Origin of the sequence: Salinivibrio sp. ML198 (genome assembly GCF_001996015.1) — a bacterium.
GTDB classification, from domain to species: Bacteria; Pseudomonadota; Gammaproteobacteria; order Enterobacterales; family Vibrionaceae; genus Salinivibrio; species Salinivibrio siamensis.
This window is the reverse complement of the sequence record NZ_MUEZ01000008.1, coordinates 115,138-166,669: the sequence shown is the minus strand read 5'-3', so window position 1 is coordinate 166,669 and position 51,532 is coordinate 115,138. Positions and strand designations below refer to the sequence as shown.

Genomic DNA, 51,532 nt, shown 5'->3' with positions numbered 1-51,532 from the left:
TTGGTGCGGAGTGGTAGTTCAGTTGGTTAGAATACCGGCCTGTCACGCCGGGGGTCGCGGGTTCGAGTCCCGTCCACTCCGCCACTACTTAGAAACCCTAGCTGAAAAGCTGGGGTTTTTTGCGTTTAGGCCCGGAGTAAATAGCCTGCTTATGTTAAAAGCAGAACCCTAGGGTACCAATTGCGATATGTGTGAGCCTGAGCGCCTGAACGCAACCCCTTCATTTGAGACTGCCATGTATTACTGTTAAGCGCTTAGCGTTAGTTCACTGTTGTAGAGTAGATTGATATAGACATAAAAAAAGCGCCTTGCGGCGCTTTTAATGGCTTAGGCCATCCCTTGGATGACCACAAATTTTTCTAAGAGCTGATCCTCTGTCTCGACATTATCGGGATCGGTGATAATGCATTTGGAGATAGGGCAGACCGACTGACACGTTGGCTTGTCGTAATGGCCTTTACACTCGGTACATAAATCTGGCTCGATCTCAAAGATCTCGGAACCCATCGAGATGGCCCCGTTGGGACACTCGGGCTCACACATATCGCAGTTTATGCATTTATCGGTGATGAGTAGTGCCATATTACTTACCCGATGGGTTACGTGTATCTTGTCCTGATTGCAGGTTACGCATCAGTAGCGCGTACTCTAGATCCATATCTTCTGGCACAGGAATAAATACGAAGTGGCCGCTACCTTTGGCATCAGTGATGGTTTCTGACTTACGGTTTTCCATCGCTTCTAGGGTGAAATGGACATTGCCTCGCGGTGTCATTAGCTCAAGGCTGTCACCGAGCATAAATTTGTTTTTCACTTCCACTTCAGCCAGATCGCCACGGCGCTTGCCAGTGAATTCGCCGACAAATTGCTGCTGTTCAGAAATTGAATAGCCGTAGTCATAGTTTTGGTAGCTATCGTGGGTATGACGACGCAAAAAGCCTTCAGTATAGCCCCGATGTGCAAGGTTCTCGAGGGTATTCATCAGGCTCTCATCGAACGGTTTACCGGCCACGGCATCATCAATTGCTTGGCGATACACCTGTGCTGTGCGTGCGCAATAATAGAAAGACTTAGTGCGACCTTCGATTTTTAGCGAGTGCACGCCCATGTGGGTCAAGCGTTCAACGTGCTGAATGGCGCGCAAGTCTTTTGAGTTCATGATGTAGGTGCCGTGCTCATCTTCGTACGCGGCCATCAACTCACCCGGGCGTCCGCCTTCTTCAAGCAACACGACATCATCAACTGGCTCGCCTTTACCCAAGGTTGGGGTCACTTCTTGAACTTGTACGACTTGGCCTGCGTCGTCTTCTTTGCCTTTATGCACTTTGTAGTCCCAACGGCAGGCGTTGGTACAGGTGCCTTGGTTTGGATCACGCTTATTAATATAGCCTGACAACAGACAACGGCCAGAATACGCCATACATAGCGCGCCATGAACAAACACCTCAAGCTCCATTTCAGGGCAGTGTTGGCGGATGTCTTCGATCTCTTCCAGTGATAGTTCACGCGATAAGATCACACGTTCAATCCCTTGCTGCTGCCAAAACTTGACGGTCGCCCAGTTAATCGCGTTGGCTTGCACGGAAAGATGGATTGCCATATCAGGGAAGTGCTCACGCACCATCATAATCAAGCCAGGATCGGACATGATCAGCGCGTCAGGGCCCATATCGATAATTGGCTTAAGATCGCGAATAAAGGTTTTTAGCTTGGCGTTGTGCGGCTGAATATTACAAACCACGTAGAACTTCTTACCCTGCGCATGGGCTTCGTCAATGCCTATTTTCAGGTTGTCGTGGTTGAATTCGTTGTTGCGCACACGCAGGCTGTAGCGTGGCTGACCGGCATACACGGCGTCGGCCCCATAGGCGAACGCGTAGCGCATATTCTTTAGGCTACCGGCGGGAGAGAGTAATTCTGGCGTAAACATAATTCCAAGCTTGAGTCTGAGTGTAAGTCAGGCACCTTCACGTTGAAGGTGAGTGTGGGCGCCATTTTACTGTGACATTACCCACACTACCAGCCGAATTTACCTAATCTTTGTGGGGATTAGTTAGTCGGTTTTTAAACCGCCTAACGCGGTGAATAAGCCATCTAGAAGGGTGTCGAGCTCGCCGCACATCAGCGATAAGTCGGCATCGAGGCGGGCTGCGACATCTTCTCGGTCGATGTCAGCGTTTTGATCGCGAATTTCCTCGGAGAACTTCAGTCGCTTCACGCTTAAATCATCGCCCAATATGAAGTCGACTTGTTCTTGCCAGTCCATGGACAACTTGGTGACTTGCTTGTCTGCCTCCAGGTGCGCCTGAATTTCATCACTGGTGAGATCTTGCTGTTTACACTTGATCACCCCACCTTCTTCCAGCAGTGCTTTGAGTTCTGCTTCATCACCGAGGTGAAAGCCTTGCGGCGCTTGGCCTTGCTTGACCCATTCGGTCATTGCATGCTCTGCCGGGGTCTCGGTTTCAACGGGAACGACGGGTAAGCTGCCGATGGATTTCCGTAGAAGGGCGAGCAACTCTTCGCCTTTTTTGATACTGGCGGCATCAACTAATACCAAACCTTTATCCGCCATAATCAAAGCGCACATCTGACTTTGACGCGTGAAGGCACGGGGTAAGAGCTCCATGACCACATCGTCTTTTAGGCTATCTTTCTCGCGCTTTTTCAGGCGTTGCCCTTGGGCTTGCTCCATGGCGTCAACTTTCTCTTCCAAGGCGTCTTTGATCACCGACGCGGGGAGCAACTTTTCTTCTTTGCGAGCGCGGATCAGGATATTGTTACCGCTGACATGCGTGAGCATATCGCCATGCTTACCCAGTGCATTGTCCCAGCCAAACTTTTGCATGTCCTGGCTGCCACAAGGGGTAAAGTCGAACTCCTTCAGCTGGCTTTCCAGTTGTGTTGGATCGAGGGGAATATCACGGGTAAGACGATAGACGAGTAAATTCTTAAACCAAATCATGGCGAGGCTTTATCCATCCTGTTGTGAGAAAGGCAACATGGTATTGCATTCACTCTCGAATGTCGCTGCAATTAGCGTAGAATTTAACCCTGCTCGCGACTTCAGCGAGACAAACTTGCCCAGCTTCCTCAATGAACGGATTACCTCAGTTGTGTTAAAGATCATTCATACCTCCGATTGGCACCTTGGTCATCAGCTACATGGCTATGATCGCCAATATGAACATCAAGCCTTTCTCGATTGGCTTAAGCAATGCCTCATTGATGAGCAAGCCGATGCCTTATTGGTGGCGGGAGATGTGTTTGACAGCGCCAACCCACCCGCCAGCGCTTGGCGAATGCTGTATCGTTTTTTGGCTGATGTTGCCAAAGCACTGCCACACTTAAATGTGGTGATCACCGGCGGGAACCATGACTCACCTAGCAAACTCGACGCCCCACACGAGCTACTGAAAGCCTTTGATTTACACTTAATTGGTGCCATTGCCCGTGACAGTGACGGTCACCTAGATACAGAACGTATGCGAGTGCCTATTACCGATAAGTCAGGCGACATCGCGGCTTGGGTATTGGCGGTGCCTTTTTTGCGAAGTGGTGATTTGCGTACAGAAGGACTCGATGAAAAGGATGATCGGCTTATTGAGGGAGTGCGAAGTATTTATCAGCAAACGGAGCAAGCTGGGCGTGAAAACGCGCGTGCTGATCAGGCATTGATAGCGATGGGCCATGTGTATATGGCCAGTGGTGAGTTGTCAGAAATGTCAGAGCGGCGCATTCTTGGGGGGAATCAGCATGCGCTGCCGGCGGATATTTTCAGTGAGGATATTGCCTATGTCGCGCTTGGACATTTGCATTTAGCTCAGCAAGTGGCAAAGCAAACACGGATTCGTTATTGCGGCTCGCCCATCCCTTTGTCGTTATCCGAACGCCACTATCGGCACCAAGTGTTAGCGGTAACGCTTGAAGACAATCAGCTACAAAGTGTGATCCCACATTATGTGCCGCGTGCCGTTGATTTATCGCGGGTTCCGGAACAGCCCTCACCGTTGGAGACGGTACTCGACGCACTGGCGGGACTCACGCTTGAGCCTTTACCGCTGTCGCAGCAACCTTTGCTTGATGTCCCTGTTTTGTTAGATAAACCCCAGCCGATGCTCAGGGAAAAAATTCTAGCGGCCTTGGATGGTAAACCTGTGCGGCTTGCCAAAATCACACCGCATTATCGCGAGCAACCACAAACAAGTGGCTTTCGACAGCAACGTCTCTCGGAGGTCGAGCCCTATCAGGTGCTTCGCCATGGTTGGCAGCAAAAGTATCAAGGTGAACCTGATACGGCGTTATCAGCAACGTTTTCTCAGTTATTGGAGCAACTGGAACAGGACGAGGATCAATAAACGATGAAAATCCTGGCATTACGTGGCGAGAATTTGGCCAGCATTCAACATCCGTTTGCATTGGACTTTTCACAAGGACCGCTGGGTGACAGTGGCTTGTTTGCGATCACAGGCAAAACGGGCGCGGGAAAGTCGACGCTTTTGGATGCGATTTGCTTGGCGCTTTACGACAAGATCCCGCGCTTTCAGTCCAATAAAAAGCATGATGCGGATATTGGCTTGGGCGACCCGGCCACTCGGGTTAAAGCCAATGATGTGCGCAGTATCTTATCGCGTGGTAAAGGCGAGGGGTACGCGGAAGTGGATTTTGTCGCCTATGATGGCAGCCGTTGGCGTGCGCATTGGTCGGTACGCCGTGCGCGCGGTAAGGCGGACGGCCGTATACAGGCGAGCGAGCATTGGTTGGAGAACCTCGCCACAGGCCAACGTATCGCCGGTAAAAAACAGGAAGTACTCAGTGAAATAGAGCGCTTAGTGGGACTGAGCTATGAACAGTTCCGCCGTGCGGTGATGTTACCGCAAGGGGATTTTGCCGCTTTCTTAAAAGCGTCTGCAGATGATAGAGCGGCCTTGCTTGAGCGCATGACAGGCACTGAAATATATAGCCGGCTGTCGCAAATGGCGCACCAGCGGGCACGTGATGAAAAGCAAGCACTGGATCAACTGACCCAACAGTTGGGCGATATTCAGTTACTCACGGATGACGAAGAACAGCAATTGCATCAAGAGCAGGCGCAATGCCAGCAGCACATTCACGATTTACACACTCAGCTCCGAAAACTCAATGACTATCGCCAACAACACACGCATTTTGCGCAAGCGCAGCAGGGCGTTGAGACGGCTCAGCAGGCGCTCGATGAAGCGAGTGAAGCGCGAGAGAGCATTGCCGCCCGGCGTGACGCGTTGGACGAGATAGAGCGTGTCCAAGTGGCCCGGGACGATTGGCAAGCGGTGCAGACCACCCAATGGCAACGCCAGGCGCTCACACTCGAAAGCCATCAGCTCGCGCGTGAAGAACGTCGTATAGCCCAAGCGTATGAACAAGAGGCTGAACGTTGGCGCGACGCTAATCGGGCAGTGGCGGAGGCCGAGCAAAGCTGGGCGGAGCTTGAGCCTAAAGTACGGCATGCGCAACAAATAGATACCCAACTGTCTGGCATTGAACGGCAAATGCATGAGCAAAACCTAGCGCTGAATGAGCAACAGCAAAAGTATCGACAAGCCCAACAGTCTTTTGCGCAAGCGCGAGCGCAAGCCGAACAACAGCAACAACGTGAGGCGGCGATAGAAAAAGAAATCGCCCGTTATGGTGACTTTTCTCATGTGGCGGAACACTATCAACCTGTGTTTGATAACCTGCGCCAGTACCTCGATTGCCAAGATACGCTCTCGGCGCTGCAAGAAGAGTATCAAGCCCGTTATCATCAGCAGCAACATTGGCAGCCGCAACGTGACAAGTTGGACAAAGACATTGCCCAAGTTGATGACAGCAGTGCGCAGCTGAAAGCCAAGCGACAAGCGTTAGAGCCTGAGGCGCTGCAGGCAAATCAAGACGCGGATCAGGTGCGGTATAGCAAACTGCACACGCAAAAGCAGCAGCAAGAAGCGGTGCTCAATGAGGGAAAAAACTGGCAGTATTGGCAAGAGCGCTGTCAGCATAACCAAGCGGACCTAGAAAAACATCAAGCACTGTTTGCAGACAGCCAAACCCAGTTAGCGCATTTGAAAGACACGCTGACCCGTGAGCAGGCTCAGGTCGAAGAAGCACAAAATAGCCTCCAACAGGCGATGGCGGTGGTCGAGCTTGATGATCTTCGCCAAACTTTACACGAGGGGGATCCTTGCCCGCTTTGTGGGGCCACCGAGCACCCCTACCTGCACCATGCCCCCGCGATAGAAGGCATGATCGCGCAGCAGCAGGCGCGTGTAGACGCCTTGCAAGCATCGTATAACCAACATCACGCCGAGTATTATTACTGGCAAAGGCAGCACCAGCAAAGCCAGCACGCGTGTGCCGAGTTAAAAGAGCAGGGAGCGGTTTGGCAGGCTGAGCGACAGCAATGCGAACGAGAGGTGCATGCTGCGATCGCTGAGCTGGATGAAACCATCGACTTATCGCGTCCACTCAGTGACATCCTCGGCGAGATTGACGCACAGGCGCAACCAACCTATGCCGAGTATCAAGCCTGTTATCAAGCGATGACAGAGCGCCAACAACAGCTTGCCCACATTCAGCAAATGGATACGGCCATTGCCGAACTCCAGCATGCACGTGAGCAGCTAGTGGCTCGACGTCATCAACTCGACCAGTCACTGACAGAGTGTGAGACACGGCTCAACGCGATTGATGAGCAATGGCAGCAGCAACAGACGCAAGTGACTCGAGTTAGCCAATCGCTGGATCAGCAATTAGGCGCTGGACAGTGGCTGGCGAGCCTGCGACAGGTTGGCGCCGCGCATTATATCCGCCAGATGGAGCAAAAAATTCAAGCCTATCAGGCACTGCAAGACGAAAAAGCGGCGCTTGCTGAGCACAAGCAACAAAGAGAGACCGACCTCGCCTCGCTTTCGCAGCAGTGCCAGAGCTTGTCAGAAGATATTCAAGCCCGGCAAGCCCAACTGGTGACCCTCGCACAAGAGCATCAACAGCAAAGTGCCGCGCGCCAAGCGCTGATCCCGCAATCAGATCTGGAGGCGCTAGAGCGAGCCTACAAAGCGGCCATTGAAGAACAAGCCGCACAACGTAACCAAGCCGAGCAAGCCTACAAGCAGGCCAGTGAAAAGCGTGCGGGCGTACAGGCGCGCCAGAAAACGCTTGATACCCAGCAGCGTGAGGCGGATCAGCGCTACCGCGCAAGTGTTAGACGTTGGATCCAATGGCAGCCGGAACTCGGTGTTCATCAGTATGATTTGATTGGTGCGCTGTCGTATAGCGAGGCATGGCGTGCCAATGAGCGACAGGCGATCAGCGATGTTGAAGCGCGTTATCAAGAAGCCAAAACGCGCCTTGATGAGCGTCAGCAACAGCTTGTTCATTGTCAGCAAACCATGGCAGACACCAAAGCTTGGATAGTGGCACAGCAGCTACCTGATGATGATGCGTCTCTCAGCGCACAGCAGTCACAGTGGCAGCAAGCGCTCGAGGAGCAGGAGCAGCGCCTCTTTACGCTTCGTCACCAATTGACTGAGTCAGAAAAAGCCAAGCACCAAGCCGGCTCACTGACTGAAAAAATAGAGGCGCAGCGGCATCAAACGGAACAATGGCTAAAATTGGCTGATCTGATTGGCTCCGCGAGCGGGGCGAAGTTCCGAAATCTTGCCCAATCTTTAACCTTGTCTCAGTTAGTGGATATCGCCAATGAGCACTTGGCGTCATTGTCACCACGTTATGCACTGCAAACGGTGCCGGATAGCTTGCTGGCGTTACAGGTGGTCGATCACGATATGGGTGATGAGGTGCGCAGTGTCGAATCACTGTCTGGCGGAGAGAGCTTTTTAGTCTCGCTCTCGCTGGCGCTAGCACTGGCCTCTTTAGCGGCAGATACCCGCCAGCTTGGCTCTCTATTTATTGATGAGGGCTTCGGCACCCTAGACCCTGATAGCTTAGAAATGGCGTTAGCCTGCCTGGATACCCTGCAAGCGGATGGCCGACAAATTGGGGTGATTTCGCATGTGAATACACTGGTTGAGCGGATTGGTGCACAAGTCCGTGTAGATAGCCAAGGTGGCGGCGCAAGCCGTGTATTAGTGACACAGCAAGGTGTAGGCTAGGTCACAGCCTGTCGACACAAGGGGAAAATAGCTCGCGCTGGGTCACAAAAATGTCATAATAAATCCACATAATGGCGCCAGTTCAATGATAACACTAGGTAATTATCATGGTTAGACGGATTCTCGTTGTTGAAGACGAAGCCCCCATTCGCGAGATGCTTTGTTTTGTACTTGAACAAAAAGGTTATCAAACGGTTGAGGCAGAAGACTACGACTCGGCACTGGCGCAAATATGCGAGCCTTACCCAGAAATGATCCTGATGGATTGGATGTTACCTGGCGGATCGGGGCTCAATCTTATTAAGCACTTAAAGCGGGAAGAGTTAACCCGACAAATCCCCGTGGTAATGCTGACCGCAAGGGGCGAAGAAGAAGACAAAGTGCGAGGCTTAGAAGTAGGGGCCGATGACTACATCACCAAACCTTTCTCGCCGAAAGAGCTGGTGGCGCGATTAAAAGCGGTGATGCGCCGCGTGTCGCCGACAACCTTGGATGATGTCATTGAAGTACAAGGGTTGAAGCTTGACCCTGTCTCGCATCGAGTGACCGCCAATGATAATCCGCTAGACATGGGGCCGACCGAGTTTAAGCTGCTGCACTTTTTCATGACCCATCAAGAGCGAGTATATAGCCGCGAGCAGCTACTCAATAACGTGTGGGGCACCAATGTCTATGTTGAAGATAGAACGGTGGATGTGCATATTCGTCGCTTGCGCAAAGTGCTGGAAGCCGGTGGACACGCTAAACTGGTACAAACCGTGCGCGGCGCTGGATATCGTTTCTCAACACGTAGTTAAATCCCGCCTACATCAGGTGTAGGCTGCATGGAGACGCAATGGTCGAACGACTGTCTTGGAAGAAGCTAGCCTGGGAGCTGGCTTTTTTTTATTTACCTTGGTTTATCATAGGTTGGCTGTTTGGTGGCCTACCTTGGCTATTGCTTGGCGCCACCGTTGCCATGCTGCTTTGGCACCTGCATCAGCAGGTCAAGCTGTCGGATTGGCTTTGGAAAGACAAAAGCCTGATGCCACCCTCAGGCACCGGCTCCTGGGAGCCTTTGTTTAATGGGATTTATCGCTTACAAAAGCGTAATCGTCGTCGCCGTAAGGAGCTGGCGAATCTGATTCGTCGCTTTCGCAACGGGGCAGAGTCTTTACCGGATGCGGTGGTGGTTTTTGAGCGTGACGGTGCCATTGTTTGGTGTAACAAATTAGCTCAAGAACTGCTCGGCTTGCGTATGCCTGATGATAATGGCCAGCATATCAGTAATCTTATCCGCGCCCCTGAATTCGTCAGTTATATTGCTGATGCCAATTACGATGTGCCGCTCGAGATGCGCTCTCACCTCAATAGCGCGCGCACACTTGAGTTCCGGACCATGCCCTATGCGGAAGGCGAATATTTGATGGTGGTGCGTGATATCACTCAGTTAAAGCAACTGGAAGGGATGCGCCGCAACTTTTTCGCCAATGTTTCACACGAGCTACGCACGCCGATGACGGTTTTGCGTGGCTACTTAGAAATGACTGAAGATCCGGAGATGGTTGTTGGTCCCATGTGGCCGAAAGCACATGGGGTGATGACCGAGCAATTGTCTCGGATGGAGTCACTGGTAGAACAGCTTTTGACCCTGTCTAAAATTGAAGCAGCGGCCAAGCCTGAGCTGGATCATCATGTGGATGTGCCAGCCATGCTTGATGTGCTACAAAAAGAAGCCCAAGCCTTAAGTGGTGATAGTGAGCATGTACTTACGTTTGAAGTTGATACCAGCCTTAAAGTGAAAGGCAATGACGATCAATTACGCAGTGCGATTTCCAACCTGGTTTATAACGCAGTAAAGCACACCCCGCCCAAAGCTGGGATCACTGTGCGTTGGTATCGCGCAAGCAAAGGCCCACGCTTGGAAGTACAGGACAGTGGTGAGGGGATCGCGCCGCAACATTTGGATCGGTTAACCGAGCGTTTTTATCGGGTGGATAAAGCCCGCTCCCGTGAAACGGGTGGCAGTGGCTTAGGGTTGGCGATCGTAAAACATGCGTTAAGTCATCACGATGCGGAATTAGATATTCAAAGTGAACTCGGGGTGGGGAGCACGTTCTCCTTTACCTTACCGGAGCGGTTAGCATGTTAAAGCGGTTTATTGCCACAGCCAGCCTGCTAGTGAGCATGGCGGGCTTTAGTCATGCCGACACGCTGCCTGATTATCAACGTAGCAGCGGTATATCCGGTAACTTGAGCTCTGTCGGCTCAGACACCCTAGCCAATATGATGGCCGCTTGGACTGACGGGTTCAAACGGCTACATCCAGGGGTGAATATACAGCTACAAACGCCAGGCTCTGCCTCCGCCGCCCCCGCGCTGGTGGAAGGGACCGCACAACTTGGCCCCATGAGTCGTCCGATGCGGGTCAGTGAAGAAAATGCGTTTCAAGCACGTTTTGGCTATCCTCCTACCGCGGTACCCGTTGCGGTGGATGCGATGGCCGTCTATGTCCACCAAGACAACCCTTTACGCACCATCAGTTTTCAACAGTTGGATGCGGTATTTTCTCGCACCCTCTGGTGTGGGGCGAGTAAACCGGTGACAACCTGGGGGCAATTGGGCTTATCAGGCCGTTGGGCCAACCGAGATTTGCAATTATTCGGCCGTAACTCGGTATCCGGTACCTATGGTTATTTTAAGCAAGCTGCGTTGTGTCGTGGGGATTTTCGAGCCGATGTGAATGAGCAGCCCGGCTCGGCGTCTGTTGTGCAGTCGGTGGCCTCTTCGCTGAATGCGATCGGGTATGCAGGGATCGGCCATCAAGCGTCAGGGGCGCGCATGCTGGCGATTTCACACCAAGGAAAAGAGGCGATAAAGCCCACCCCTTCAGCGATTCGAACGGGTGAGTACCCCCTTACCCGTTATTTATATTTGTATATCAATAAAGCACCCAATCAGCCGCTGGCGCCACTTGAATCGGCATTTATGCGTTATATTTTGTCGGCGCAAGGGCAGAAGGCGGTGAGTCAGCAAGGCTATATTCCCTTGCCGGCTCAAGCGGTGCGCGCGCAAAGACAGGCATTAGGGCTGGATGCGTCGCTAAAAGACTCGCGTTAAGGGTTTAGACGTTTAGGGACTCAGCGTTGCGGAAGCGACGGCCTCCACTGGACGCTTGTCGTGCTCTCAGTCGCTAAAGGTCAGCCCCCAGTTTACTGACTGCCAGTATGCCTGCTCTGCTTCCAAGTCCGCCGCGAGCAAACGGTTCTCTTGCAGCCACCCGGTAGGGAAGGTGAGTTGCCATGCCCCTTTTTTGTCGATACTGAGAGCAATCTCTGGCAAGGCCTCGTCGTTACGTTGTGAGTGCAACACACAGGCTAACCGTAGTGCGCAAATCAGCGTCTCGATGAGCTTAGGTTTAAACAAGGTAAACTTAGGCATTTCATTGAGTTTTAGCGCCTTACGATGGAAGCGCGCGAGGGTGGCTAGCACGGTTTGCTGCTCTTGGTTAAACCCAGGCAAATTGGTGTTGCGCAGAATATACGCAGAATGCTTGTGGTAGCCAGGATAACCAATGCTTAACCCCACTTCGTGCAGCAGCGCAGCCCAATTCAAAAGCCCGGCGAGCTCTGCTTTCTTACTACCCTTATCCGGCTCGGCTTGCGCATAAAAATACGCTGCTGTGTGTTGCACGCGACGGGCGTGACTCAGGTCGATGTTGTAGCGTGCTGCCATATCATCCGTCGTACGACCACGGATATCGGTACGTTGAAAGCGGTCTTCCATTTCATAGAGCAACCCTTCACGTAACGCACCATCAGAGAAGCGCATCGATTCGATGGCAAGCGCATCAAAGATCCCAGAAAGAATTGCCACGCCTGCGACGAAAACCGGTTGGCGGTCGACCGACAAGCCCGGTAAATCGATACTGTCACTGGTTTTAAACTTCAGCAACTTTTCGATCAGGTTATCTAACCGCTTACGGGTGATAATGCCGTCTTCATCACCCAGGCCGATAATCACTTCACGAATCGCTTTGATGGTGCCTGACGCGCCGAGCGCCACTTGCCAGCCAGCCTGACGGTATTGAGAAGCCAAGCTTTCTAGCTTTTGTTGGGTAGCCAGCTGTGCGGCGGCAAATTGCTTAGGCGTAATGTTGCCTTTGGGGAAAAAACGCTCGTTATAACTGACGCAGCCAACCCGTTTACTATTAACCAGTGCGGGCTCAAAGTTATCCCCGATCACTAATTCTGTACTGCCGCCTCCAATATCAATCACTAACTTCCGGCCAACGTTTTGCTGCGTGTGGGAGACGCCCATATAAATAAGACGCGCCTCTTCCTCCCCGGAAATAATTTCAATCGGGTAGGGCAAAACCTGTCTTGCCCGCTTGATGAAGGTGTCGACATTGCGGGCCTGGCGCAAGGTGTGGGTGGCGGCGATACGGACATTCTCCATATCTAAGCCGTTCAGCCGTTCAGCGAACATGGCTAAGCACTCGACACCACGGCTGATCGCCTCATCACTGAGGCGATGTTGATCATCCAACCCTGCAGCCAGTCGCACACGTTGTTTATGGCGACTCACTATCTGTAACCCTTCGCCAACGACGCGCGCGACGACCATATGAAAACTGTTAGAGCCGAGATCAACCGCTGCGATTTCGCGCGGCTTATCCTTTGACTGGGGGTGTGTCATGTTGCAACTTTTCCGCGTTTTTGAGTTCTTGGCGCTCTGCGTGCTTAAGGTAATCATAGATCTCGGTCTGAGAGCGGATCTTTTTCTTGTTACCCCGTTTGACGTAGGCGTTGGACATGGCTTTATCGATAACGCGGGCCTTCGCGCGATCGGAAAATTGAATCTCCAAGATGGCCATGATGCGATCTTTCAGTCTGGGATCGCGAATGGGAGCCCCAACTTCAATCCGGTTATCGATGTTGCGAGTCATCCAATCGGCAGACGAAATATACATATCACGTTCACCGCCGTTTTCAAAGGCAAACACGCGGGGATGCTCTAAGAAGCGATCAACAATGCTGATTGCTTTGATATTCTGACTTACCCCTTTAATCCCAGGCACTAGCGAGCACATGCCGCGTACGATGATGCGAATTTTCACCCCTTCATTACTGGCTTTGTACAGCAGGTTCACTAAGCCTTTGTCGACCAGGTTGTTGACCTTGAGCGTAATACCTGCCTTACGTTTGGCCTGCGCATGCTCAATTTCACGTTCAATCAGTTTATACATACGACGCCGCGAGTTACGTGGCGAGACAATTAAGTGATTGAACTTTACAGGACGATACGGGTTTTCAATAAACTCAAATACTTTGCGGATTTCTGACGTCAATGGCTGATCCGCTGTAAACAGCGCGAAGTCGGTATAAATTCGCGCCGTTTTTTCATGAAAGTTACCTGTGCCGATATGGCCATAATCGCGTAGCACGCCGTCTTCACGACGAGAAATTAAACACAGTTTCGAGTGAATTTTGAGCCCGGGGGTGCCAAACACGACTTTTACGCCAGCATCCGTGAGAACCCGTGACCATTCGATGTTGGCTTCTTCATCAAAACGTGCTTGCAGCTCGACCACGACGGTCACGCGTTTTCCGTTGTTGGCAGCATCAATCATCGAGTTGATAATGCGAGAGTTTTTCGCTACACGATAGACGTTAATCCGAATACTACGCACTTTAGGATCAAACGACGCCTGACGCACCAGTTCAGTCATATGGCGGAACGTATGATAGGGATAATAAAGTAGAATATCGCGTTCGCGAATAGCATCGAAGGCATTGTTTTGTAGTTGAAAATCAGCCGATTCGAACGGTGGCAAAGGCGGGTTTTCCAGGTATTTACGTCCAACGTTCGGAAAGCCGATAAAATCACGAAAGTTGTGATAGCGAGCACCCGGTAAGACACTGTCGTAGTCGGAGATTTTTAATACCTGAATCAATTTGCTCACCATTTCCGGTGGCATATCGCGTTGATAAACAAACCGAACCGGTAGGGCGGTTAAACGCTGATCCAAGCTCTCTGACATGTTTTCAAGCAGGCTGTGCTCCACTTCATTGGTCAGATCGTATTCCGCATCGCGGGTCATCTTCATCGCGTACGCTTCGACAGTATCGTAGTCGAAAAAACCACTAAAAATTTGGTCTAAACACAAACGGATAATGTTATCGAGTAAAATGATGGTTTTTCGCTGCCGTTTTCCTTTTGGCTCAGGGACTTTAACAAAGCGTTCTAATTCATCAGTTGGGATCTCTATCAGCGCATACTTGGGCTCTTCCCCTTCTTTTTTCAGCTGTACGGCGAGGTAAGAGTAGGCATCTTTCAAAAAGCTTAAAACATCGACGTCCTTGTTAAGCATAATTGGCGTGATGTAAGGCAAAATATTGCTTCTAAAATAACGTTTTAGCCACTGCGCTTGATGATCAGAGAGTTGACGTTCGTTAACTAAAAAAATATGGCGGCGTGCCATTTCGAGCAAAATATCGTTGTAAAGATGATCAAAATCTTGATTCAGTTTGACGACTTTCGCTTGAATCTTGCTCAATAGCTCTTTGGCATGACTTTCCACTCCGCGTTCTTCATCGATAATGATGCGCCGTTTCACGTCGGCAAACCGTACTTGATAAAACTCGTCAAGGTTGGATGAAAAAATGCCTAAAAACCGAACTCGCTCAATAATAGGCACACTTTTGTCCGCGGCCTCTTGCAGGACACGTTCATTAAAAGAAAGCCAGCTAAGTTCTTTGTCGACATGATAAGAGTCTAAAGTCATAACGCGTAAGAAAATCCTGTTCTACTGAATAAAATTGCTGTCAAAATCGACAATCAAGTCGTCTGACAGCGTTTCAAGGGCTTCATGCAATACGTTAATGTCCGCTGCCGGCGGAACCGTTAAATAAAAATCTGCGGTGAAAATTTGCCCGCCCGTATTGGCGGCGCTTTGTGTTTGCGTGTTGAGTTTGTTGATGGTGACGCCATGAGCGGCGAGCAGCTGGCTGAGCGCTTGCACAATGCCGCGCCTGTCGTTGCCTGTTACCGACAACGTATGGGTAATCGGAGACGGTGAGGCGGGCGTCGCATCGGTGATGAGCAACTGTAAACCATCGAGCGCGCGTAACGCATGGACCAGCGCATCAGCGTACGTGTCTGACACTGAAATGTGAATGATGCCGGCAAACTGCCCTGCTAGCTGACTGAGTCGGCTGGCTTGCCAGCTGCCGTGATGATTGAAAACCGTGTGTGATATTTGATCAACGAGGCCAGCGCGATCTGGGCCCACTAATGTGATAACAAAGTGCTTCATGCGTGATCCTTACGGCGATTCTTTAGACAATTATTGAGGCCAGTCAAGGTGTTGTCTATGCTGCTGGAGGCTAAACTCACGAAAGTGTGCCCAATATCAACTTGAGCAAGCCTAAAGCCCGTTTGTTGCATATTTATTGCGTGGCGATAGCGTGACTAGGCGTTGATGACCACTCACGATACACTGGACGACAGTGATGCGATGCCGTGTTTGTGAAAGGCGGCGTCGTGCGTCTCGCTGTCACAAAATTGTCATTGTAATGACATACAATACAGGGCTTGCTTAATAAAAAGAGGCACGAATGACCCACTCTTCACCATCATTAACGGACACCAGACCGGCGCGGCGTTTTAAAGATAAACTGACTCGCCAAACGGTACGTCTTGGTGGCGTGATGGTATTAGTGACCCTGCTGCTTCTTTTCTTCTACTTACTCACGGTGGTGGTACCGCTTTTTCACCAAGCGAGTGTGAGCTTGAGTGAGCGTTTTACCTTAGCCACTCCCGGCGTGCCTCAATACATTGGTGCCGATACGCGCAATCAACTGGTGTATGGCTTGGATGATCGAGGTGTGTTAACGGTTGCCAAACGCCCGCAACGGTCTGAGACTCCCACAGCCAGCGCCGTGCTCCGCGCGCAAACGGTATTACAGCAGCCGCTATCCAGCATGGATAAGCCTGCGATAAGCCGCGTCGAAGCATCTACGCCATTTTTAGCGGTGGAAAAGACGCCTGGGCGCGTAGCTGCTTGGCAATTACGCTTTCGTACACAATACCAAGCTGACGCCTCAGTGGTCCCTCAATTGTCCACTATGCCGGCCTTTGGTCGTGAGTTGATCGTGGACACGAGCGCGCAGCCGCTTAACCAGCTGACTGTTGCGGTGCCGGATAGTTTACACGGTCAAACCATCCCGCCCGTGCTGGCTGCCGTCACTCAGGATAACCGTTTGGTGGTTTTTCGTGGTACGCAGAAAAGCATGGTGCCCCTTTCGCAAGCCGTTGACCATATCGCGTTATCAGGAGACGGGCAGCGCTTGTTTGTGCATCAACAAAATCGTTTAGCGATTTGGCGCGTAAACGGGAACGATTTAGCGTTGCGCGAAACGGTTAATCTCGACAATGTGGTCGCCAGCCCAGTCACGAAAATGTCGATGCTAGCCGGGGGACGCTCTTTGCTCCTTCAGCACCAAGATGGCACCGTCACACAATGGTTCGATGTGGTGAAAAATGGTGAGCCATCGTTAACTGAAGTGCGCGCGTTTTCACCGGGGGAGGGCGTGGCACGTCTCGCACCTGAGCGTCACCGTAAAAGTCTGGCGACGGTAGATGAAACGGGACGACTTAGCCTAGTGCATGCCACCAGTGAGAAACAGCGCCATTTCGATGCTCAGTTTACCGCGCTGCCCGACGCTTTGGCGTTTACGCCTCGTGCAAATGGGCTGATTGCTGTGGTCGACAATCAATGGCAATGGTTGACCGTCGACAACCCTCACCCAGAAGTGAGTATTCACTCGCTATGGCAGAAAGTGTGGTATGAAGGGTACTCGTCTCCGCAGTATGTGTGGCAATCGACCTCTGCGGATGACAGCTTTGAAGCCAAGCTCAGTGTGGTGCCCGTGATTTTTGGTACCTTAAAGGTCGCTTTGGTTTCTTTAATTTTTGCGGTGCCGATGGCGATTGGCGCAGCCATATACACTGCTTATTTTATGTCATCCGGGCTCCGGCGTTGGGTGAAGCCGACGGTGGAAACGATTGAAGCGTTGCCCACCGTCATTATCGGCTTTTTGGCCGGTTTGTGGCTGGCACCCTGGGTTGAGTCGCACATTGCTAGCGTCTTTTTGTTGCTCCTGCTCATCCCTATTATGTTACTTGGGCTAAGCGGCGTGTGGCGCATGATCCCAAGATATGTGCGACGCCGCTTACCTGATAACGCGCAGATAGTGGTCATTATTCCGGCATTATTGATGGTGGGCGTAGTAGCCTCTTACCTTGGACCATGGGTAGAGCAGGTCTGGTTAGGGGGCGATGCGCGCCAGTTTATGACGCATGAACTGGGTATCGGCTATGATCAGCGCAATGCGCTGGTGGTGGGTATCGCCATGGGATTTGCGGTAGTCCCAACCATTTTCTCTATTGCCGAAGATGCGATTTTTTCTGTGCCCCCTCACCTTAAAAACGGCGCCTTGGCCTTAGGGGCGACACACTGGCAAACCTTGATTCGGGTGGTGTTGCTTACCGCAAGCCCTGGTATTTTTTCTGCCGTAATGATGGGCCTTGGGCGCGCGGTCGGTGAAACAATGATCGTACTGATGGCAACCGGTAACACGCCTATCATGGATTGGAATTTGCTCGAAGGGCTACGTACCTTATCGGCCAATATTGCGGTGGAAATGCCGGAGTCTGAAGTCGGTAGTTCCCATTATCGAGTGCTGTTTTTAACCGCTTTTATTCTTTTTGTCTTCACGTTTGTCTTTAACACATTGGCAGAGCTGATCCGTCAGCGTTTGCGTGACAAATACAGCAACCTTTAACCGAGATGAGAATGCGCATGCGTCCATGGATAAAATCTGGCACTCCTTGGGTTTGGATGACGGCCGGAATGGTCAGCGTCAGTCTGATTGCGATTCTTGGGGTGCTGTTATTGCTCGGCTATCGAGGCTTAGGCTATTTCTGGCCGACACCGGTCACCAGCTTTGAAGTGAAGAGTGAGCAGGGAGTAGAAACCGTGGTCGGGCAAATATACCGAACCGATCAGGTTGATGCGACGCAGCTCAAAGATGCAGGTGTTGTATTGCCAGCCTATCGCCAGCCCAGCTACCAACGTTTGGTGGTAAAAACCGGTAACCGTGAGCAAGAAGGGATCGATTTTCGTCAATTGCTGGCGTTTCAGATAAAAAGTCAGCACACACCCGTTGAAATGGCGATGATCGAGCGAAATGAAAATGGCATGTTCTACGGCATGCCTCAAGCATACGTCGACGCCGGCGGCCACCAACATGCATTAGTGCTGTCTGAACTTTATCAACGCCTGGAAGATTTAGCGGCGCGTCGAGAGGTGATCAATGACATCGAGCAAGTACACCTAGCGAGCGTTAACTATCAGCTGGAGCAGCTGCGGCTGGAGGAAAAGTCCCTCTCATTAGATAGCCAGCTAAACACGGCAGAAAAAAAACGAATTGATAAGCGTCGTTCACAGCTGCTATCGCAATACCAGCAGTTAGAGAAAAAGCTCAAACAGCTGCGAGAAAAACAACAAACGGGTGCGCTTGTTGTTGAAGATAGCCACGGTGACGCCGTGGCGTTGCCTCTGCAAAATGTGATTAATGTTTGGTATCCCAACGCCATGAGTGCCGTTGATAAGCTTAAATTTTGGGGCTACCAGGTTGCGACCTTTTTATCCGAATCTCCACGAGACAGTAATGCGGCGGGGGGCGTTTTTCCGGCGATTTTTGGCACCGTTTTCTTGGTGCTATTGATGTCAGTGATTGTCACCCCGTTAGGGGTGCTCGCCGCGGTATATCTTCACGAATACGCGCCGAAAACGGCATTCACGCGTATTATTCGCATTGCCGTGGTTAACCTCGCCGGGGTACCGTCAATTGTGTACGGTGTGTTCGGGTTGGGCTTTTTTGTCTATTTTATCGGTGGCACCATTGACGATGTATTTTATCAAGCGGCGCAGCCGGCACCGGTTTTTGGGACACCAGGTATTCTCTGGTCGGCGTTAACCTTGGCGATCCTCACCTTACCTGTGGTGATTGTGTCTACAGAAGAAGGGTTGGCTCGGATCCCCACCAGTGTTCGCCATGGTGCGTTTGCCCTTGGGGCGACACAATCAGAAATGCTCTGGCGGGTGGTCCTGCCGATGGCCAGTCCTGCGATGATGACCGGGTTGATTTTAGCGGTTGCGCGCGCAGCCGGAGAAGTGGCGCCCTTAATGTTGGTGGGGGTGGTTAAGGTCGCCCCCTCTTTGCCAGTGGATGGTAATTTCCCGTTTTTACACTTAGAGCGGAAGTTCATGCATCTGGGCTACCATATTTATGATGTCGGCTTTCAAAGCGCGCACATCGAAACGGCGCGTCCTTTGGTATACGCCACGTCGTTTTTGCTTGTGTCTGTGATCGTGGCGCTCAATTTGTCCGCGATTGGTATTCGTCATTACTTGCGTGAAAAGTATCGCGCATTGGAATTATAACGATAAGGATCCCGCTCGATGTTTTCGATAACGCCACCCATAGGTGTCACGCCTAGCTTAGACTTGGGGAATTTGCCTGACGAGCAAACCGCGTTAGCTATTCGGGATCTCAACCTTTACTACGGGTCGACCCAAGCGCTGTTTGATATCAGTATGCGTATTCCCAAAGGGAAGGTCACTGCGTTTATCGGACCGTCTGGGTGTGGTAAATCGACATTGCTACGTTGTATTAATCGGATGAATGACTTGGTGGATGGTTGCCGTGTTCGAGGCGGGATCACCCTACACGGACAAAATATCTATCACCGCGACGTGGATGTGCCAGCATTACGCCGTCAAGTGGGGATGGTGTTTCAGCGTCCTAACCCTTTCCCCAAATCTGTCTATGAAAATGTTATCTTTGGACTGCGTTTACAAGGGATCAATGATCCTAGAACACTCGATGATGCCGTCGAGCGTTCATTGCGTGGCGCGGCATTATGGGATGAGGTGAAAGATCGCCTTAATGACAATGCGTTTGGGTTGTCCAGTGGGCAACAGCAACGGCTGGTGATCGCGCGGGCGATCGCGATTGAACCTGAAGTGTTGCTGCTTGATGAGCCATCGTCAGCGTTGGATCCCATCTCAACCTTGACCATTGAAGAGCTGATTAATGATTTAAAGAATCAATACACAGTGGTGATTGTTACCCATAATATGCAACAAGCGGCGCGGGTCTCGGATCAAACGGCGTTTATTAACATGGGACGCTTGGTGGAATACGCGGATACCGATACCTTGTTTACCACCCCACAAAACAAACAAACCGAAGACTACATCACCGGGCGCTACGGATAAGGAGCAGGCCTTGGATAACCACAATATTAGCCGTCATATTTCTGGTCAGTTTAACGCAGAGCTTGAAGCCATTCGCACCCACGTGCTGGCAATGGGCGGCTTGGTTGAGCGTCAGCTAACCGATGCGCTGCGCGCCATGCACAATCAAGATGTGGAGCTTGCGCGCCATGTTATTCGTGAAGATCACAAAGTGAATGGCATGGAAGTGGCGATTGATGAGGCATGTACACGCATCATTGCTAAACGTCAGCCCACCGCGAGCGATCTGCGACTGGTGATGGCTATCATTAAGACCATCACTGATCTTGAGCGCATTGGTGATGTTGCTGACAGTATCGCTAAAATGGCTCTCGACAACTCGAGCTATTCTCAGCAGCCGTTTTTGGTATCACTCGAAGCGTTAGGTCAGCGCGCCGCTAAAATGCTGCACGATGTGTTAGACGCCTTTGCGCGCATGGATATTGATGCGGCAATGAAAGTCTATCGTAAAGATGACTCGTTGGACCGTGAATACGAGGGGATTTTGCGACAGCTGATGACCTACATGATGGAAGATCCACGCTCGATTCCCAATGTGCTGAAAGTGATGTGGTCGGCCCGAGCCATTGAGCGAGTGGGCGATCGCTGTCAGAACATTTGTGAATACATCATCTATTTTGTCAAAGGCAAAGACGTTCGCCACATTCAAAAAGAGGAGCTGGAAAAGCTCCTCAAATAATCGCTACTCGTCGTCTATCCAGTCACTGACGGCGTCTGGGACAAAGCTCTGGTCATGCAAAGGCATACGCACGTAACCTTCCTTATTGATTTCTGGGAGGGTGACTGCGGGGTAGTCAATTTCTTGGTAAGGGATTTGTGAGAGTAAGTGAGCGATGCAATTGAGCCGAGCGTGCTTTTTGTTATCGGCTTCCACCACCCACCAAGGGCTTTCTTTGGTGTCGGTGTAGGCAAACATGCGGTCTTTGGCTTCACTGTATTGCACCCAACGACTACGAGACTCGAGATCCATGGGGCTGAATTTCCAACGCTTTATTGGGGTGTTAATCCGCTCCGCGAAGCGCTTTTCTTGCTCCTCGTCCGATACCGAAAACCAGTATTTAATTAAGATGATCCCAGAACGGATCAACATTCGCTCAAGCTCGGGGCACGTACGAAGGAACTCTTCATATTCTTCATCGCTGCAAAAGCCCATGACTCGCTCGACGCCGGCGCGGTTATACCAACTACGGTCGAACAAGACAATTTCACCACCGGCGGGTAGGTGCTCAATATAACGCTGAAAATACCACTGTGTGCGTTCACGCTCTGTGGGCTTATCTAGCGCGACGACTCGACAAACACGCGGATTGAGCTTTTCGGTGATCCGTTTAATCACGCCGCCTTTACCGGCGGCATCGCGCCCTTCAAAAATGACCACTACTTTCAACTGCTCTTGCTTGACCCATTCTTGAAGTTTGACCAACTCAGTCTGTAATTCGGTTAGCTTTTTCTCGTAGTGTTTTTTGCTGATCTTGTGTGCTTTTTTATCCGACAAGGCCGCTCTCCTTTTACCACAGCGATGGGATCACGGTAGAAAACTCACTTTTCGGATGCAATGGATTCAAGTAGCGAAAGCGTATATCACCTCAAAAGACTAGAGTGGGTCACATTGCCATGTTGTCTGATCACGGCATTACACAGAGGTTTAAAACGATTGAGCAATGGCTTTGACGAGACGAATGCGTTCCGGATCGGTGATCGGATAACTGCCATCGTCCCCATCGCCCATCGATGCGCAGGCGTTTGATTGCATGACGCTTACTTGCTCGGTGCGTGCCGACAAGTGGATTTCACGTGCGCCGGTGGTCGTTAAAATCGCTTGTGCATTGTCGGGGGTCACGCCTGCGCCTGGCATGATGGCCAATGAGGTATGGCGTGTGGCGTCCACCCATTGTTTGAGTGCCTCTTTTCCCTGCCAAGCATTCGTCGCTTGCCCGGAGGTGAGAATGCGTTCAATCGTCGGGCGGGCAAGGATTGCTTCGAGCGCCGCGTGAGGGTCTTGGCAGTGATCAAATGCGCGGTGGAAAGTCACTCCCATTCCCTTTGCTTGGGCAAGCATGGCATCAATAGCCGGCAAGTCGAGTTGACCACTTGGCGTGAGTGCGCCGATCACCACACCTGCACACCCAGCTTGGTGGGCGTTGGCGATATCTTGCAGCATCACTTCAATCTCTTCACTGGCATAGACGAAGTCGCCTTCTCGCGGTCGGATAATCGCATAAATAGGGATCCGCGCTTTCTGAGCGGCTTGTTGCATATAGCCATCACTTGGGGTTAAACCACCGAGGCGCAGTGCGCTGCACAGTTCCACTCGATCCGCACCAGCGTGCTCAGCAAGCGATAACGAACGAATACTATCAATACAAACTTCAACCAAGACAGACATATCACCCCTTTGACGAAACGAACCGTATCAAGATAGTCCACGCTATTGTGACAGGGTGAGAGGTAATTACCTAGTGTTAGATTGGAAATGGCTTGATAAGAGAAGAGCCTGAGTAAGGCGAGGTGGGATAGATAAAAAAGGGCCCGGTTTGCCGGGCCTCATTATTGTCTCACATTGTCCAGTGCAGGGCACTTGACCTTATTACAGGTCGTCAGTGTGCTCAGACAGATATGCAGCTACACCTTCAGGTGACTCAGCCATACCCGCTTTACCTTCTTCCCACTGTGCAGGGCAAACTTCACCGTTTTTCTGGTGGAAGTTCAGTGCGTCAACCATGCGTAGCATTTCGTCGATGTTACGGCCTAGTGGTAGGTCGTTAACAACTTGGTGACGAACCACACCTTCCTCGTCGATAAGGAAAGAACCACGGAACGCAACGCCAGCTTCTGGGTGCTCAACGTCGTATGCTTTACAGATTTCGTGCTTAACGTCAGCAACCAGTGGATACTTCACAGCGCCGATGCCGCCGTCTTCGACAGCCGTTTTACGCCACGCGTTGTGTGAGAACTGAGAGTCGATAGACACACCGATAACCTCAACGCCTTTAGCTTGGAAGTCGCTCAGGCGCTTATCGAATGCGATCAGCTCTGATGGGCACACGAAAGTGAAGTCGAGTGGGTAGAAAAAGACAACCGCTTTTTTGCCTTTGGTGAACTCTTTCAGGTTGAAGTTATCAACGATTTCGCCATTACCTAGTACGGCAGCGGCAGTAAAATCTGGTGCTTGACGACCTACGAGTACCATATCTCAGCTCCTAGTTTAAATGTTTGCCTGATAATCAGGTTCCTATATAAGCGAGACAAACTATAGCTAACTTGTTAGATTGAAAAAAGTGGAATTAATAGATTGTAATAATCGAAAAATACGATTGTTTAAAATATGACTGTATGAACAAATATCCGTCTTTAAAGCAGCTACACTATCTGGTTACCCTCTCCGAAACGCGGCATTTTGGCGAAGCGGCGAAATTGTGTTTTGTGAGCCAGTCGACCTTGAGCGCTGGGATCCAAAACCTCGAGGATCTGATTGGTGCTCAGCTCATTGAGCGTGACAATAAAACCTTGGTACTCACTGGGATGGGCGAAGAGGTGGTGCGCCGTAGCCGAGAAATCCTAGCGCGCAGTCAGGATTTGATGGAGCTAACGCAAGTTAAATCAGATCCTATGCACGGCAAAGTACGGCTGGGCTGCATCCCTACCATCGCGCCATTCTTATTGTGTGATGTGGTGCAGCAAGTCAACCGACATTACCCCAACTTAGATTTGTTGTTGCGTGAGGACACCACGGCGAACTTACTCACCGCGCTCAAACACGGCGAAATGGATATCCTTATCCTCGCGCTGCCAATGGATATTGGCACCATGACCCGTCGCGTGGTGGGGCGTGATCCGTTTAAAATGGTGATGAGCCAAAAGCAAGCTGCGCAGCTTGAGTTACCCATCGATTATGACGCGCTGCCCGATGAATCTGTTTTCTTGCTTGAGCGAGAACACTGCCTCACTGACCATGCTGTTTCTGCCTGTCAGATGACGGCCTCACAGAAGATTAACCCATTTATGGCAACCAGCTTACACACCTTGGTGCAAATGGTCGCAAACGGCAATGGTGTGACCTTTATACCGCAAATGGCGATTGATCATGGCTTAATTGATAACCTCGACGTGCATTTAGAAACGCCGCCGGGAGAAGCGGCCTACCGTGATATAGGAGTGGTCTGGCGACCCTCTTCGAGTCGGATTAATACGTTTAACCAGCTCGCTGATCTGGTCGCAGGACTACTTTCCCCAACAGCTAGGGAGTAAAAAGCCTAAAATAAGTTATTTACACTGATATTTTTGCCTTTTTGCAGCATGATTGTTTGTTTAAGGGCGTTGAAAATGACACCAAAGCCGTTGGATTATTATCACGAAAAAAGCAGCACCCCAGGGTGCTGCTTTTTGTTTTTACATATAAGTCATTGAAGTTAAAGTATTTTTTTATTTTTTCGCCACAGGGTAAAGCGCTTGTTGTGTAATTTAATTACGTAACTGATTACAAAGTGGTGACAAAATTATGATCCCCGTAGCAGTGTTATATCATTCTGATAATGGTCATAAAAAAGCGCATTCGAGCTTATACTCTAAACTGTTTAAGTGTTTGTTTTTAATTTATTTTAATAATTTACCATTCCGTTTTTGTTTTGTTCTTGGTTGATTTTTGCGCGAATGTAAGCCAACGTAATAACACAAGTGCTGCACGAGAGCCCAAGCGCGTGTAGTAAATAATAGTGTTGTGATTGGATTACAAATGATAAGCCAGGGAGGCGATATGACGGAAGCGTGCTCAACCTTACGCGAATCGTTGGTGATTAACGAGACAGTCACCGCAGAGCAGGCAGAAATCTTAACCGATGATGCATTGTGCTTTTTAGCCAGTCTCGCTGAGCGTTATGCGGCGCGCGTACCCACACTGTTAGCGGCGCGTGAGGCGCGTCAACAACGCATTGATGCGGGAGAGCTGCCCGACTTTCTTCCGGAGACGCAATCGATCCGCCAAGCGGATTGGACCATCCGTGGCATTCCCGAGGATTTACAAGATCGGCGGCTAGAAATTACCGGACCGGTAGACCGGAAGATGGTGATCAACGCACTCAACGCCAACGTGAAAGTTTTCATGGCGGACTTTGAAGACTCCTTTGCGCCAGCGTGGCCACAAGTGGTTGACGGGCAGCGTAATTTGCGCGATGCCGTGAATGGCACCATCAGTTATCAGCACCCTGATACAGGCAAACGCTATCAGCTAAATGAGGACCCAGCACGCCTTATTTGCCGTGTGCGTGGCTTGCACCTGACCGAAAAACACGTGACGTGGCAGGGTAAACCAATTCCAGGGGCCCTGTTCGACTTCGCTCTTTACTTTTTCCATAACTACCGTCGTTTACTCGAGACGGGATCGGGGCCTTATTTCTACCTGCCTAAACTTCAAGCATATCAAGAAGCCGCGTGGTGGAGTGAGGTGTTTTCCTTTGCCGAAGACGAGTTTGGGCTAAGCCGTGGCACCATCAAAGCGACCGTGCTGATTGAAACCTTGCCCGCCGTGTTCGAAATGGATGAGATTTTGTATCACCTTCGTGATCACATCGTCGCCCTTAACTGTGGTCGCTGGGATTATATCTTTAGCTATATCAAAACATTGCGTAATCATCCGGACCGCGTGTTGCCGGACCGCCAAGTGGTGACCATGGATAAGCCTTTCCTTAACGCTTACTCGCGTTTACTGGTCAAAACGTGCCATAAGCGTGGCGCGTTGGCGATGGGTGGCATGGCAGCCTTTATTCCCAGTAAAGACCCGGCTGAAAACCAGCAGGTGCTAGAGAAAATTGAAAAGGATAAAACCTTAGAAGCCAATAATGGCCACGATGGCACCTGGATTGCGCATCCAGGGCTGGCTGACACGGCTCGCGCGATTTTCGACCGTGCACTTGGCGATAAGCCGAATCAACTTACGGTGACCCGCGAGCAAGATGCTGAGATTACTGCTGCAGAGCTGCTGGCGCCTTGCGATGGCGAACGCACAGAGGCGGGAATGCGACATAACATTCGCGTGGCGGTGCAGTACATTGAAGCGTGGATTTCAGGTAACGGATGTGTGCCTATTTATGGCTTGATGGAGGACGCGGCCACGGCTGAAATCTCACGTGCGTCGATTTGGCAATGGATTAAGCATCAAAAACCACTGAGCAACGGCAAGGTGGTGACCAAGGCGTTGTTCTCTCAGTATCTTGCCGAGGAAATGGCGGTGCTTGAAAAAGAGCTAGGCGCAGAGCGCTTTGCGCAAGGACGGTACCGGCAAGCGGCAACCTTGATGGAAACGCTGACTACCAGTGATGAGCTGGTTAACTTTTTAACCTTACCGGGTTATGAGTATTTGCCGTAATGGGCATGGAAGCACAATAACAAACATGGAATGACAGTAAGGGGCTGGTACAGCCCTGCTAACAAAGAGGAATGGAACATGACTTTGACTCGCCAACAACAAATCGCTGAACTGGAAAAGGATTGGGCGGAAAACCCGCGCTGGAAACAGGTTAAGCGCCCCTACACGGCTGAAGAAGTCGTCAATATGCGTGGCTCGTTTGTGCCGGAGAATACCGTCGCTAAGCGGGGAGCTGCCAAACTATGGGATTTGGTCAATGGCAGTGCCAAAAAAGGCTACGTCAACTGCTTGGGCGCATTGACAGGCGGTCAAGCGGTGCAGCAAGCCAAAGCGGGTATTGAAGCGATTTATCTGTCTGGTTGGCAGGTGGCGGCTGACAACAACACAGCCTCGAGTATGTATCCAGACCAGTCGTTGTATCCGGTTGATTCCGTTCCCGCTGTCGTTAAGCGCATTAATAATGCGTTTCGCCGAGCGGACCAAATTCAGTGGTCGAAAGGGGGCTCACCGGAAGAGGGCACCGACTATTTCTTACCGATTGTAGCGGATGCCGAAGCCGGCTTTGGTGGTGTGCTTAACGCCTACGAGCTGATGCGTAACATGATTGAAGCTGGCGCTGCCGGTGTTCACTTTGAAGATCAGCTCGCCTCAGTGAAAAAATGTGGCCACATGGGCGGAAAAGTGTTGGTGCCAACCCAAGAGGCGGTACAAAAATTGGTCGCGGCGCGCTTAGCTGCCGATGTGGCGGGCACCGATACGCTGGTCATTGCGCGTACTGATGCCAACGCGGCCGATCTATTGACCTCTGATTGCGACCCATACGACAAGGACTTCATCGTAGGTGAGCGCACAGCCGAAGGGTTTTATCGCGTGCGTCCTGGGATTGAGCAAGCCATTTCTCGAGGCCTAGCTTATGCGCCGTATGCCGATTTGATTTGGTGCGAGACCGCGAAACCGGACTTGGAAGAAGCACGACAGTTTGCTGAAGCCATTCATGCTCAGTATCCAGACCAGCTTTTGGCTTATAACTGCTCACCGTCTTTCAACTGGGAGAAAAACCTGGACGCCGAGACGATAGCGCGTTTCCAACAAGAACTGTCTGATATGGGCTATAAGTACCAGTTCATTACCTTAGCGGGTATTCATAACATGTGGTACAACATGTTCGACTTGGCGCATGCTTATGCGCAAGGTGAGGGCATGCGTCACTACGTTGAAAAGGTTCAGCGTCCAGAGTTCGCTGCCGCTGAGCGTGGCTATACCTTTGTCGCGCACCAGCAAGAAGTGGGTACTGGGTATTTTGATCAGATGACCAATATTATCCAAGGTGGGCAATCATCGGTCACGGCATTAACGGGCTCGACGGAAGAAGATCAATTCTAATCGCGCGATACCGGTTATCAACCTGATAAAAAGGGAGTCTCACACTCCCTTTTTTATTTATTCTCCCTCTTCAACCGGCTCACTTTCTTCTTGGATCTCCAGCAATGTTGACGCGATGGCGACAAAATCACTGTCGGTGATGATCCCAACCAAACGTTGGTGCTTCACCACCGGTAAGCAGCCTATTTTACGCTCGAGCATGGTTAGCGCTGCAGCCCGTAGTGACGCCCCGGGGTCGACTGTGACCAGTTGCCGCTCGATAAAGTGTGATAGGGGAGTATGGATCTGGTGATCTCCATTGGTCGTTTTGCCTAGTGAAGAGGCTTGTGCTGACAGCACATCTCTTTGTGTGACCAGTCCTAACAAACGCTCATCATCGTCAACGATGGGGAGATGGCGAAAGCGCTCGGCGCGCATTAAACGGTGCGCGTCATCCAGGGTATGGTCAGGGCTAAGCGTGTGTGGATGCCGGGTCATCATATCATCAACAATAAACATGGCACCTCCTTGTCATCAGTACACAGGGATACTTTTACTGTAGTGCAGTTGTACCGGGTTAGGCGTGATATGCATCAAGATAACTACGCGCATCGAGGCAAATGTTGTGTTCATTGGCGCCTGTGTAAACGATGCCTGAATCAAGCATCCAGCTTGCTTGATCTTCACGGTGGGCTACCTATACTAGCGGCCTGCTTTTTATCTAGGCAAATGTCATGCAATTATCCGATTTTCACTTTGAACTCCCCGATGAGTTAATTGCGCGCTATCCGCAACCGGATCGCAGTGCAAGTCGCTTATTGTCACTCGATGGCACAAGCGGTGAGGTGGTACATCGTCAGTTTAAGGATATCCTCGATCTGGTTGAGCCAGGGGATTTGATGGTGTTCAACAACACGCGTGTGATCCCCGCGCGCGTGTACGGCCGCAAAGCGTCGGGGGGTAAAATAGAGGTGCTGGTGGAGCGTGTGCTCGACGAACGTCGTTTCCTCGCCCATGTGCGCGCCTCTAAAGCACCTAAACCCGGCGCCGAATTATTCCTCGGCGATGAAGGACAGGTCCCAGCAAAGATGGTGGCACGCCATGATGCTCTGTTCGAAATCCAGCTACACGACGATAAAGGCGTGGTAGATACGCTTAACGACATCGGCCATATGCCGTTGCCGCCATACATCGACCGCCCAGATGAAGAGAGCGATAAAGAACGCTATCAAACCGTGTATAACCAAAAGCCTGGGGCCGTCGCTGCGCCAACGGCGGGGTTACACTTTGACGATGCCATTATGGCAGCGCTTAAAGAAAAAGGCGTCAATATTGCTTTTGTCACCTTGCACGTGGGAGCCGGAACGTTCCAACCGGTTCGGGTCGACAACATTGAAGAGCACACCATGCACGCTGAGTATGCTGAAGTGCCGCAAGAGGTGGTTGATGCGGTCAATCAAACGCGAGCACAAGGCAAGCGGGTGATTGCGGTGGGAACCACCTCGGTGCGTTCACTGGAAAGTGCGGCACAGGCGGCCAAGCAAAAAGGTGAGCCACTGTCCCCGTTTTTTAATGACACCCAGATTTTTATCTATCCGGGGTATGAATGGCAGCTAGTGGATGTATTGGTGACCAATTTTCACTTGCCGGAATCCACCTTGATCATGTTGGTAAGCGCGTTTGCCGGTTACCAGCATACCATGGCCGCTTATCGTGCGGCGGTTGAAGAACGCTATCGCTTTTTCAGCTATGGCGATGCCATGTTTATTACCCGTCAGCACCACTGACGACATGATGAGAACACGGGCTCTTATGTCCGTGTGCGCTATGCTTGCGGCAGGGTAAACCTGTTAGCATAAGACACACGCCAGACTGTTTCTCTGGCACTGAGGAGGATTCGTGGAATACGAACTGAAAAAAACCGACGGACGCGCTCGCCGTGGCCGCTTAATCTTTGAACGCGGCACTGTGGAAACGCCGGCTTTTATGCCGGTGGGTACCTATGGCACCGTCAAAGGGATGACGCCTGAAGAAGTGAAAGGGACTGGGGCGGAGATCCTATTAGGGAACACTTTTCATCTATGGCTACGCCCAGGTCAGGAAATTATGCGACTGCACGGGGATTTGCATGACTTTATGCAGTGGCATGGCCCTATTTTGACCGACTCTGGCGGTTTCCAAGTGTTCAGTTTGGGCGATATCCGTAAAATCACCGAAGAAGGGGTGCACTTTCGCAACCCAGTGAACGGCGATCGCATCTTTATGGACGCGGAAAAATCGATGGAGATCCAATATGACTTGGGATCAGACATCGTGATGATTTTTGATGAGTGTACGCCCTATCCTGCCACGCATGACGAAGCGAAAAAGTCGATGGAGATGTCACTACGCTGGGCAAAACGTAGCCGCAATCACTTTGACAAATTAGGTAACAAAAATGCCTTGTTTGGTATTGTACAAGGCGGCGTGTACGAGGACTTGCGAGATGTCTCTGTAGAAGGTCTTACCGAGATCGGTTTTGATGGGTATGCCGTTGGCGGCCTAGCGGTCGGGGAGCCGAAAGAAGACATGCACCGGATCTTGGAGCACACTTGTCCACAGCTGCCAGAGGATAAACCGCGCTATCTGATGGGCGTGGGGAAACCTGAAGATTTGGTCGAAGGGGTTCGCCGTGGTGTCGACATGTTTGATTGTGTGATGCCGACACGAAACGCACGTAATGGCCACTTGTTTATTACTGGCGGTGTGATCAAGATCCGCAATGCGAAACATAAAAGTGATACCTCGCCTCTGGATCCCGAGTGTGACTGTTACACTTGCCGCCACTACAGCCGTGCTTACCTCTACCATTTAGACCGCTGTAATGAGATCCTAGGCGCGCGACTCAACACCATCCACAACTTACGCTACTATCAGCGCGTGATGGAAGGTTTGCGTAACGCGATTGACGAAGGTAGATTAGATGCCTTTGTAGCGGATTTCTACGCGCGTCGTGGCAAGGAAGTGCCGCCGCTCGATTAATTTCGAATTCAACAACTAGAACGAGGACGTGATTGAATGTTTATCTCACAAGCTCACGCAGCCGCTGAAGCCGCACCACAAGGTGGCGGAATGCAGCTTTTTATCATGCTTGGTCTCTTTGCGGTGATTTTTTACTTTATGATCTACCGCCCGCAATCTAAGCGTGTCAAAGAGCACAAAAACCTTATGGCATCTATGAGCAAAGGGGACGAAGTGCTAACCGGAGGTGGTTTAGTGGGTAAGATCACTCAAATCGCTGAAGACAATGACTTTATTGTGATTGCACTCAACGATAATAACGAAGTGACCATCAAAAAAGACTTCGTGACGGCAGTACTGCCTAAAGGTACTATCCAGTCTCTCTAATTCTCGCAACCATAAAGGATGCATGCTGTGCTAAACCGTTATCCTTTGTGGAAGTACATCATGGTGCTAATAACACTGGTTATTGGCATCGTGTATGCGCTTCCCAATTTATACGGTGAAGATCCAGCAGTACAAATTTCCGGGGCGCGTGGCGCCTCGGTAGATATGACTGCGTTGGACTCCATCAAACAGACCCTCGAATCGAACGACCTTTCCTACCAATCCATTGCGCTCGAAGACGGTACCGTCTTAGCCCGCTTTAAAGACACGGAAGCACAAATCAGTGCCCGTGATGCCTTGATGTCGCGTTTCGACAGTGATGACTATGTGGTTGCCTTAAACTTGGCGCCTGCAACGCCATCGTGGCTGGATACGCTGGGTGCTACCCCGATGAAGCTTGGCCTAGACCTACGTGGTGGGGTGCACTTCCTGATGGAAGTGGACATGGATGCAGCATTAGAAAAGCTGATCACCCAGCAAGAAGACAGCTTCCGCACCGACTTACGTGAAGCGCGTATCCGTTATCGTGGTTTACGAATAGAAGATAACACCCGTGTTGTGGTGAATCTGCGTAATGCCGAAGACACCAATAAAGCGCTAGAACTGCTCTCGAACAACTACCTCGACATGAACTTTTCTGTCGATGAAGATGAAGGGCGATTAGCCGCGGTTTACAAAGAAGAGCGCCTCAAAGAAATTCGTAACTACGCGGTGGCGCAAAACATTACGATTCTGCGCAACCGTGTGAATGAACTGGGTGTGGCCGAGCCTTTGGTGCAACGTCAGGGCGCAAGCCGTATTGTGGTTGAACTCCCCGGTGTGCAAGACACGGCACGCGCGAAAGAAATTCTTGGTGCCACCGCGACCTTGGAATTCCGCGAAGTGGATCAGGACGCTGACCTATCTGCCGCCATGGCAGGCCGAGTGCCACCGGGCAGCGAGTTGATGCGTACTCGAGATGGTCGTCCCGCCGTGCTGAAAAAGCGGGTCATTTTGACGGGCTCGCACATTACTGACGCTAGCTCCTCCCGCGATGAATACAGCCGACCACAAGTTAACATCTCTCTCGACAGCGAGGGCGGTGACAAAATGGCGGACTTCAGTAAGCGTAACATTGGTGAGCTGATGGCCACCGTGTTTGCAGAATACAAAGACAGTGGCGAGCGTGACGAAGACGGCAAAGTGATCTTGGAAAAACACGAAGAAGTGATTAACCAAGCCACGATCCAGTCTGCTTTGGGACGTAATTTCCGCATTACCGGCATTGATTCTGCCGCCGAAGCACATAACTTGGCGCTGCTGCTGCGCGCAGGTGCCTTGATTGCGCCTATCTCGATTGTTGAAGAGCGCACCATTGGTCCATCAATGGGTCAGCAAAACATCAATATGGGTGTGCAAGCCTGTATCTGGGGCTTGGTGGCGGTGATGGTCTTCACCTTGATTTACTATCGTCGCTTTGGTCTGTTTGCTAACTGTGCCTTGCTCGCCAATATCGTCTTGATTATCGGTATTATGTCTTTGATCCCAGGGGCGACCATGACACTGCCTGGTATTGCCGGTATTGTCCTGACGGTGGGGATGGCGGTCGATGCCAACGTGCTGATTTTTGAGCGTATCCGCGAAGAAATCCACGAAGGCCGTAACCCTCAACATGCAATCGACCGTGGTTATTCTAACGCGTTTAGTACCATCGCCGATGCCAATATCACCACGCTGATCACCGCAATCATCTTGTTTGCTGTGGGAACAGGCGCGATAAAAGGCTTCGCGGTGACACTGTCGATCGGTATTTTGACCTCGATGTTTACCGCCATCATTGGTACGCGTGCACTGGTTAATCTGGTGTACGGCGGTAAGCGCGTCAAGAAGCTGTCGATTTAAGGGAGTCCAAGCATGTTTCAAATATTTAAACCGGACATGTCGATCAACTTTATGCGTTGGTCTAAATTGGCCTTCGTGTTGTCCATCGCCATGATTGCCGCGTCTGTCGTCACCCTATCCACTAAGTGGCTTAACTGGGGGCTCGACTTTACCGGTGGTACCTTGATAGAAGTGGGCTTTGAACAGCCCGCTGACTTACCGCAAATTCGTGAGTCACTGGCGGCTGACGGCTTTGGTGACGCCGTGGTACAAAACTTCGGTAGTGCCACTGATGTGATGGTGCGCCTGCGTCCGCGTGATGATATGGAAGGCGAGAACCTCGGTAATGAGGTGCTCAATGCCATCAAAACGGGTACGGGTGACCAGGTAGAAATGCGCCGCATCGAGTTTGTTGGCCCGAATGTGGGTGACGAGCTGACCGAAGCGGGTGGGTTGGCGATCATCATCGCGCTGGTCTGTATCCTGATCTACGTGTCGTTCCGTTTCGAGTGGCGCTTGGCCGCGGGGGCGGTGATGGCACTGGCGCACGATGTGATCATTACCTTGGGTATTTTCTCCTTGTTCCAAGTCGAAGTGGACTTGACCATCGTCGCTGCGTTGCTGACGGTGGTGGGGTACTCGTTGAACGATACCATCGTGGTGTTCGACCGTATTCGTGAAAACTTCCGTAAGCTGCGTAAAGGTGAGTCAGATGAAATCATTAATGCGTCTGTCTCTCAGACCCTGAGTCGAACCACCATTACCTCGGGCACGACTTTGTTTGTGGTGATTGCACTGTTCACCTTGGGTGGAACCATGATCCACGGCTTTGCGATGGCCTTGCTGATTGGTATCACTGTGGGTACCTACTCTTCAATCTACGTGGCGTCTGCTCTGGCATTGAAGCTGGGTATTGCGCGTGAGCACCTGTTGGTGCCAGAAGTGGAAAAAGAAGGGCAAGAGTTTGACGCGATGCCTTGATGCGCTCGCCCCGCGTTTGTTGCGGGGCGAATTGCACACTCGGTGTGCGTCGCAGCCAGTATGGCACTCTGTGTTAAAGAGACAGCCGATGATTTGACGGCATAAAAAAAGCGACGCTCACCGAGCGTCGCTTTTTTATACCCAGAGGGAAGCATTATTTTTTCATCGACTCAGGGGCGTTCTCGCGCACTTTGGCCAGCATGCCTTTTACGACGCGTGGTGCACCGCTTACCACGTTACCGCTACGCATGTAGTCGGTTCCGCCGTTAAAGTCGGTACAAATCGCCCCAGCTTCACGGGCAATCAATTCGCCTGCCGCGATATCCCACGGTTTCAGGCCAAGCTCAAAAAAGCCATCAACACGGCCTGCGGCCACATAGCAAAGATCCAACGCGGCAGAGCCGGTGCGACGGAAATCAGCACAATCAACGAATAACGCGCTCACGACCGCCATAAAGCCTTCAGCGTGTTGCTTTGCTTTGAAGGGGAAGCCCGTCGCTAAGATGGTGCCGTCGAGCTCTTTGGCGCTACCGGTACGAATACGCTTGTTATTGAGTTGTGCGCCAGCACCACGTTGTGCGGTGAATAGCTCATTACGGATAGGGTCGTAAACGCAGCCGATCTCAGTGCGGCCTTTAATACGCACCGCGATAGACACGCTGAAATGGGGAAAGTCGTTAACGAAGTTGGTGGTGCCATCCAGTGGGTCGATGATCCATTGATAGTCGCTATCTTTCCCTTCAGCCACGCCTGACTCTTCGCCAACGATGGTGTGGTCCGGGTAGGACTTTTTGATGATGTCGATGATGATTTGTTCTGCCGCTTTGTCGACATTAGTGACAAAGTCATTACTGCCTTTTTGCGCGGTTTCGATGTTGTCTCTGTTTTCTGCAGATTTGGCGATAAAGTCGCCAGCCTTCCGTGCAGCACGGACGGCGATGTTTAGCATCGGATGCATACGGTTTTCCCAACGGATGTTAAAGAACGAAAGCGGGGCGGAGTATAACAGAGCCAGAGCAAAAGGAAAGTGGGTATTTTTTGACCGTCGCGACGTCCGTGAACTGGCGCGACACGCTTAGCTGAGAAGTATTATCGATTGCACTGTGATAAACTGCGCAGATCTAACAGACACCTGCCCACCCCATCAAGGGTGCACAGCGTAAGAGACGAAAACAACATCATGCTAGATCAAATCCGCGTCGTATTGGTGGGAACTTCCCATTCCGGTAATATTGGCTCAGCCGCTAGGGCAATGAAAGTCATGGGGCTTAGCAATATGACCCTCGTGGCCCCCGAATGTGAAGTGGATGGCCAAGCCATTGCGTTGGCGGCCGGTGCCAGTGATATCGCCAACAATGCGCGGGTCGTCGGGACCTTAGAAGAGGCAGTGGCAGACTGTGGCCTTGTGGTGGGAACCAGTGCAAGAAGCCGGACACTCGAGTGGCCGATGCTCGATGCGCGCGAATGCGGTAAAAAGGCCGTGGAAGAGGCGAGTACTCACCCGGTGGCGATTGTCTTTGGTCGCGAGCGCACTGGCTTGACCAATGAAGAGCTGCAGACCTGCCATTATCATGTGTCGATTCCGTCCAACCCAGACTATAGCTCATTGAACTTGGCGATGGCGGTACAAACCCTGTGCTATGAAATGCGCGTCGCTTGGCTAGACAGTCAAGCCTATCAAGGCCCCACGCTGGAACAAACCTACCCTTTAAATGAAGAGCTTTCACGGTTTTATCAGCACCTAGAAACGGTCCTTAGCAAAACCGGATTTATCCGTACTCAGCATCCCGGGATGGTGATGACCAAGTTACGTCGGCTCTTTAACCGAGCGCGACTTGAGAGCCAAGAGTTAAATATTTTACGGGGGGTGCTGTCATCCATCGAAAAAGTGACCCAACAAGCGGCATCGCGCGAGCAAAATACCGATAATCATCGCGCTCAGTGATCCTTTCAACCGAGCATGCGTAACTTAGGGTGAAAACCTGACAAAAATACTCAGGTAAATACTTGACCAAATTACTCGGGTATGTAACTATCTGAGCATCTATTCACCACAGGTAGCGTGTTATGAGATTGACTTCGAAAGGCCGTTATGCGGTTACCGCCATGCTCGATGTGGCGCTTCATGCCGAGCAGGGTCCTGTACCACTGGCGGACATCTCTGAGCGTCAAGGCATTTCCTTGTCTTATCTTGAGCAACTTTTTTCACGGCTCCGCAAGTCGGGGTTGGTGACAAGTGTACGTGGTCCCGGCGGCGGCTATCGCCTCGGTATTGCGGCAAGTGACATTGCCGTGGGGGCCGTGATTGCTGCCGTTGACGAATCTGTCGACGCGACCAAGTGTCAAGGTAAAGCGGATTGCCAAGGCGGCACCCGTTGTTTAACACATACTCTGTGGCACGACTTAAGTGCCCGAATTAGCGGCTTTTTAAACGACATCACGCTCGGTGAGCTGATGCATGATAACGAAGTGAAGCAAGTAGCAGATCGTCAGGACGCTAAACTGGATGCCTCATTGGCGCCCAGAAACACATTTAGCTCGAAGGTCAAACAAGATAGCGCCACCATAGGCGTAAACGTTCGCTCCTGATGACCAATGTCGGTGTAATTGGAGAAAAACATGAAATTGCCCATTTATTTTGATTATTCAGCCACGTGTCCGGTGGATCCGCGCGTTGCTGAAAAAATGAGTCAGTACCTGACCATGGACGGGTTTTTTGGTAACCCGGCCTCTCGTTCACACCGCTTTGGCTGGCAAGCAGAAGAAGCGGTTGATACAGCGCGTGAGAACATTGCCAATTACTGCAATGCCGACCCACGTGAGATCGTGTTTACCTCTGGCGCGACTGAGTCAGACAACTTGGCTATCAAAGGTATTGCTAATTTCTACTCCAAGAAAGGCAAGCACATTATTACCTGCAAAACAGAGCATAAAGCCGTGCTTGACCCTTGCCGTCAACTGGAGCGTGAAGGCTTTGAGGTGACATATCTTGAGCCAGAAGAAAACGGCCTGGTCGATCTGAAGAAGCTCGAAGCGGCGATGCGTGATGACACGATTTTAGTGTCAATCATGCACGTGAATAACGAGATTGGCGTGATTCAAGATATCTCTGCGATTGGCGAGCTTTGTCGTGAACGTAAAATTATGTTCCACGTCGATGCGGCGCAGTCAGTGGGTAAAGTGCCACTGGACGTCAAAGAGATGAAAATCGATTTGATCTCATTCAGCGCACACAAAGCGTACGGCCCTAAAGGCATTGGTGCCTTATACGTTCGCCGTAAGCCACGCGTACGCATTGAAGCGCAAATGCATGGTGGTGGTCACGAGCGTGGTATGCGTTCAGGCACATTGCCTACTCACCAAATTGTGGGCATGGGTGAAGCGTTCCGTATCGCGAAAGAAGAGCGTGAGAAAGACTTCCAACATGCGCTGGCATTGCGCGAGCGTTTTTATGAAGGCGTGAAAGATTTAGAAGAAGTTTACGTCAATGGGGATTTGGAACAGCGTGTTCCACATAACCTAAACGTGAGCTTTGCCTTTGTTGAAGGCGAGTCATTGCTGATGGCGCTGAAAGATCTGGCGGTATCGTCAGGGTCTGCGTGTACCTCAGCAAGCCTTGAACCTTCCTATGTGCTTCGTGCGCTTGGACGCGACGATGAGCTCGCACATAGCTCGCTGCGCTTCTCATTTGGTCGCTTTACGACGGAAGAAGAAGTGGATTATGCGATTGAGAAAGTGCGTGAAGCAGTTAACAAGCTGCGTGAAATGTCACCACTTTGGGACATGTACAAAGACGGTATCGATCTAAGTACCGTTGAATGGGCGCACCACTAACTCGAATAACGCGCCAGCTGGCAACAGTGAGCAATCATATTGAGGAAACGATTATGGCTTACAGCGATAAAGTAATTGACCACTACGAAAACCCACGTAACGTTGGCTCGTTTGAGAAAGGCGACCCATCGGTTGGTAATGGCATGGTTGGTGCCCCTGCGTGTGGCGACGTCATGAAACTACAAATCAAGGTGAATGACGAAGGCATCATCGAAGACGCCAAGTTTAAAACATACGGCTGCGGCTCGGCGATTGCCTCGAGCTCACTGGTTACCGAGTGGGTGAAAGGCCGCTCGATTGACGACGCTGCTGCGATCAAAAACTCTGAGATCGCAGAAGAATTAGAGCTACCACCCGTCAAGGTGCACTGCTCTATCTTGGCGGAAGACGCCATTAAAGCGGCGGTCAGTGATTACAAGAAAAAACACCAGCAGTAAAACGAAGGGGTTGTTGATATATGGCTATTACCATGACACAGGCGGCAGCAGATCGCGTCAGAGCGTTTCTCAATAACCGTGGCAAAGGCATTGGCTTGCGCCTGGGCGTGAGAACGTCGGGGTGTTCAGGCATGGCCTATGTACTCGAATTTGCGGATGAGCTGCAAGAAGGCGATCAGGTTTTTGAGTACGATGATGTCAAGGTAATCGTCGATGGTAAGAGCTTGCTCTATCTCGAAGGGACAGAGCTGGATTTTGTTAAAGAAGGCCTGAATGAAGGTTTTCAATTCAACAACCCTAACGTGAGTAGTGAATGTGGTTGTGGCGAAAGCTTCAACGTGTAATCCGTGAGAGCACATGAATCATTTTGAACTTTTCGAGCTACCGTATCAGTTTGAGCTGGACGGTAGCTCGCTTTCTTCAACGTTTCGGGAATTGCAACGTCAGTACCATCCCGATAATGTTGCTAGCCAAGACGAGAAAACCCGTCTGCAGGCGGTACAGAAAGCATCGCAAGTGAATGACGCGTTTCAGACGTTAAAAGATCCGGTTCGACGCGCTGAGTATATGCTGACGTTGCAAGGTATTGACTTAAAAGACGAACAGCAAACCATGCAGGATCCTGAGTTCCTGATGCAGCAAATGACGTTGCGTGAGGAGCTCGAGTCGATTACCGATAGTCAAGATGAAGCGGCGCTGTTTGATTTTGGTGAAAAAGCCCAGTCACTCTACGACGCATTGATTCTAGAGGTTAAACAGGCATTGGCTGCGTCACAGTGGCAAGAGGCCGCCGTGATTGTGCGTAAACTCAAGTTCGCAGAAAAGCTTCGCCATGAAGTGGAGCGTGTCGAAGATCAGCTGATGAGTTGATCGCCCTTTCGCCTGTCAACGCAGTAAAGTTTAAGGATTAGACATGGCACTGTTACAAATTTCAGAGCCCGGTCAAAGTGCCGCGCCGCATGAGCACAAGCACGCGGTCGGCATCGATTTGGGTACCACCAACACCTTGGTGGCCACGGTACGAAGCGGTACCGCAACCACCTTGAACGACGAACAAGATCGACCACTGATCCCTTCTGTGGTCCATTACGGTGATGATGCCATTTCCGTGGGCTATGACGCCCTCCCACACGTGCAAACGGATAGCGCCAATACCTTGGTGTCTGTCAAACGCATGATGGGGCGTTCATTAGACGATGTGCAAGCCCGTTATCCGCAACTTCCTTATCAGTTTTCACAAACCGAAAATGGCTTGCCACAAGTGGAAACCCGCCGTGGCGCGATTAACCCAGTGCAGGGCTCGTCCGATATCTTACGCACCGTTCGCGAACGTGCGGAAAAAAGTTTGGGCGACGCGCTTGAAGGTGTGGTGATCACCGTACCTGCCTATTTTGATGACGCACAACGTGCGGGAACTAAAGATGCGGCGAAGCTGGCAGGCCTAAACGTGCTGCGTTTGCTTAACGAGCCTACCGCTGCGGCGATTGCTTATGGCCTTGATTCGGGCCAAGAAGGGGTAATTGCGGTCTATGACCTAGGTGGCGGCACCTTTGATATCTCGATTCTACGCTTGTCTCAGGGCGTGTTTGAGGTCATGGCGACCGGCGGCGATTCCGCATTGGGCGGAGACGACTTTGACCATCTACTCGAGCAATGGATCTGTGAGCAAGCCGGGTTTGACACCCTCAGTGGCGATCAGCGCCGTACCGTGCTGCACGCCGCCACGCAGGCGAAAATTGCCCTTTCTTCTGCTGACAGCGCGTCCATCGATGTGCTGGGGTGGCAAGGCGAGTTGAGCCGTGAAACGTTCGATCAATTGGTTGCTCCACTTATTAAGAAAACCTTGATGTCATGCCGCCGCGCATTAAAAGATGCCGGTGTCAGTGCCGATGAGGTGCTGGAAGTCGTGATGGTAGGCGGTTCTACCCGTGTTCCCGCCGTGCGTGAACAGGTTGGTACGTTTTTCGGTCGCGAGCCACTGACCAGCATCGATCCAGATAAAGTGGTTGCCGTTGGCGCCGCGACACAAGCTGATATTTTGGTGGGCAACAAACCAGACTCTGACATGTTGCTGTTGGATGTGATCCCGCTTTCTCTTGGTATCGAAACCATGGGCGGTTTGGTGGAGAAAATTATCCCACGCAACACCACCATTCCTGTGGCAAAAGCGCAAGAATTCACCACGTTTAAAGATGGCCAAACCGGCATGAAAGTGCATGTGGTACAAGGTGAGCGTGAAATGGTAGACGATTGCCGCTCATTAGCACGTTTTAGCCTCAAAGGCATCCCACCGATGACGGCGGGGGCGGCCCATGTTCGCGTGACTTATCAAGTAGATGCTGATGGCTTGTTGTCCGTGACGGCGATGGAAAAATCCACCGAAGTGGAAGCGTCTATCCAAGTGAAGCCCTCTTATGGCTTGAGTGATGATGAGATTGCCACCATGATCAAATCGTCATTTACCCATGCGGAAGAAGACAAAGATGCCCGCTACTTGGCGGAGCAGCGTGTGGAAGCCGATCGTGTGATCGAAGGCTTGCTGGTTGCCATGCAACAAGACGGGGATAACCTGCTCAACCCTGATGAGCAGCAAGCTTTGGTGAAAGAAATAGAAGCCTTGATTGCCTTGCGCAACGGTGATGATGGCGCCGCCATTGAAGCCGGGATCAAAGCATTAGACAAAGCCAGCCAGACCTTTGCGGCACGCCGCATGGATCAATCGATTCGTCATGCGTTGGCCGGCCAATCCATTGATGAGGTGTAATCATGCCTAAGATTATTGTTCTGCCGCACCACGAGTTATGCCCAGAAGGTGCGGAATTGGAAGCGAAAGAAGGGGAAACAGTCCTCGACGTGGCGTTGAAAAATGGCATTGGCATTGAACACGCGTGTGAAAAGTCGTGTGCGTGTACCACCTGCCATGTGGTGATCCGTGAAGGGTTCGACTCGTTAGACGAAAGTGATGAGCTAGAAGATGACATGCTCGACAAAGCGTGGGGGCTTGAGCCGGAGTCTCGCTTGGGTTGCCAAGCAAAAATTACCGATGAAGATTTGGTGGTTGAGATCCCGCGCTATACCTTGAATCACGCAGCCGAAAACCATTAATCCAAGGCTGTAACGGACGGAGAAGCAAGATGAGCTTAAAATGGACAGACTCGCTCGATATTGCAATCGAGCTTTGTGACGCCTACCCAGATGTCGATCCAACAACGGTTCGTTTTACTGATTTGCATCAGTGGATCACTGAACTGGATGATTTTGACGATGACCCAGAGCGTTCCAATGAGCGCATCCTCGAGGCGATCATCATGTGCTGGATGGATGAGAGAGACTGAGGGCTAGCTCTCGCGAGTGATTGATAATACTTGTGTTATCGTCTCCGGCTCGGCACAGTACCTGTGGCCAATAAAACATACATTCAAAGCGGGCCAATGGGCTCGCTTTTTTCATATCGCTGAGGCGTCCAGGCGTTTGTCTGAGGGCTCAGTGAGACACGCTGTACAGTAAAAGCAGCGAGACAGTACAAGGAGTGCAATATGTCAGATTCATTAAACGTTATCCTGTCGCATCAGCCGGCGGCGCCACAGTGGGGCGATAACGCGCTGGTCTCCTTTGACGCTGACAACGCGGTGATCCATGTGTCGAGCGATGCCAACCCGCGAGACAAGGTGCAACAAGCGGCGCGCAAGCTTGAAGGGCAAGGTGTGCCTGCGCTGACACTCACAGGAGAACACTGGGATCTTGAATTAGTCTGGGCGTTCTACCAAGGGCTTCGTGGCCCCAAAAATAAGGTCGCCTTTACGCAGACTGTGTTGAACGATGCCGATACGCAAGAGTTCGAGCTTCGACAGACCGTGGGTGACTGGGTACGCGATATTATCAACCAAACGGCAGAAGAAGTTGGGCCACATCAGTTAGTGGCGCGTGCGGGGGAGTTTGTTAAGTCCATGGCCCCCGACCAGGTCAGTTATAAAATCATTTCCGGTACCGACCTGTTAGAAAAAGGCTGGAATGGCATTTATACCGTCGGTCGTGGCTCGGCGCGCAAACCGACCATGTTACAACTTGACTATAACCCTACAGGCGATCCGGACGCGCCTGTGTATGCCTGTTTGGTGGGGAAAGGGATCACCTTTGATTCTGGGGGCTACAGCATTAAAGGCTCCGACTTTATGACCACCATGAAAGCGGACATGGGCGGCTCAGCGACGGCGACCGGGGCGCTGGCGATGGCGATTGCCAAGGGGCTGAATAAACGCGTTAAACTGGTACTCTGCTGTGCCGAGAACATGATCTCAAGCAGTGCTTACAAGTTGGGTGATATTATCACGTACAAAAATGGCGTGACCGTTGAAGTGCTCAATACCGATGCGGAAGGGCGCTTGGTGCTCGCTGATGGCCTGATGTACGCCAGTGAACAAAAACCTGAACTTCTGATTGATTGTGCCACGCTCACCGGATCGGCAAAAGCCGCGTTGGGTAATGACTATCATGCGCTGTTTAGTTTCGACGATGAGCTCGCACACCGTACGCTTGACGCGGCACAAAAAGAAGGCGAGGGCATGTGGCCGTTGCCATTGGCCGAGTTCCATCGCCAGCTGCTGCCTTCCTCGTTTGCGGATATTGCCAATGCATCCATGGGGGCGTACATGCCAGGTGCGAGCACCGCGGCGGCGTTCCTTTCCTACTTTGTTGAGGATTATCAAAAAGGCTGGATGCACATTGATTGCTCTGGCACTTACCGCAAAGCGGCCAATGATAAATGGGCCGTGGGCGCGACCGGTATGGGTGTGAAAACCCTAGCGCGTGTATTGCTCGACCAAGCGAAATAGACCTGTGACACCTTGGGTGAAAGGTTAACAAAAATTTTGTGTGAGTTAACGCTTCACCCGATTGGTCATAGGGACACGCGAGGAAATTTGCTAGGGTAGGCGCGTTGTTGCCCCTAGCGGGCCAGATTCAGACAGTGAAAGGACAAGCGAATGACCATTGAACGCACTTTTTCTATCGTTAAACCTGATGCCGTAGAGCGTAATTTAATTGGCACGCTTTATCAGCGTATCGAAAGTGCAGGTTTGCGTATCGTGGCGGCGAAAATGCTCCATCTTAGCAAAGAGCAGGCAGAAGGATTTTATGCCGAGCACCAAGGGAAGCCTTTCTTTGAATCCTTGGTTGGGTTCATGACGTCAGGCCCTATTATGGTGCAAGTACTAGAAGGCGAGAGCGCGATCAGCCGCTACCGTGAGTTGATGGGAAAAACCAACCCAGAAGAAGCAGCGTGTGGCACATTGCGCGCTGACTATGCGGAAAGCATGCAATACAACTCAGTGCATGGCTCTGATAGCCCTGCGTCTGCAGAGCGCGAAATCGCGTACTTTTTTACCGCGGATGAAATTCATCCTCGCTGCTAAATCAAGCACCTGCTTTTTAATCTTCAAAAAGAGGCGTCAGCCTCTTTTTTTCTGCCTATCGAAATCAGACAACCACATTGAATAACCCCGCTGTTAGAGAGTGGAAACTGTGATCTAAAGCCTGTACAATTTCGCGCCTTAAGCGCGTCCCGAGGAGATATCTTGGCTATGATCAAGGTAAGACATCGGCACGCGTGAGGCGATGATTCAGTCTTACCACCTAGCTAGTTCTTACGAGGCAACCCCCAATGACGACAGAGAAAGTTAATCTGCTTGATTTTGACAGGCAAGGATTGCGTGCCTACTTCGCTGATGAGCTCGGCGAAAAAGCCTTCCGTGCTGACCAAGTCATGAAGTGGATGTATCACTTTGGTTGCGACGACTTCGATGAAATGAACAACATCAACAAGAAGTTGCGTGAGAAGCTCAAGCGGGTGGCAGAAATTAAAGCCCCAGAAGTCAGTGAAGCGCATTACTCCCAAGATGGCACCATCAAATGGGCAATGCGTGTGGGCGGTCAAGACGTGGAAACCGTGTATATCCCCGAAGATGACCGGGCGACATTGTGTGTCTCCTCTCAGGTAGGCTGTGCGCTTGATTGCAAGTTCTGCTCAACCGGGGCACAAGGTTTTAACCGCAACTTGCGTGTGTCTGAGATCATCGGGCAGGTGTGGCGTGCGTCGAAAGAGATCGGCATTGAGAAAGAGACGGGCCGTCGTCCGATCACTAACGTGGTGATGATGGGCATGGGAGAGCCGCTTCTCAACATGAAAAACCTTCTCCCTTCTCTGAATTTGATGCTCGACGACAATGCTTATGGCTTATCTAAGCGCCGAGTCACCGTGTCGACATCGGGCGTGGTCTCTGGCTTGGAGCAAATGATTGGCAAAATCGATGTCGCCTTGGCCATCTCACTGCATGCGCCGAACGATGAGCTGCGTAGCCAAATCATGCCCATTAACGAGCGTTGGGATATCGAGGCCTTTTTGGATGCGGTACACCGTTATATTGCAACCTCAAATGCCAACCGCGGCCGTGTGACGGTAGAATATATCTTGCTGGATCATGTCAATGACTACATGGAGCATGCGCGCCAACTCGCAGAGCTATTAAAAGACACCCCAGCGAAGATTAACCTGATCCCATTTAACCCGTATCCTGGATCACCGTTCAACAAACCGAGTAATTCTCGTATTGATAGGTTTATGAAAACCTTGATGGAATACGACTTTACGGTGACGGTACGTAAAACACGAGGCGATGACATTGACGCAGCGTGTGGCCAACTAGCCGGTGACATTGTCGACCGAACTAAGCGTGCCGAGAAGCGACTGGGCGCACAGGAGGTGATCCCTGTTCGACCCGTCTAAATGAGATGGCGATAAGGGGATGGCATGACAAAAACGGTTTGGGTTGTGGGCGTGTTGATGGCGTTGGTTGGCTGTTCAACGCCAAGTTCGCAGCACAGTGAGCCCAAGTTTGATAAGATTCAAGCCGCAGAGGCGCGTATTGCACTGGGATTAGGCTATCTAAACAGTGATCGCTATCAACAAGCGCAGCAAAACTTGCAGCAAGCGCGCCAATATGCACCTAACTACTATCGCACCTCGCTGTCGATGGCGTATTATCAACAACGTGTCGGTGAAAACGACAAAGCGGATCGCTTATATCAACAAGCGTTAGCGCAAGCGTCTGAAAAAGGCGATGTATATAACAATTACGGTGTTTTCTTGTGCGAACAACAGCGGTTTGCCGCGGCAAATGACGCATTTTTGCAAGCAGTCGTACAACCGTATTATCATCGTGTGTCAGACAGTTATGAAAACGCGGCGTTTTGTCAGCTAAAAGCTGGCCACGTAGAACGCGCAAAAGCCTTGTTTAGCAAAGCGGCTGATCACGACCCACTGAATGTCCGTGCGGGGTTACAACTTGCCAAGTTAGAGATAGAGACTGGGCAAGAGGCAGCAGCCGTCGCACGTATCAAGCGGCTCCACCAACGCGTTGGTGTTCAGCCTGCCGGACTGTTATTGCTAGTGAAAGCTTATCAGCAACAAGGCTACACGGAGCGAGCTGCCCATGACGCTCAGCGATTGGCGCAACGGTTTCCAGAATCCAAAGAATATCAATTGTACCTAGCGAATGAATACTGAACAGACGGAAGAACAAGCGCAATCTGATACCCAACCTGCGCCCGGGGAAGTATTAAAGCAAGCGCGAGAGAAAATGGGCTGGAGTGTTCGTGATGTTGCTGACCGACTTCGGTTGCGGGTCAGTGTCATTGAGGATCTTGAACAAAACAACCCAGACATGGATCAATTGGCCACGTTTACACGTGGCTATTTGCGCTCCTATGCCAAGCTGATGCAAATCGACGCCGATCAGCTTTTGGGTAATAGTAATATGGAAGCGAGCAGTGCGGCTACCGTACAAAAAATGCAAAGCTTCTCGCGCAAAACGCGGCGGCAAAAGAGCGAAAGTCGATTAATGTGGCTGTCTTGGGTGATTATTGCCATTGCGGTCGGGATCACTGGCGTGTGGTATTGGCAGAATCAGCAGGCTATGACGTCCGTGCCAACACAATTAGATAGCCAACAAGCGGATGAGCTCGTCACGACCCCATCAGCACAAGATAGCGCGATGGTTGCCGCCGATGCACCGGCAATGGCCGAGCCTGCGATGACAGATTCGGCGGCCTCACAAGGGGCGGAGCCGCAGGTCACTGATGTACAAGATGCCGCGAACGCGCCGGTGTCAGATGAGGTGAGCCCATCAGCATCGACGGCGTCAGAATCGGCCACTGCGGTTGAGTCGGCGCAAACGGACGAGGCGACAACGCAAACAACACCAGAGGCACAACCAACGGCAGCGTCTGAGGGTGAAGCCCCCGCAAGCACGGTCAATAACCGTCTGGTGATGACCTTTAGTGGAGATTGCTGGATAGACGTGCGAGACGCCAATGGTGAGCGACTGGCAACCGGGATAAAATCTGAGGGTGAACAAGTGACCTTAACTGGCGACACCCCGTATCAATTAGTATTGGGTGCCCCTAGTGTGGTGAAAATCACCTTTAATGGCGACAACATTGATCTTGATGGCTTCCCAACCGGCCAAGTGGCTCGGTTGCGCCTTCCGCAGTAATCAGAGAACGTCGATATGCACAACGAAACTCCCATCAAACGCCGTCCCTCAACGCGCATCAATGTCGGCAATGTGCCGATTGGTGATGGCGCGCCGATTGCCGTGCAATCTATGACCAACACGCGAACCACAGATGTGGCAGCCACCGTCGCGCAAATCAAAGCGCTAGAAGGGGTGGGGGCAGATATCGTTCGGGTGTCAGTACCCACCATGGACGCGGCGGAAGCGTTTAAAGAGATTAAAGCGCAAACGTCGATCCCTTTGGTGGCAGACATCCACTTTGACTACCGTATTGCATTAAAAGTGGCGGAGTATGGTGTCGATTGTTTGCGTATCAACCCAGGCAATATTGGTAAAGAAGAGCGCATTCGGGCGGTTGTAGATGCCGCACGTGATAAAAACATTCCAATCCGAATTGGTGTGAATGGCGGCTCACTTGAGCGCGATCTGCAAGAAAAATACGGGGAGCCAACGCCCGATGCTTTGGTCGAGTCGGCCATGCGTCATGTTGATATCTTGGACCGTCTTAACTTCGATCAATTTAAAGTCAGCGTCAAAGCGTCAGATGTCTTCCTGGCGGTTGAGTCTTATCGCAAACTTGCGCAGCAGATTGATCAGCCTTTACACCTTGGCATTACGGAGGCTGGTGGCGCGCGTGCTGGTGCGGTTAAGTCATCCGTTGGTTTGGGAATGCTATTGGCGGAAGGCATTGGTGATACCTTGCGGGTATCGCTCGCCGCCGATCCGGTAGAAGAAATCAAAGTGGGCTTCGATATCCTCAAATCACTTCGCATTCGCTCGCGCGGCGTCAATTTTATTGCGTGTCCGAGCTGTTCGCGTCAAGAGTTTGATGTGATTGGTACAGTCAATGCGCTCGAGCAGCGCGTGGAAGATATACTGACCCCAATGGATGTCTCCGTGATTGGTTGTGTGGTCAATGGCCCGGGTGAAGCCGAAGCGTCTCACCTCGGTTTGGCTGGGGGTAACAAGCGCAGTGCTTATTACCTCGACGGTAAACGCCAAAAAGAGCGCTTTAATAACGACAACTTGGTGGATGAGTTGGAGGCAAAAATCCGCGCCAAAGCGGCGATGATGGATGAACGCAACCGCATCAAGGTGTCACAAATCGATCAAGAAGGCTAAGCCGTTAGGCGGCCTTCTCCCCTTTTCTATCATGTCGGTAACGGAAGTTAACGTGGCTAAAACAATTCAAGCAATTCGAGGCATGAATGACTGCCTCCCGTCTCAATCTCCTTTATGGCAAAAGCTCGAATCTACGATTAAAAAGGTAGTGAGCGCTTACGGCTATAGCGAAGTTCGCATGCCTATTGTGGAAGCAACGCATTTGTTTAGCCGTGCGATTGGCGAAGTGACAGACGTTGTCGAAAAAGAAATGTACACCTTCGATGATCGCAACGGCGACAGCCTCACTTTGCGTCCTGAAGGGACCGCGGGTTGTGTCCGAGCGGGGATCGAAAATGGCCTGCTGTACAACCAAGAGCACCGTTTGTGGTACACCGGGCCTATGTTCCGTCATGAGCGCCCACAAAAAGGTCGTTATCGCCAGTTTCATCAGTTTGGCGTTGAGGTGTTTGGCCTAAATGGCCCAGACGTGGACGCGGAACTTATCATGATGACAGCACGTATGTGGCGCGAGCTGGGCATTGCTGAGCATGTGCGATTGGAGCTTAACTCAATCGGCTCACCACAAGCGCGTGCGAACTATCGTCAAGCGCTGGTGGACTTTTTGATGCAACACGAATCAGTGTTGGATGAAGACAGCAAGCGTCGAATGCAGACCAACCCATTGCGCGTGCTCGATACCAAAAATGCGGACATCCAAGCTGTATTGGTTAATGCGCCTCAGTTGGGTGATTATCTGGATGACGAATCAAAACAGCATTTTGCCCTCTTGTGTGAACTCTTGGACGCGGCAGGTATCGAATACCAAGTTAACCACCGTTTGGTACGTGGCCTCGACTACTACAACCGGACCGTGTTTGAGTGGATCACCGATAGCTTGGGGGCGCAAGGCACGGTGTGCGGTGGTGGCCGTTATGATGGCTTGGTTGAGCAACTCGGGGGGAAAGCGACGCCTGCCGTTGGGTTTGCAATGGGATTAGAGCGTTTGGTTCTGATGCTGGAAAACCTCAACCAAGATGATGTCCGCCCGGCGGTGGATGTGTACATGGTCACGGCGGGTGAAGGCGCGATGATCGCTGGGATGAAACTGGCGGAGCGCTTACGCGAACAGGTGCCCGGACTGCGTGTGATGTCACATTTTGGCGGTGGTAGCTTTAAGAAACAGTTTAAGCGCGCGGATAAAGTCGGCGCCTCTGTGGCGCTCGTGCTAGGCGAGGATGAAGTTGCCAACGGCACAGTGGCGTTAAAAGATTTGAAAGGCGGCGAGCAACAAACACTGAATCAGGATGAGATCGCCGCGTCACTAAAAGCATTGATTTAAGAGGACAGAACGTGGACGTCTACACCACAGAAGAGCAGCAGGTTGAAGCCATTAAGAAGTGGTGGCGAGACAACGGTAAAGCGGTCGTGATCGGCGCCGTTGTCGGTTTGGGGGCGTTATATGGCTGGCGTTATTTTCAGTCACAACAGCTCACCAACCAAGAGCAAGCCTCACAGCAATACGAACAAGTGCTAAGTGGTATTGAAAGCGGCGATACCGTGTCATTGAGCCAATTAGAAGGCCATGAAGGTTATCGTGCCTTGGCGGCATTGCAGCTGGCACAAAAGCATGTTGCGCAAGGGGAGCTGGAAAGTGCCCGTGAGCAATTGCAAAACGCTCAGCAAGCCGTGAAAGACGAGGCGCTGTATGGGTTGGTGACGACACGCCTGGCGCGCGTTGAAGCGGAGTTAGGCAATTACCCAGCTGCATTGAGCGAACTCGACAAAGTCACCACGCAGAGCTGGACCGCGAAAGTGGAAGAGATCCGCGGCGACGTCTTGCTTCGTCAAGGCGACAAGCAGGCAGCGCGAGACGCGTATGCAGCGTCATTGGCGGCGGCGGAAAGCCCGACCGTTAACATGAAGCTTGATAATCTGAGTCAATAAGGTCGTGGTATGAAAAAACGATTATGGCGTATGGCTGCAATGGCCACGACCATGGCTGTACTGGCTGGCTGTGCCGGTGAAGAAGATGTGGTGCAAATGGCGCCACTGCCTGCTGTGACCAATGAGATATCTTCAACCCAGCATTGGCGAGCACAAGTGGGCGACGGTGTCGGGCAGTATTATTCCGCACTTCAGCCCACAGTGGCCTATGACAAAGTCTTTGCGGCTGATCGACAAGGTTTAATCGCCGCGTTTGATTTAGAAAGCGGTGAATCTATCTGGCAACAGTCGGTGCAAGACGAGACACCGGCGTTGCTCTCCGGCGGGTTGAGCGCCTCATACGGCAAAGTGTATGTGGGTGGCGAGACGGGTCAAGTGTACGCACTGGATGCGGAAACCGGCGAGCGGGTTTGGCAACAGAACGTGAATGGCGAAGTGCTGGCCAAGCCTTTGGTGGAAGCTGGGTTGGTGATCGTTAACACCAGCCGTGGTGAGTTAGTGGCATTGGACGCGGAATCGGGCGAGCCACAGTGGAACAACACCAATGATGTGCCGAACTTGAGCCTACGCGGTGAAAGTGCGCCGGTGACTATTTCCGGCGGCGTATTCTGGGGGATGGCCAATGGACGCCTAGGCGCGGCAATGATCGAAACCGGACGGTCTATTTGGCAAATTCCTATCTCGACACCAAAAGGGGCGACTGAAATCGACCGCTTAGTGGATGTGGATGCGACCCCAGTGATCGATGGCGACCGTTTGTATGCAGTAGGCTATAATGGCCAATTAGTCTCTATTGATTTGCGCTCCGGAAAAGCGGCGTGGAAGCGGGATTTTTCCTCTGCTAAAGACTTCCTCGTAGCAGGCAATAGTATTTATCTTATTGATGATAAAGACAATATTGTTGCGTTAGATGCACGCAACGGCCTAGAGAAGTGGCGCAACACACAGTTGGCGTACCGTATCTTAACGGCACCCGCGGCAAGCGGCGGCTATCTGGTGGTCGGCGACAGCCAAGGCTACTTGCATTGGCTTGACCCGCAAACGGGCGATTTTGTCGCGCAGCAATCACTGGAAGGTAACGGGATCGCTGTTGCCCCGGTGCAAACGGATGATGGCTATATCGTGATCACCCGTGATGGTCAACTGAGAAAGCTGAGTATCGAGTAAGCGAAGCCACCCAGTTCTATATTTAGGCT

At 51.4% G+C, this 51,532-nt stretch carries 46 protein-coding genes and 1 tRNA gene; 36 read left to right on the top strand and 11 right to left on the bottom strand.

All coding sequences use genetic code 11. The features are described from left to right. Positions 1-7 precede the first annotated feature (7 nt). Positions 8-84, top strand: a tRNA-Asp gene (locus BZG25_RS07725). 243 nt (positions 85-327) lie between these two features. On the opposite strand, the gene BZG25_RS07720 is transcribed toward BZG25_RS07725, so the two are convergent. From BZG25_RS07720 to rdgC, 3 genes are all read right to left on the bottom strand, one after another. Beyond that, complete coding sequence (locus tag BZG25_RS07720; RefSeq protein ID WP_021022889.1) at positions 328-582, bottom strand: YfhL family 4Fe-4S dicluster ferredoxin; 255 nt, start codon at positions 580-582, stop codon at positions 328-330. A 1-nt stretch (position 583) separates the two neighbouring features. Next, positions 584-1,930 (bottom strand): tRNA 5-hydroxyuridine modification protein YegQ, encoded by a 1,347-nt coding sequence (yegQ, locus tag BZG25_RS07715; RefSeq protein WP_077606505.1) that lies wholly within the window; start codon positions 1,928-1,930, stop codon positions 584-586. A gap of 123 nt (positions 1,931-2,053) precedes the next feature. After that, positions 2,054-2,962 carry a recombination-associated protein RdgC gene (gene rdgC / locus BZG25_RS07710; RefSeq protein WP_198535209.1) on the bottom strand — a complete coding sequence of 303 codons (909 nt, stop codon included), beginning with the start codon at positions 2,960-2,962 and terminating at the stop codon, positions 2,054-2,056. A gap of 40 nt (positions 2,963-3,002) precedes the next feature. Here rdgC and BZG25_RS07705 point away from each other — a divergent pair, with 40 nt between their 5' ends. The 5 genes from BZG25_RS07705 (at position 3,003) to BZG25_RS07685 (ending at position 11,228) form a co-directional block, all read left to right on the top strand. After that, positions 3,003-4,358 (top strand): exonuclease SbcCD subunit D C-terminal domain-containing protein, encoded by a 1,356-nt coding sequence (locus BZG25_RS07705; protein WP_077638772.1) that lies wholly within the window; start codon positions 3,003-3,005, stop codon positions 4,356-4,358. Between the two features lie 3 nt (positions 4,359-4,361). Beyond that, positions 4,362-8,129, top strand: coding sequence for an AAA family ATPase (locus tag BZG25_RS07700; RefSeq protein ID WP_077638771.1), 3,768 nt, complete (start codon positions 4,362-4,364; stop codon positions 8,127-8,129). Positions 8,130-8,236: 107 nt separating this feature from the next. Next, complete coding sequence (gene phoB, locus BZG25_RS07695; RefSeq protein ID WP_046075035.1) at positions 8,237-8,926, top strand: phosphate regulon transcriptional regulator PhoB; 690 nt, start codon at positions 8,237-8,239, stop codon at positions 8,924-8,926. Between the two features lie 38 nt (positions 8,927-8,964). Beyond that, positions 8,965-10,260 carry a phosphate regulon sensor histidine kinase PhoR gene (gene phoR, locus BZG25_RS07690; protein ID WP_077579567.1) on the top strand — a complete coding sequence of 432 codons (1,296 nt, stop codon included), beginning with the start codon at positions 8,965-8,967 and terminating at the stop codon, positions 10,258-10,260. Then, entirely contained in the window at positions 10,254-11,228 is a 975-nt protein-coding gene (locus BZG25_RS07685) for a PstS family phosphate ABC transporter substrate-binding protein (protein ID WP_077638770.1), read from the top strand. The genes phoR and BZG25_RS07685 overlap by 7 nt, the downstream gene beginning before the upstream one ends. A 66-nt stretch (positions 11,229-11,294) precedes the next feature. Here BZG25_RS07685 and ppx read toward each other — a convergent pair whose 3' ends face one another. Genes ppx through BZG25_RS07670 form a run of 3 tightly spaced genes read right to left on the bottom strand, consistent with a single transcriptional unit; the run spans position 11,295 to position 15,426 of the window. Beyond that, on the bottom strand, positions 11,295-12,806 hold the full coding sequence (gene ppx / locus BZG25_RS07680; RefSeq protein WP_077638769.1) for an exopolyphosphatase: 1,512 nt from the start codon (positions 12,804-12,806) through the stop codon (positions 11,295-11,297). Beyond that, entirely contained in the window at positions 12,781-14,895 is a 2,115-nt protein-coding gene (gene ppk1, locus BZG25_RS07675) for a polyphosphate kinase 1 (RefSeq protein WP_077579570.1), read from the bottom strand. The genes ppx and ppk1 overlap by 26 nt, the downstream gene beginning before the upstream one ends. Before the next feature lie 21 nt (positions 14,896-14,916). After that, on the bottom strand, positions 14,917-15,426 hold the full coding sequence (locus BZG25_RS07670) for a glycine cleavage system protein R (RefSeq protein ID WP_077579571.1): 510 nt from the start codon (positions 15,424-15,426) through the stop codon (positions 14,917-14,919). 301 nt (positions 15,427-15,727) lie between these two features. On the opposite strand from BZG25_RS07670, the gene BZG25_RS07665 reads away from it, so the two are divergent. Genes BZG25_RS07665 through phoU form a run of 4 tightly spaced genes read left to right on the top strand, consistent with a single transcriptional unit; the run spans position 15,728 to position 21,175 of the window. Then, positions 15,728-17,956, top strand: a complete 2,229-nt coding sequence (locus BZG25_RS07665) for an ABC transporter permease subunit (protein WP_077579572.1) — start codon at positions 15,728-15,730, stop codon at positions 17,954-17,956. Between the two features lie 17 nt (positions 17,957-17,973). After that, positions 17,974-19,620 carry a phosphate ABC transporter permease PstA gene (pstA, locus tag BZG25_RS07660; protein WP_077638768.1) on the top strand — a complete coding sequence of 549 codons (1,647 nt, stop codon included), beginning with the start codon at positions 17,974-17,976 and terminating at the stop codon, positions 19,618-19,620. Between the two features lie 18 nt (positions 19,621-19,638). Next, a complete protein-coding gene (gene pstB / locus BZG25_RS07655; RefSeq protein WP_046075028.1) occupies positions 19,639-20,457 on the top strand; it encodes a phosphate ABC transporter ATP-binding protein PstB in 819 nt (272 codons plus the stop codon). 10 nt (positions 20,458-20,467) lie between these two features. Next, positions 20,468-21,175: a phosphate signaling complex protein PhoU gene (gene phoU, locus BZG25_RS07650; protein ID WP_046075027.1), complete on the top strand. Its 708-nt coding sequence runs from the start codon at positions 20,468-20,470 to the stop codon at positions 21,173-21,175. Positions 21,176-21,178: 3 nt separating this feature from the next. Here phoU and ppk2 read toward each other — a convergent pair whose 3' ends face one another. The 3 genes from ppk2 to BZG25_RS07635 all read right to left on the bottom strand — a co-directional run bounded on the left by ppk2 (position 21,179) and on the right by BZG25_RS07635 (position 23,686). Continuing rightward, on the bottom strand, positions 21,179-21,991 hold the full coding sequence (ppk2, locus tag BZG25_RS07645) for a polyphosphate kinase 2 (RefSeq protein WP_046075026.1): 813 nt from the start codon (positions 21,989-21,991) through the stop codon (positions 21,179-21,181). A gap of 150 nt (positions 21,992-22,141) precedes the next feature. Next, the gene (locus tag BZG25_RS07640) at positions 22,142-22,882 is read right to left on the bottom strand and encodes a copper homeostasis protein CutC (protein ID WP_077638767.1); all 741 of its coding nucleotides are present in this window, start codon (positions 22,880-22,882) and stop codon (positions 22,142-22,144) included. Between the two features lie 201 nt (positions 22,883-23,083). Beyond that, on the bottom strand, positions 23,084-23,686 hold the full coding sequence (locus tag BZG25_RS07635; protein ID WP_046075024.1) for a peroxiredoxin C: 603 nt from the start codon (positions 23,684-23,686) through the stop codon (positions 23,084-23,086). Between the two features lie 143 nt (positions 23,687-23,829). Here BZG25_RS07635 and BZG25_RS07630 point away from each other — a divergent pair, with 143 nt between their 5' ends. The 3 genes from BZG25_RS07630 to aceA all read left to right on the top strand — a co-directional run bounded on the left by BZG25_RS07630 (position 23,830) and on the right by aceA (position 28,240). Further along, positions 23,830-24,744 (top strand): hydrogen peroxide-inducible genes activator, encoded by a 915-nt coding sequence (locus BZG25_RS07630; RefSeq protein WP_046075023.1) that lies wholly within the window; start codon positions 23,830-23,832, stop codon positions 24,742-24,744. Between the two features lie 505 nt (positions 24,745-25,249). Continuing rightward, entirely contained in the window at positions 25,250-26,857 is a 1,608-nt protein-coding gene (gene aceB, locus BZG25_RS07625; protein ID WP_046075021.1) for a malate synthase A, read from the top strand. 78 nt (positions 26,858-26,935) lie between these two features. Continuing rightward, positions 26,936-28,240: an isocitrate lyase gene (gene aceA, locus BZG25_RS07620; RefSeq protein ID WP_046075020.1), complete on the top strand. Its 1,305-nt coding sequence runs from the start codon at positions 26,936-26,938 to the stop codon at positions 28,238-28,240. 57 nt (positions 28,241-28,297) lie between these two features. Here the strand turns inward: aceA and BZG25_RS07615 are convergent, their stop codons facing one another. Further along, the gene (locus BZG25_RS07615; RefSeq protein WP_046075019.1) at positions 28,298-28,738 is read right to left on the bottom strand and encodes a CBS domain-containing protein; all 441 of its coding nucleotides are present in this window, start codon (positions 28,736-28,738) and stop codon (positions 28,298-28,300) included. A gap of 215 nt (positions 28,739-28,953) precedes the next feature. Between BZG25_RS07615 and queA the strand changes: the two genes are divergently transcribed. The 5 genes from queA (at position 28,954) to secF (ending at position 34,447) form a co-directional block, all read left to right on the top strand. Continuing rightward, on the top strand, positions 28,954-30,006 hold the full coding sequence (gene queA / locus BZG25_RS07610; RefSeq protein ID WP_077638766.1) for a tRNA preQ1(34) S-adenosylmethionine ribosyltransferase-isomerase QueA: 1,053 nt from the start codon (positions 28,954-28,956) through the stop codon (positions 30,004-30,006). A gap of 112 nt (positions 30,007-30,118) precedes the next feature. Then, on the top strand, positions 30,119-31,240 hold the full coding sequence (tgt, locus tag BZG25_RS07605; protein ID WP_077579559.1) for a tRNA guanosine(34) transglycosylase Tgt: 1,122 nt from the start codon (positions 30,119-30,121) through the stop codon (positions 31,238-31,240). 36 nt (positions 31,241-31,276) lie between these two features. Beyond that, a complete protein-coding gene (gene yajC / locus BZG25_RS07600; RefSeq protein ID WP_046075016.1) occupies positions 31,277-31,606 on the top strand; it encodes a preprotein translocase subunit YajC in 330 nt (109 codons plus the stop codon). A 27-nt stretch (positions 31,607-31,633) separates the two neighbouring features. Then, positions 31,634-33,487 carry a protein translocase subunit SecD gene (gene secD / locus BZG25_RS07595; RefSeq protein WP_046075015.1) on the top strand — a complete coding sequence of 618 codons (1,854 nt, stop codon included), beginning with the start codon at positions 31,634-31,636 and terminating at the stop codon, positions 33,485-33,487. Between the two features lie 12 nt (positions 33,488-33,499). Continuing rightward, positions 33,500-34,447 carry a protein translocase subunit SecF gene (gene secF, locus BZG25_RS07590; RefSeq protein WP_046075014.1) on the top strand — a complete coding sequence of 316 codons (948 nt, stop codon included), beginning with the start codon at positions 33,500-33,502 and terminating at the stop codon, positions 34,445-34,447. 154 nt (positions 34,448-34,601) lie between these two features. Here the strand turns inward: secF and suhB are convergent, their stop codons facing one another. Then, the gene (gene suhB / locus BZG25_RS07585; RefSeq protein WP_046075013.1) at positions 34,602-35,405 is read right to left on the bottom strand and encodes an inositol-1-monophosphatase; all 804 of its coding nucleotides are present in this window, start codon (positions 35,403-35,405) and stop codon (positions 34,602-34,604) included. A gap of 222 nt (positions 35,406-35,627) precedes the next feature. Between suhB and trmJ the strand changes: the two genes are divergently transcribed. The 18 genes from trmJ (at position 35,628) to bamB (ending at position 51,503) form a co-directional block, all read left to right on the top strand. Beyond that, the gene (gene trmJ / locus BZG25_RS07580) at positions 35,628-36,392 is read left to right on the top strand and encodes a tRNA (cytosine(32)/uridine(32)-2'-O)-methyltransferase TrmJ (RefSeq protein ID WP_046075012.1); all 765 of its coding nucleotides are present in this window, start codon (positions 35,628-35,630) and stop codon (positions 36,390-36,392) included. 122 nt (positions 36,393-36,514) lie between these two features. Then, on the top strand, positions 36,515-37,036 hold the full coding sequence (gene iscR / locus BZG25_RS07575) for a Fe-S cluster assembly transcriptional regulator IscR (protein WP_077579558.1): 522 nt from the start codon (positions 36,515-36,517) through the stop codon (positions 37,034-37,036). Between the two features lie 30 nt (positions 37,037-37,066). Beyond that, a complete protein-coding gene (locus tag BZG25_RS07570) occupies positions 37,067-38,281 on the top strand; it encodes an IscS subfamily cysteine desulfurase (RefSeq protein WP_046075010.1) in 1,215 nt (404 codons plus the stop codon). A 53-nt stretch (positions 38,282-38,334) separates the two neighbouring features. Further along, positions 38,335-38,718, top strand: coding sequence for a Fe-S cluster assembly scaffold IscU (iscU, locus tag BZG25_RS07565; protein ID WP_046075009.1), 384 nt, complete (start codon positions 38,335-38,337; stop codon positions 38,716-38,718). A 20-nt stretch (positions 38,719-38,738) separates the two neighbouring features. After that, positions 38,739-39,062 carry an iron-sulfur cluster assembly protein IscA gene (iscA, locus tag BZG25_RS07560; protein WP_046075008.1) on the top strand — a complete coding sequence of 108 codons (324 nt, stop codon included), beginning with the start codon at positions 38,739-38,741 and terminating at the stop codon, positions 39,060-39,062. Positions 39,063-39,075: 13 nt separating this feature from the next. Beyond that, a complete protein-coding gene (gene hscB, locus BZG25_RS07555) occupies positions 39,076-39,588 on the top strand; it encodes a co-chaperone HscB (protein WP_046075007.1) in 513 nt (170 codons plus the stop codon). Positions 39,589-39,631: 43 nt separating this feature from the next. Next, on the top strand, positions 39,632-41,482 hold the full coding sequence (hscA, locus tag BZG25_RS07550) for a Fe-S protein assembly chaperone HscA (RefSeq protein ID WP_077606519.1): 1,851 nt from the start codon (positions 39,632-39,634) through the stop codon (positions 41,480-41,482). A gap of 2 nt (positions 41,483-41,484) precedes the next feature. Next, positions 41,485-41,823 carry an ISC system 2Fe-2S type ferredoxin gene (fdx, locus tag BZG25_RS07545; RefSeq protein WP_046075005.1) on the top strand — a complete coding sequence of 113 codons (339 nt, stop codon included), beginning with the start codon at positions 41,485-41,487 and terminating at the stop codon, positions 41,821-41,823. A 29-nt stretch (positions 41,824-41,852) separates the two neighbouring features. Next, positions 41,853-42,053, top strand: a complete 201-nt coding sequence (iscX, locus tag BZG25_RS07540) for a Fe-S cluster assembly protein IscX (RefSeq protein WP_046075004.1) — start codon at positions 41,853-41,855, stop codon at positions 42,051-42,053. Between the two features lie 201 nt (positions 42,054-42,254). Further along, positions 42,255-43,550, top strand: coding sequence for an aminopeptidase PepB (gene pepB, locus BZG25_RS07535; protein ID WP_046075003.1), 1,296 nt, complete (start codon positions 42,255-42,257; stop codon positions 43,548-43,550). A 150-nt stretch (positions 43,551-43,700) separates the two neighbouring features. Beyond that, positions 43,701-44,129 carry a nucleoside-diphosphate kinase gene (gene ndk / locus BZG25_RS07530; RefSeq protein ID WP_077579555.1) on the top strand — a complete coding sequence of 143 codons (429 nt, stop codon included), beginning with the start codon at positions 43,701-43,703 and terminating at the stop codon, positions 44,127-44,129. A 248-nt stretch (positions 44,130-44,377) separates the two neighbouring features. Beyond that, positions 44,378-45,499, top strand: coding sequence for a bifunctional tRNA (adenosine(37)-C2)-methyltransferase TrmG/ribosomal RNA large subunit methyltransferase RlmN (locus tag BZG25_RS07525; RefSeq protein WP_077606521.1), 1,122 nt, complete (start codon positions 44,378-44,380; stop codon positions 45,497-45,499). Between the two features lie 24 nt (positions 45,500-45,523). Next, positions 45,524-46,279: a type IV pilus biogenesis/stability protein PilW gene (gene pilW, locus BZG25_RS07520; RefSeq protein WP_077606522.1), complete on the top strand. Its 756-nt coding sequence runs from the start codon at positions 45,524-45,526 to the stop codon at positions 46,277-46,279. After that, the gene (gene rodZ / locus BZG25_RS07515) at positions 46,269-47,267 is read left to right on the top strand and encodes a cytoskeleton protein RodZ (protein WP_077638765.1); all 999 of its coding nucleotides are present in this window, start codon (positions 46,269-46,271) and stop codon (positions 47,265-47,267) included. The genes pilW and rodZ overlap by 11 nt, the downstream gene beginning before the upstream one ends. Before the next feature lie 15 nt (positions 47,268-47,282). Further along, the gene (gene ispG / locus BZG25_RS07510) at positions 47,283-48,410 is read left to right on the top strand and encodes a flavodoxin-dependent (E)-4-hydroxy-3-methylbut-2-enyl-diphosphate synthase (protein WP_077579552.1); all 1,128 of its coding nucleotides are present in this window, start codon (positions 47,283-47,285) and stop codon (positions 48,408-48,410) included. Between the two features lie 52 nt (positions 48,411-48,462). After that, positions 48,463-49,731 (top strand): histidine--tRNA ligase, encoded by a 1,269-nt coding sequence (hisS, locus tag BZG25_RS07505; protein WP_046075050.1) that lies wholly within the window; start codon positions 48,463-48,465, stop codon positions 49,729-49,731. Between the two features lie 11 nt (positions 49,732-49,742). Then, complete coding sequence (locus BZG25_RS07500) at positions 49,743-50,336, top strand: tetratricopeptide repeat protein (RefSeq protein ID WP_046074997.1); 594 nt, start codon at positions 49,743-49,745, stop codon at positions 50,334-50,336. A 9-nt stretch (positions 50,337-50,345) separates the two neighbouring features. Beyond that, positions 50,346-51,503: an outer membrane protein assembly factor BamB gene (gene bamB, locus BZG25_RS07495; protein WP_077638764.1), complete on the top strand. Its 1,158-nt coding sequence runs from the start codon at positions 50,346-50,348 to the stop codon at positions 51,501-51,503. The last annotated feature ends 29 nt before the right edge of the window (positions 51,504-51,532 follow it).

Coding starts and splice junctions, on each gene's coding strand:
- BZG25_RS07615 (WP_046075019.1), bottom strand. CDS start 28,738: ATGTTTATTGTTGATGATATGATGACCCGGCATCCACACACGCTTAGC.
- BZG25_RS07685 (WP_077638770.1), top strand. CDS start 10,254: ATGTTAAAGCGGTTTATTGCCACAGCCAGCCTGCTAGTGAGCATGGCG.
- iscA (WP_046075008.1), top strand. CDS start 38,739: ATGGCTATTACCATGACACAGGCGGCAGCAGATCGCGTCAGAGCGTTT.
- hscB (WP_046075007.1), top strand. CDS start 39,076: ATGAATCATTTTGAACTTTTCGAGCTACCGTATCAGTTTGAGCTGGAC.
- ppx (WP_077638769.1), bottom strand. CDS start 12,806: ATGACACACCCCCAGTCAAAGGATAAGCCGCGCGAAATCGCAGCGGTT.
- ispG (WP_077579552.1), top strand. CDS start 47,283: ATGCACAACGAAACTCCCATCAAACGCCGTCCCTCAACGCGCATCAAT.
- pilW (WP_077606522.1), top strand. CDS start 45,524: ATGACAAAAACGGTTTGGGTTGTGGGCGTGTTGATGGCGTTGGTTGGC.
- BZG25_RS07700 (WP_077638771.1), top strand. CDS start 4,362: ATGAAAATCCTGGCATTACGTGGCGAGAATTTGGCCAGCATTCAACAT.
- pstB (WP_046075028.1), top strand. CDS start 19,639: ATGTTTTCGATAACGCCACCCATAGGTGTCACGCCTAGCTTAGACTTG.
- BZG25_RS07635 (WP_046075024.1), bottom strand. CDS start 23,686: ATGGTACTCGTAGGTCGTCAAGCACCAGATTTTACTGCCGCTGCCGTA.
- suhB (WP_046075013.1), bottom strand. CDS start 35,405: ATGCATCCGATGCTAAACATCGCCGTCCGTGCTGCACGGAAGGCTGGC.
- trmJ (WP_046075012.1), top strand. CDS start 35,628: ATGCTAGATCAAATCCGCGTCGTATTGGTGGGAACTTCCCATTCCGGT.
- yajC (WP_046075016.1), top strand. CDS start 31,277: ATGTTTATCTCACAAGCTCACGCAGCCGCTGAAGCCGCACCACAAGGT.
- queA (WP_077638766.1), top strand. CDS start 28,954: ATGCAATTATCCGATTTTCACTTTGAACTCCCCGATGAGTTAATTGCG.
- iscR (WP_077579558.1), top strand. CDS start 36,515: ATGAGATTGACTTCGAAAGGCCGTTATGCGGTTACCGCCATGCTCGAT.
- hscA (WP_077606519.1), top strand. CDS start 39,632: ATGGCACTGTTACAAATTTCAGAGCCCGGTCAAAGTGCCGCGCCGCAT.
- yegQ (WP_077606505.1), bottom strand. CDS start 1,930: ATGTTTACGCCAGAATTACTCTCTCCCGCCGGTAGCCTAAAGAATATG.
- fdx (WP_046075005.1), top strand. CDS start 41,485: ATGCCTAAGATTATTGTTCTGCCGCACCACGAGTTATGCCCAGAAGGT.
- phoR (WP_077579567.1), top strand. CDS start 8,965: ATGGTCGAACGACTGTCTTGGAAGAAGCTAGCCTGGGAGCTGGCTTTT.
- BZG25_RS07665 (WP_077579572.1), top strand. CDS start 15,728: ATGACCCACTCTTCACCATCATTAACGGACACCAGACCGGCGCGGCGT.
- iscU (WP_046075009.1), top strand. CDS start 38,335: ATGGCTTACAGCGATAAAGTAATTGACCACTACGAAAACCCACGTAAC.
- BZG25_RS07705 (WP_077638772.1), top strand. CDS start 3,003: ATGGTATTGCATTCACTCTCGAATGTCGCTGCAATTAGCGTAGAATTT.
- pepB (WP_046075003.1), top strand. CDS start 42,255: ATGTCAGATTCATTAAACGTTATCCTGTCGCATCAGCCGGCGGCGCCA.
- BZG25_RS07570 (WP_046075010.1), top strand. CDS start 37,067: ATGAAATTGCCCATTTATTTTGATTATTCAGCCACGTGTCCGGTGGAT.
- BZG25_RS07670 (WP_077579571.1), bottom strand. CDS start 15,426: ATGAAGCACTTTGTTATCACATTAGTGGGCCCAGATCGCGCTGGCCTC.
- BZG25_RS07640 (WP_077638767.1), bottom strand. CDS start 22,882: ATGTCTGTCTTGGTTGAAGTTTGTATTGATAGTATTCGTTCGTTATCG.
- ppk1 (WP_077579570.1), bottom strand. CDS start 14,895: ATGACTTTAGACTCTTATCATGTCGACAAAGAACTTAGCTGGCTTTCT.
- rodZ (WP_077638765.1), top strand. CDS start 46,269: ATGAATACTGAACAGACGGAAGAACAAGCGCAATCTGATACCCAACCT.
- secF (WP_046075014.1), top strand. CDS start 33,500: ATGTTTCAAATATTTAAACCGGACATGTCGATCAACTTTATGCGTTGG.
- aceA (WP_046075020.1), top strand. CDS start 26,936: ATGACTTTGACTCGCCAACAACAAATCGCTGAACTGGAAAAGGATTGG.
- BZG25_RS07630 (WP_046075023.1), top strand. CDS start 23,830: ATGAACAAATATCCGTCTTTAAAGCAGCTACACTATCTGGTTACCCTC.
- aceB (WP_046075021.1), top strand. CDS start 25,250: ATGACGGAAGCGTGCTCAACCTTACGCGAATCGTTGGTGATTAACGAG.
- ndk (WP_077579555.1), top strand. CDS start 43,701: ATGACCATTGAACGCACTTTTTCTATCGTTAAACCTGATGCCGTAGAG.
- bamB (WP_077638764.1), top strand. CDS start 50,346: ATGAAAAAACGATTATGGCGTATGGCTGCAATGGCCACGACCATGGCT.
- BZG25_RS07525 (WP_077606521.1), top strand. CDS start 44,378: ATGACGACAGAGAAAGTTAATCTGCTTGATTTTGACAGGCAAGGATTG.
- pstA (WP_077638768.1), top strand. CDS start 17,974: ATGCGTCCATGGATAAAATCTGGCACTCCTTGGGTTTGGATGACGGCC.
- iscX (WP_046075004.1), top strand. CDS start 41,853: ATGAGCTTAAAATGGACAGACTCGCTCGATATTGCAATCGAGCTTTGT.
- phoB (WP_046075035.1), top strand. CDS start 8,237: ATGGTTAGACGGATTCTCGTTGTTGAAGACGAAGCCCCCATTCGCGAG.
- BZG25_RS07720 (WP_021022889.1), bottom strand. CDS start 582: ATGGCACTACTCATCACCGATAAATGCATAAACTGCGATATGTGTGAG.